42 protein-coding genes, 1 tRNA gene and 1 pseudogene are annotated in these 40614 nt (G+C 36.8%); 33 read left to right on the top strand and 11 right to left on the bottom strand.

All coding sequences use genetic code 11. The features are described 5' to 3' along the window. Nucleotides 1–325: 325 nt before the first annotated feature. Entirely contained in the window at nucleotides 326–868 is a 543-nt protein-coding gene (locus BM211_RS20770; protein ID WP_081904848.1) for a GNAT family N-acetyltransferase, read from the top strand. A 23-nt stretch (nucleotides 869–891) separates the two neighbouring features. Here the strand turns inward: BM211_RS20770 and BM211_RS20765 are convergent, their stop codons facing one another. From BM211_RS20765 to modA, 3 genes are all read right to left on the bottom strand, one after another. Further along, a complete protein-coding gene (locus tag BM211_RS20765) occupies nucleotides 892–1380 on the bottom strand; it encodes an NUDIX hydrolase (protein ID WP_035432417.1) in 489 nt (162 codons plus the stop codon). A 100-nt stretch (nucleotides 1381–1480) separates the two neighbouring features. Continuing rightward, a complete protein-coding gene (gene modB, locus BM211_RS20760) occupies nucleotides 1481–2155 on the bottom strand; it encodes a molybdate ABC transporter permease subunit (protein ID WP_035432420.1) in 675 nt (224 codons plus the stop codon). An 8-nt stretch (nucleotides 2156–2163) separates the two neighbouring features. After that, nucleotides 2164–2964 carry a molybdate ABC transporter substrate-binding protein gene (gene modA / locus BM211_RS20755; RefSeq protein WP_090999275.1) on the bottom strand — a complete coding sequence of 267 codons (801 nt, stop codon included), beginning with the start codon at nucleotides 2962–2964 and terminating at the stop codon, nucleotides 2164–2166. A 165-nt stretch (nucleotides 2965–3129) separates the two neighbouring features. Between modA and BM211_RS20750 the strand changes: the two genes are divergently transcribed. Continuing rightward, complete coding sequence (locus BM211_RS20750; RefSeq protein ID WP_035432423.1) at nucleotides 3130–4059, top strand: substrate-binding domain-containing protein; 930 nt, start codon at nucleotides 3130–3132, stop codon at nucleotides 4057–4059. A gap of 58 nt (nucleotides 4060–4117) precedes the next feature. On the opposite strand, the gene BM211_RS20745 is transcribed toward BM211_RS20750, so the two are convergent. Beyond that, on the bottom strand, nucleotides 4118–4219 hold the full coding sequence (locus BM211_RS20745) for a DUF3948 family protein (RefSeq protein WP_090999273.1): 102 nt from the start codon (nucleotides 4217–4219) through the stop codon (nucleotides 4118–4120). Nucleotides 4220–4680: 461 nt separating this feature from the next. Here BM211_RS20745 and BM211_RS20740 point away from each other — a divergent pair, with 461 nt between their 5' ends. Beyond that, complete coding sequence (locus BM211_RS20740) at nucleotides 4681–5289, top strand: lysophospholipid acyltransferase family protein (protein WP_090999271.1); 609 nt, start codon at nucleotides 4681–4683, stop codon at nucleotides 5287–5289. Nucleotides 5290–5367: 78 nt separating this feature from the next. On the opposite strand, the gene BM211_RS20735 is transcribed toward BM211_RS20740, so the two are convergent. Further along, on the bottom strand, nucleotides 5368–5472 hold the full coding sequence (locus BM211_RS20735) for a DUF3948 family protein (protein ID WP_090999269.1): 105 nt from the start codon (nucleotides 5470–5472) through the stop codon (nucleotides 5368–5370). A gap of 188 nt (nucleotides 5473–5660) precedes the next feature. Between BM211_RS20735 and BM211_RS20730 the strand changes: the two genes are divergently transcribed. After that, the gene (locus BM211_RS20730; protein WP_141771677.1) at nucleotides 5661–6017 is read left to right on the top strand and encodes a YxeA family protein; all 357 of its coding nucleotides are present in this window, start codon (nucleotides 5661–5663) and stop codon (nucleotides 6015–6017) included. An 856-nt stretch (nucleotides 6018–6873) separates the two neighbouring features. After that, on the top strand, nucleotides 6874–7407 hold the full coding sequence (locus BM211_RS20720; protein WP_090999265.1) for a transglycosylase SLT domain-containing protein: 534 nt from the start codon (nucleotides 6874–6876) through the stop codon (nucleotides 7405–7407). Between the two features lie 18 nt (nucleotides 7408–7425). Here the strand turns inward: BM211_RS20720 and BM211_RS20715 are convergent, their stop codons facing one another. After that, nucleotides 7426–8187: a DUF4931 domain-containing protein gene (locus BM211_RS20715; RefSeq protein WP_141771676.1), complete on the bottom strand. Its 762-nt coding sequence runs from the start codon at nucleotides 8185–8187 to the stop codon at nucleotides 7426–7428. 430 nt (nucleotides 8188–8617) lie between these two features. Between BM211_RS20715 and BM211_RS27420 the strand changes: the two genes are divergently transcribed. The 7 genes from BM211_RS27420 to BM211_RS20675 all read left to right on the top strand — a co-directional run bounded on the left by BM211_RS27420 (nucleotide 8618) and on the right by BM211_RS20675 (nucleotide 16500). Further along, nucleotides 8618–8752: an RAxF-45 family protein gene (locus tag BM211_RS27420; protein WP_090917231.1), complete on the top strand. Its 135-nt coding sequence runs from the start codon at nucleotides 8618–8620 to the stop codon at nucleotides 8750–8752. A 132-nt stretch (nucleotides 8753–8884) separates the two neighbouring features. After that, nucleotides 8885–10744 (top strand): ribosomal protection-like ABC-F family protein, encoded by a 1860-nt coding sequence (gene abc-f / locus BM211_RS20705; protein WP_090999261.1) that lies wholly within the window; start codon nucleotides 8885–8887, stop codon nucleotides 10742–10744. Nucleotides 10745–11215: 471 nt separating this feature from the next. Beyond that, nucleotides 11216–12406 carry a sensor histidine kinase gene (locus tag BM211_RS20695; RefSeq protein ID WP_090999257.1) on the top strand — a complete coding sequence of 397 codons (1191 nt, stop codon included), beginning with the start codon at nucleotides 11216–11218 and terminating at the stop codon, nucleotides 12404–12406. Next, entirely contained in the window at nucleotides 12403–13062 is a 660-nt protein-coding gene (locus tag BM211_RS20690; RefSeq protein ID WP_090999253.1) for a response regulator, read from the top strand. Before BM211_RS20695 ends, BM211_RS20690 begins: the two co-directional genes overlap by 4 nt. Nucleotides 13063–13200: 138 nt before the next feature. Beyond that, nucleotides 13201–14133: an ABC transporter ATP-binding protein gene (locus BM211_RS20685; RefSeq protein WP_090999251.1), complete on the top strand. Its 933-nt coding sequence runs from the start codon at nucleotides 13201–13203 to the stop codon at nucleotides 14131–14133. 12 nt (nucleotides 14134–14145) lie between these two features. Next, nucleotides 14146–15342 (top strand): ABC transporter permease, encoded by a 1197-nt coding sequence (locus tag BM211_RS20680; protein ID WP_090999249.1) that lies wholly within the window; start codon nucleotides 14146–14148, stop codon nucleotides 15340–15342. A gap of 12 nt (nucleotides 15343–15354) precedes the next feature. Then, nucleotides 15355–16500, top strand: a complete 1146-nt coding sequence (locus tag BM211_RS20675) for an ABC transporter permease (protein WP_090999247.1) — start codon at nucleotides 15355–15357, stop codon at nucleotides 16498–16500. Nucleotides 16501–16517: 17 nt separating this feature from the next. Here the strand turns inward: BM211_RS20675 and BM211_RS20670 are convergent, their stop codons facing one another. From BM211_RS20670 to BM211_RS20655, 3 genes are all read right to left on the bottom strand, one after another. Then, nucleotides 16518–16718, bottom strand: a complete 201-nt coding sequence (locus BM211_RS20670) for a hypothetical protein (protein ID WP_035432450.1) — start codon at nucleotides 16716–16718, stop codon at nucleotides 16518–16520. A gap of 290 nt (nucleotides 16719–17008) precedes the next feature. Next, complete coding sequence (locus BM211_RS20665) at nucleotides 17009–18880, bottom strand: LTA synthase family protein (RefSeq protein WP_035432452.1); 1872 nt, start codon at nucleotides 18878–18880, stop codon at nucleotides 17009–17011. Between the two features lie 417 nt (nucleotides 18881–19297). Beyond that, complete coding sequence (locus BM211_RS20655; RefSeq protein ID WP_035432454.1) at nucleotides 19298–20167, bottom strand: Cof-type HAD-IIB family hydrolase; 870 nt, start codon at nucleotides 20165–20167, stop codon at nucleotides 19298–19300. A gap of 362 nt (nucleotides 20168–20529) precedes the next feature. Between BM211_RS20655 and BM211_RS20650 the strand changes: the two genes are divergently transcribed. From BM211_RS20650 to uvsE, 13 genes are all read left to right on the top strand, one after another. Beyond that, a complete protein-coding gene (locus tag BM211_RS20650) occupies nucleotides 20530–20640 on the top strand; it encodes a DUF3948 family protein (protein ID WP_035432457.1) in 111 nt (36 codons plus the stop codon). A gap of 51 nt (nucleotides 20641–20691) precedes the next feature. Then, the gene (locus BM211_RS20645; RefSeq protein WP_090999245.1) at nucleotides 20692–20802 is read left to right on the top strand and encodes a DUF3948 family protein; all 111 of its coding nucleotides are present in this window, start codon (nucleotides 20692–20694) and stop codon (nucleotides 20800–20802) included. Between the two features lie 90 nt (nucleotides 20803–20892). After that, complete coding sequence (locus BM211_RS20640; RefSeq protein ID WP_081904850.1) at nucleotides 20893–21003, top strand: DUF3948 family protein; 111 nt, start codon at nucleotides 20893–20895, stop codon at nucleotides 21001–21003. Between the two features lie 126 nt (nucleotides 21004–21129). Further along, nucleotides 21130–21411, top strand: a complete 282-nt coding sequence (locus BM211_RS20635) for a hypothetical protein (RefSeq protein ID WP_090999243.1) — start codon at nucleotides 21130–21132, stop codon at nucleotides 21409–21411. A gap of 66 nt (nucleotides 21412–21477) precedes the next feature. After that, nucleotides 21478–22596, top strand: a complete 1119-nt coding sequence (gene hppD / locus BM211_RS20630; protein WP_035432465.1) for a 4-hydroxyphenylpyruvate dioxygenase — start codon at nucleotides 21478–21480, stop codon at nucleotides 22594–22596. 93 nt (nucleotides 22597–22689) lie between these two features. Continuing rightward, a complete protein-coding gene (locus tag BM211_RS20625; protein ID WP_090999240.1) occupies nucleotides 22690–23646 on the top strand; it encodes a fumarylacetoacetate hydrolase family protein in 957 nt (318 codons plus the stop codon). Then, a complete protein-coding gene (locus BM211_RS20620) occupies nucleotides 23612–24781 on the top strand; it encodes a homogentisate 1,2-dioxygenase (RefSeq protein WP_090999238.1) in 1170 nt (389 codons plus the stop codon). Before BM211_RS20625 ends, BM211_RS20620 begins: the two co-directional genes overlap by 35 nt. A gap of 437 nt (nucleotides 24782–25218) precedes the next feature. After that, on the top strand, nucleotides 25219–26634 hold the full coding sequence (locus BM211_RS20615) for a branched-chain amino acid transporter BcaP (protein WP_090999236.1): 1416 nt from the start codon (nucleotides 25219–25221) through the stop codon (nucleotides 26632–26634). 162 nt (nucleotides 26635–26796) lie between these two features. Beyond that, nucleotides 26797–28086, top strand: a complete 1290-nt coding sequence (locus BM211_RS20610; RefSeq protein WP_090999234.1) for an MDR family MFS transporter — start codon at nucleotides 26797–26799, stop codon at nucleotides 28084–28086. A gap of 288 nt (nucleotides 28087–28374) precedes the next feature. Continuing rightward, entirely contained in the window at nucleotides 28375–29463 is a 1089-nt protein-coding gene (locus BM211_RS20605) for a D-alanine--D-alanine ligase (RefSeq protein ID WP_090999232.1), read from the top strand. Nucleotides 29464–29525: 62 nt separating this feature from the next. After that, entirely contained in the window at nucleotides 29526–30902 is a 1377-nt protein-coding gene (gene murF, locus BM211_RS20600; protein ID WP_090999230.1) for a UDP-N-acetylmuramoyl-tripeptide--D-alanyl-D-alanine ligase, read from the top strand. 581 nt (nucleotides 30903–31483) lie between these two features. After that, the gene (locus BM211_RS20595; RefSeq protein ID WP_090999228.1) at nucleotides 31484–33058 is read left to right on the top strand and encodes a degradosome RNA helicase CshA; all 1575 of its coding nucleotides are present in this window, start codon (nucleotides 31484–31486) and stop codon (nucleotides 33056–33058) included. 99 nt (nucleotides 33059–33157) lie between these two features. Further along, entirely contained in the window at nucleotides 33158–34120 is a 963-nt protein-coding gene (gene uvsE, locus BM211_RS20590; RefSeq protein WP_035432481.1) for a UV DNA damage repair endonuclease UvsE, read from the top strand. Nucleotides 34121–34122: 2 nt separating this feature from the next. On the opposite strand, the gene BM211_RS20585 is transcribed toward uvsE, so the two are convergent. Further along, nucleotides 34123–34692 (bottom strand): rhomboid family intramembrane serine protease, encoded by a 570-nt coding sequence (locus BM211_RS20585; RefSeq protein ID WP_035432483.1) that lies wholly within the window; start codon nucleotides 34690–34692, stop codon nucleotides 34123–34125. 88 nt (nucleotides 34693–34780) lie between these two features. Here BM211_RS20585 and acpS point away from each other — a divergent pair, with 88 nt between their 5' ends. The 6 genes and pseudogenes from acpS to BM211_RS20555 all read left to right on the top strand — a co-directional run bounded on the left by acpS (nucleotide 34781) and on the right by BM211_RS20555 (nucleotide 39670). After that, nucleotides 34781–35140 carry a holo-ACP synthase gene (gene acpS / locus BM211_RS20580; RefSeq protein ID WP_035432485.1) on the top strand — a complete coding sequence of 120 codons (360 nt, stop codon included), beginning with the start codon at nucleotides 34781–34783 and terminating at the stop codon, nucleotides 35138–35140. 156 nt (nucleotides 35141–35296) lie between these two features. After that, nucleotides 35297–36244, top strand: a complete 948-nt coding sequence (locus tag BM211_RS20575) for a LolA family protein (RefSeq protein WP_035432611.1) — start codon at nucleotides 35297–35299, stop codon at nucleotides 36242–36244. A 157-nt stretch (nucleotides 36245–36401) separates the two neighbouring features. Continuing rightward, nucleotides 36402–36560: pseudogene (locus BM211_RS20570) on the top strand (alanine racemase); the annotation flags it as partial. 229 nt (nucleotides 36561–36789) lie between these two features. Next, nucleotides 36790–37077, top strand: coding sequence for an antitoxin EndoAI (locus BM211_RS20565; RefSeq protein WP_000004571.1), 288 nt, complete (start codon nucleotides 36790–36792; stop codon nucleotides 37075–37077). Nucleotides 37078–37081: 4 nt separating this feature from the next. Continuing rightward, the gene (gene ndoA / locus BM211_RS20560; protein WP_020063273.1) at nucleotides 37082–37432 is read left to right on the top strand and encodes a type II toxin-antitoxin system endoribonuclease NdoA; all 351 of its coding nucleotides are present in this window, start codon (nucleotides 37082–37084) and stop codon (nucleotides 37430–37432) included. A gap of 66 nt (nucleotides 37433–37498) precedes the next feature. After that, nucleotides 37499–39670 (top strand): Tex family protein, encoded by a 2172-nt coding sequence (locus BM211_RS20555; RefSeq protein WP_035432488.1) that lies wholly within the window; start codon nucleotides 37499–37501, stop codon nucleotides 39668–39670. Nucleotides 39671–39748: 78 nt separating this feature from the next. Here the strand turns inward: BM211_RS20555 and cmpA are convergent, their stop codons facing one another. Continuing rightward, nucleotides 39749–39862, bottom strand: coding sequence for a cortex morphogenetic protein CmpA (gene cmpA, locus BM211_RS20550; protein ID WP_020063275.1), 114 nt, complete (start codon nucleotides 39860–39862; stop codon nucleotides 39749–39751). 107 nt (nucleotides 39863–39969) lie between these two features. Between cmpA and BM211_RS20545 the strand changes: the two genes are divergently transcribed. Both BM211_RS20545 and BM211_RS20540 read left to right on the top strand, forming a co-directional pair. Next, a complete protein-coding gene (locus tag BM211_RS20545) occupies nucleotides 39970–40416 on the top strand; it encodes a SprT family protein (RefSeq protein WP_035432491.1) in 447 nt (148 codons plus the stop codon). 123 nt (nucleotides 40417–40539) lie between these two features. Continuing rightward, nucleotides 40540–40614: transfer RNA gene (locus BM211_RS20540), tRNA-Asn, on the top strand.

The raw sequence follows: 40614 nt of genomic DNA, 5'->3' as shown, positions 1-40614 counted from the left end.
AAGTTAGGTGGGAGATAAACTGCCCGTAAAAGCCCGATTGGTGAGGGCTGATAATCAGTGGGGGATGAAGAAAACCCCCACTGATTAAAGTTTCATTTTATATGAATGTACTTTTATTTCTTTCCATTTTTGCACCTTCATATCATAACAGGAAATTGTCTCGTCTAGAAAGTGAATTCAAATAGAATGTATATTTCTATGAATATGAAAATTGTAATAGTTTATGTGGAATTCAGAAGATATAATGAATTATAACAATTGGGTTTTTTATCCATCCCTATTAATGTAGTAGTGCTAAAAATAGAATGTAAAGGGGATAGAGGTTGTGGAAGGTTATGTAGCACAAGAGAAGAAAACAAGTCAGATTCAAGTAGTAAGAGCAGATATAAGTCATGTCGAAGGGATTGCACAGGTTTGTATGGATGGGTGGTTAGCGACATATGATGGTTTGCATAGTCAGGAATATATCGATCGAGTCATTGAAGAATACTATAATTACGAGCGTATTCATAAGGAAGTACTGACGAATGACGAAAATTGGTATGGTTGGTACGTTGCACTTGAAAACGGGCAGGTTGTTGGAGCGATTGGTGGAGGGACAACAGGTGAAAAGTGTGGAGAAATTTTTGTCCTCTATTTAGATCCGAATCGAAGAAGAGAAGGCATTGGGACATTGTTAGTAGACTGTTTTACAGAAATTCAAAAAGAAAAAGGGATTTTAGGGCAGTGGGTGTCGGTTGCAAAGGGGAATGAAAAAGGAATTCCTTTTTACGAGGCAAAGGGATTTGTAAAACAATTTGAACGTCAGGACCTAGGAAGTACGGAAGAAGAACAGGCTGTATATTACAGGTACTGCCGAAATATATAGCAAAATAGCCTCTGCTAAAGAGGCTATTTCATATTTACATGTATCTTTTGTTCGTAGTGCGCAAGCTGATTATTGTCGAAAACAGAAGTATGATCGTATATGCTTTCATCTTGTAAAACAGTGGGTAAAAAATGCTTTGTTAAAGCGTTTATTCCTCTATTTTCTTTAGATAAAATCCAAGAACTATGCTTCCAATCTAAAATTCCTTCAGCTACTTTTTTTGGAGTATGATATGAAATATGTGCTGGGAGGTTAGCGGTAAAAAGGTACAATCCATCGAAATTTGTACTGTCACTTGTCCATGATAATGTTCCTTTATAGGTGACTTCTTTCTCCGTTAAATGTAGTCCTGTCTCTTCCTCAATCTCACGTAGAATACATGCCATTGGCGTTTCCGTTTCTATCATTTTACCCCCAACGCCATTCCACAATCCTTGCAGCGGTGCTTTTTCCCGATTTAGCATTAATATTTCATTATCTTTTCTTATAAAGCAAAGTGTTTGGTTGTACATGTAATTCCCCCTTATTTCTATAATTCTACATAAATAGCTAAATTCCATTTCATTTCGCGGGAAATAATATAAAAAACAGTAGCTTTGTCGAAAGCTACTGTTAGAAAGAGGTTACCTTTTTATTTATAAACTGAATGAGCAATAAAAAAACAATCGACATACCGACAGTTGTAAGAACGAGCGCCCATGCAAGTGGCATGTTACTAGCATCAATTGCCATATAAATGGCAGTTGGGATCGTTTGTGTTTTACCAGGAATATTACCAGCGAACATAAGCGTCGCACCAAATTCTCCTAGGGCGCGAACGAAACTTAAAATCATTCCGCCAAGTAGAGAAGGGAGTGCGAGTGGTAATGTTACATGTAAGAACACTTGTAATTCATTTGCTCCAAGGTCTCTAGCCCCGTCTTCAATTTGTTCATTGGCAATGCTAAACCCCGCTTTTGCTGATTGGTACATAAGCGGAAATGCAACTACAGTTGAAGCAATCACAGCAGCCCAAGATGTAAACATAATAGATTGTTGAAACAAAGTTTCGATCCACTGACCGAGGGGACTGCTTTTTCCAAAGATAATAATGAGGAAAAATCCAATTACAGTGGGCGGCAGTACCATCGGTAATAGAAAAAAGGTTTCTAACAAAATTTTATAGCGCTTCGAGGACCGAGCTAAAACACGTCCAACTATCGTTCCAAATACCATCACAATGATTGTAGAAAGTGCAGCAACTTTTAGTGAAAGAATGATAGGTGACCAAAATGTATCAAATGTCATCGTTACAATTACAACGCTGTAAAACCATATTTTTTAAAGATCGCCATAGCGTCTTTAGACTGTAAGTATTCATAAAAAGCAGTTACCTCTTTTTTATGTTTCGTTGCTTTTACAATTCCTAATGGATAGCGGATTGGTTCGTGTGAATTTGCCTGGGCTGTGTTAGCGATTTTCACTTTCTTTGAAATAAGGGCGTCTGTTTTATAAACAATCCCCGCATTAACATTTCCTGTTTCTACGTATGTTAATACTTGGCGCACATCTTTTGTGTATACAATTTTACTTTGAAGGTCGTTCCAAAGATTTAAATGAGTAAGCGTCTCTTTTGCGTATTTTCCAGCTGGAACAGATTCAGGTGTACCTAATGCAATTTTTGTTGCTTGCTCATCTTTTAACGATTGAAAGTCTTTTAAATTACTATCTTTAGGAACAACTAATACTAACTCATTACCGAGTAGGTTTTTTCCTTCTTTTTGATCAATAAGTCCTTTCGATACGAGCGTTTGAAATTTATCTTCTGCGGCAGAGAAGAATAAATCAACAGGAGCTCCTTGTTCAATTTGCTGTTGAAGCTTGCCAGAACCATCGAAGTTAAATGAGAGCTTTATATTTGATTCTTTCTTTTCATATTGTGCTTGAATCTCTTTTAATGCATCTTGTAAACTAGCTGCTGCAGAAACGGTAAGTTCAACCTTTTCTTCTTTAGCAATTGTTTTTTCTTGTTTATTTGTGTTTGTACATCCTACATTTGTTACGAGAAGTAGTGTGAATAAAATACTGCAAATTAAACGAAATATGAGCTTGTTCATTTTCATTTCTCCCTTCTTTTATCCCCAATCTAATTATAACTAGATATAATTAATTATAAATAGTTATATTTAGTTATGTTGTGATTTTTCTCACGATAGTGAAAATAAATAGAAAGAAAACTGGAATTTTTGTTACAATGAAGGCAGAAAGCGAGGAATCGGCTTATGGATCATCATTCCTACACAACAGAAGAAGTAGCGAAACGGTTAAAAGTATCAAAATTAACAGTGTATGATTTGATTAAAAAAGGTGAATTACCCTCTTATCGAATTGGTAGGCAAATGCGTGTTGATGCTAGTGATTTAGAGCAATATATTACAAAAATGAAAACAGGAAAAGTCCAGGTAGTTTCTTCATCTATGCAAGTAATGAACCCGCCAAGTAAATCTGATTCTTGTATTATCAGTGGACAAGATTTGTCTTTAGATATGTTAACGAAACATGTAGAGAGCCGTTTGAAAGTTTCTAATATGTTAAGGGCATATCAAGGGAGCTTAACAAGTTTGATTCAGATGTATCAAGGAAAAGGAGACATTGTGAGCCTTCATTTGTTCGATGGGGATACGGGGGAATACAACATTCCGTATGTAAAACGAATTTTAGTTGGACAGCCTTGTATTGTTATGAATTTATTATCAAGAACATCAGGTTTTTATGTGCAAAAAGGAAATCCGAAACGAGTGCAAACATGGAATGATTTATGTGGTACATCCATTCAATTTGTAAATAGGGAAAGAGGATCTGGTATTCGAGTTCTTGTCGATGAACAGTTGCGTATAAACGGAATATCAAAAATGGACATTTGTGGATATGATTGGGAAGAATCAAATCATATTGGTGTTGCTTCTCAAGTTGCAAATGGAAAAGCTGACGTAGGAGTAGGAACAGAAAAAGTCGCGCAAATTGTAAATGTAGATTTTGTTCCGCTTATACAAGAACGTTACGATTTAGTAATTTTAAAAACAGAGGAAAACATGGAGCTGATTGAAACAGTAAAAAAGGTATTACAGTCTCCTGAATTTCAAAATGAATTGCGTGCTATTGGTGGTTATGATATAGGTAAAACGGGTCAAATTATGTATGAAACAAACTAAAAAGTGCTGCTTGTAAGATTACAGGCGGCACTTTTAGCTATATAAAGGGGGAGGGGGGTTATACAAGGACATGTGCAAGCGCGTAAATAACTACGGTAAGAAGAGCGGCGCCGCTTACAAGTCCCATGTAATCAAATTTATTAAAAGTAATGTTGTTCATAGTGATCTCTCCTTACTTATGTAATGCAGTAGCAACAATTTTGCATCGATAAAGGGGATAACACAAACCGCCTTGTAGTTACAACCTTTGTTTAGTATGTGAGTGCCTTTTCGATGTTTTTTGCTGCCCTGTTTCTGATTTAAGTATATGACAGGTGAAAGGGAGTAACTATCGAATTAGCTTACAGTAGCATTACAGTTTTGTAAGGAAAAAATTTTAAAAATTGTCACTTAATTTTATTACCAACTATTAATACTTAGTGTTATAATCGAAAATATATAAATCAAATTAAAAAACTGGCATAAAATCCTTTTCTGCCACAGGCAATGTTCAAATAAAGAGAGAAAGCAAGTGCAGGTTATTTTTTGTTCAGCACGGCAGCAACTTGTGTGTTGCAAAGTCAAATTGGATTTATATAAATACAGTTATAAAAAATTAAATTGTAGAAGGGAACAGATCGAATGTATACATTCATTGTAAGGGTGTTGAAATATATATTTAAAACATTTGGGAAAGTGGAGGTATATGGAAAAGAAAAATTACCGCAAAGCGGAGCATATGTCGTAGCTTGTACTCATAGAAGTTGGATGGATGTTGTCATGTTAGCGACGGGGATGTTACCAACGAAAATTTACTATATGGCTAAAAAGGAATTGTTTGAAAGTAAATTTGGGAATTGGTTTTTTAATGGGGTAAATGCGTTTCCAGTTGATCGTGAAAATCCAGGACCAAGTACGCTGAAAATTCCATCTAGGTTATTAAAAGAAGGAAAAGTTGTGGGGATTTTCCCGAGCGGAACGAGATCTGCTGAGGCTACTTCATTGAAAGCTGGTGCTGTTACAATTGCCTTTCGTTCTAATGTTCCGTTAGTTCCGGCTGCATACGTTGGGCCTAACAGTTTAAAAGAATTGTTTCGTGGAAAAAGAGCGCAATTAATTTTTGGTGATCCGATTCAAGTAGAGCAGTCAGAACAAATGGATCGTAAAGAAGTGATGAAACTGATGACAGAAAAATTAAATGAGGCGTTTACACAGTTAAAAGAAACGTTGCAAGAGGATAAAAGAGCATAATGATAATAGGAAAAGACGACCTGGCATAGAAGGTCGTCTTTTCAAATTTATCTATATAAGGGGAAAGGGGACACAAAATTATATAAGCATTACTGCGGCAACATAAATGGATGCTGTAAGAAGAGTCGCGCCGCCAGCAAGCCCTACGTAATCAAACTTGTTAAAGGTAATTTGGTTTTCCATTATAATCTCTCCTTATCTGATTTCATTGTACGAAATCGGGGGCATTTCAACTATCGAATTAGCTTACAGAAAGCTTACATTTTTGTAAGAGAAGTGTAAGGCAGTTCAATGGTATGCGTAACCTTTCTTTTCTAAACTGAGAGAAAGGTTACGCATAAAATGCAAGGGAGGAAACCAAATTGGAAAAGATACGGAGACGTATATTTTTGGGGGCACTTGCTAGTATTGTTATCGTTGTCTTACTATTACCAACAAAGCTTGGTCCAGTAATTGATAAGTATAATCCGTTTTATCAAACGAAAGCGTATTACACAATTGTAAAAGGGATTGGTCAACATATTGGAGATGGCTGGTATGAATATGAGTTTGTTGGATATGATGAAGACGGACGGGAACAGAAGATTACAAAAACGATTCAGAAAATGTTAAAACAAAATGAACCGTTAGAAATCATTGCAAAAGGGCGTTATGCTGAGAGATTAGTTGAAATAGATAAAGAAGATATTCCGTTAAATGCGAGAGGGAAACTTTTAACAATACAATAAAAAGAAAGACATATTACAATACTGTAAGGTATGTGTAATGTAATTCGATAGTTGCGATCGTGGGTATGACCTATAATAAAAATAGAAAGAACGAAATACATCTTTCTGTCTGAAGTAATAATGTGATGAAAAGGATTAACAACCAACTATATGTAAGTCTCATCTCAAAGGAGATGGGACTATTTTTCTACCTTACAAAAATGTAAGGTTTACGTAAGCAAATTCAATGGCTCTTTTGTCATATTTCTCTCATAATGAAAATAGATATAAAAGTTAGGGAGATTATAGAAGGGAGACGATCGAAATGCAAAAAGAAGAAGTAGTTAATGTTCCGTTGGTAGAGTGGTTTAGCTACTTTGGTGTTGCGATTGTATGTATTGGGATTTTTGATATAATCACAAACTTTATTGTTTAATAATATAGATGAAACAAGAAGGCGAGCCTTCTTGTTTTTTTATTATATATATTTTAGAAATTTGTACTATATAAATGCGAGTTGGTGATATAAAGACTACTTTCTTTTTATGGGTGGGCGAGAGCATTTGGCCATGTATAGGGGCCCTTTCCTGCCGCGTGCGGAGTTTAAAACAAGAGAGTAGGTCATATTTTATCCTGCACAGCAGCGACCTTTATGTCGGAAAATGAAAGTGGATGTCGCTATCAATCATTGAAACTCGTTTTGATAATTGATAGCAAAATATTACATTTTTATAGTTGTTTTGTATCCTCTGCATCGTAAAATCAGCCTTAAGAAGGATGTTGGTGCTGTATATTCTTGGTATGATAGATAAGGAAACAGTTGTATATACGTAATGCTGAAAGGGGACAAATTTCAGCGAAAGAAGAGGGAATACACATGAAGAAATTCTTTGTAGGATTCTTAGTAGTTTTAGGAGTATATATGTTTTTTCGAGGCGAATCAGCAGGTGTGGGGAAACCTGTAAATCAGATGAGTTATGTTGATTCAGAAGAAGCAAAACAGGCGAAACAAGTTATTAGCGAAGAGGCTAAGAAATATAATCTTCCAGAGTGGATACCCCTTACAATTGCTGAGCATGAGAGTCGTTTCAATCCGAGAGCTATTGGAGATCAAGGAACGTCGTTTGGGTTGTTTCAATTGCATCGCGGTGGTGGACTTGCTCCTGAGAATCTAACAGATGAGGAGTTAAAAGATCCGCGGAAAAATGCTGAAATTGCTATGCCTCATTTGGCAAAAGGATATAAAAGAGGTATGGAAAAAGGGTTAACAGAATTTGAGTTACTTAAATATGTAGCGAACACATCTGGCTGGCCTGGTACTCTCGGGCCAGAGTGGACTGATAAAAACATGAAATATAATATCGGACTAGAGAATGTATATTATCAAAATAAAGGTGTTATGAAAGAGTAGGTCCTGTGATGACCTACTCTATTTTTCTGTAAAATATGTCGCTAGCTGCGCTTTTACTGCTTGTAATTGCATAGAAACTTGAGGGATTTTATAGCCGACGTATAGTGGTGAAACGACAAAGCGAGGAACGACTTTACATATAATGTTTCCATTTAAGCCATAAAAGAACATGTTATAACTATTACATCGTTTATGAAAGTCTTGTAATACGTAGCGTATAGTTTTTTGAATATAATCGGCCATTAGATCCATTTGATTTTTATTTTCTATTATAATGTTAAACTCTACGAAACCGATAATTGGATGAGTAGAAATATTTAGTTCAATTCCATGTTCTTTGCTTACAACGATTCCTTTGAAATGTTCGATTCTTACATTTTGTCGATAGTCGACTTGTTCCATACCAATAATTTGCATATGGGCATGGTGGATTGTTCCTCCTGATAGAGGTCCGTGGTTTTTATATAAAATAACAGATTGGAATTTTCCGCTTTCTTCTAATGATAACCAGTGCCCAACTGAAAATCGGATAAGCTTTCGCATATGCTCTTGTGTATAGGTTGCAATATGATCATGACAGTTATCAGTTTCGATAATGACTGTTTGTAATGTGTTTTGTAATGTTGGATATTTATTTTTTAGCCAAATAATTGTTTCATCTGTTTCTAAAATGTCGCTTAGTTGTGTTTGATCGCAAAATGGGCAAGCTGTTTCTTTATTTTGCATACTGTTTGGTTTTTGTTGTCCAATCTGATTTGAAAAGTATAGCTGTTGTTGCATCTTTATATTTCTCCCCCTATTTGTCATACTCCAACTAATACATATTCGTGAAAAGTCATTTTAAATCCTTTATAGTAGAATTAGGGAAAGATAGACATATTATAAAAATTGCTAGCAGCAATTTGTGATAGAGCAAAACAAAGACGAGATACTCTTCCTAATTTAGGATATCTCGTCTTTATTGTTTTCGTTATCTTTTTATAAATTGTTAATTTCATCAATGATTGGTTTTGCATCAACTAAAATGTGAATAACGGTTTTTACAATATCCAGCACGTTCTATTCCTCCTTATGATTTTGAACCACAGCTGCCTTTTATGTATGAATGTGTCTATTTACATTATTTTCAGAAAAATGACTATCCAAACGTGTTTTAGGAGAGTATAATGAAAAGGTAAGTATAAAATTCCGTACGAAAGAGGTGAAAGAGATGAATCGTTCTATAGTTATGCGCACGCAATTTTTAGATTTTATCTACATTTGTCGTGCGATTTTTCATCGTGTAGTTGCTAACGGGATACGTATGCCCTTTTTTAGCAATTTCATAATAACTATTGAACGATAGAGGTCTCTTCACCCATTTTATAGAAACGTGTGAAAAGGGAACTATGGTGGTTCCCTTTTCTATTTTGAAATGAAAGCCGTGGGTAAGGTTCTTTACTCATGGCTTTTTTACGTTGAAAGGAGTACGGAAAAAATGATGATTTGTAGTGTAAACAATATAGCGAAGACGTTTGGTGGAAATGTCATATTTGAAAATATATCATTTGAAATAAAGACAGGTGAACGCATTGGGCTAGTTGGTCGAAACGGTAGTGGGAAAACAACAATTTTTCAACTATTAACAGGAATTGAAAATGTGGATGGCGGTGCGATCCACATGAAGAAAGGGACGCGTATTGGTCATGTTGCCCAAATTCCGAAGTTTACTGAAGGAATGACTGTGTATGATGTATTATGTTCTGCGTTTGCGAAAGAGCAAGCATTAGAAAGAAAGATGCGTGAACTTGAACAGAAGATGGCGGTAAATGTTACGGAAAAAATGATGGCGGAGTACGGAGAAATACAGGAGCAATTTTCGTTTCTAGGCGGTTATGAAATAGAAGCAAATATTATGAAAGTGGCTAATGGACTGCAAGTGACAGAATTATTTTCACGCAATTTTAGGGAGCTAAGCGGCGGTGAACAGACGAAAGTGAGTCTTGCATATATGCTCCTTAAAAAGCCGGACTTATTGCTTCTAGATGAACCGACAAACCATTTAGATTTATTCGCAGTGGAATGGCTTGAGCAATTTTTAAAGGAATATGACGGGACAGTCGTTGTGATTTCACATGATCGTTATTTCTTGGATGAAGTCGTAACGAAGATTTTTGATTTAGAAGATGGAGAATTATATGTATACCATACGAACTATTCACGGTTTGTAAAGGAGAAAGAAGAAAGATTGTTGCAAGAGTTTCAAGCGTATCAAGAGCAGCAAAAGAAAATAAAGAAAATGAAAGAAGCCATTAAAAGGCTTAGAGAGTGGGCCAATCAAGCGAATCCGCCAAACGAGGGATTGCATAAACGTGCCCGCAATATGGAACGTGCTCTAGAGCGAATGGAGAAATTGAAGAAACCAGTTTTAGAGCATAAGCAAATGGGGCTTCAGTTTGAAGGACAAGAACGCAGCGGTAAAGATGTTGTGGTCATGAAAGAAGTAGGAAAGAGTTTTGATGAACGTGTTTTATTTCAAAATGTAGAATTACATGTTCGTTTTCAAGAGCGCGTTGCGGTTGTTGGACGGAACGGTACAGGAAAGACAACGCTATTGAAATTATTATTACAAGAAATGAATCCAGATATAGGTGAAATTCGCATTGGTAGCGGAGTAAAACTCGGCTATTTGTCTCAACATGTGAATGTGGACAGTAAACAAACGGTATTAGAAATGTTCAGGGAACAGGTAGCAGTAACAGAAGGAGAAGCACGTCATATACTTGCTCGCTTTCTATTCTACGGCATGGCTGTATTTAAAAAGGTGAATCAATTAAGCGGGGGCGAACGAATGCGTTTGCGGTTAGCGCAGCTTATGTATCAAGATATTAATTTTCTTGTACTCGATGAACCGACAAATCACCTTGATATTGAATCAAGAGAAGTATTGGAAGAAGCGCTTGAACAGTATAATGGCACAATTTTAGCGGTTTCTCATGATCGTTATTTTCTAAATAAGTTGTTCCCTAAAACGTATTGGATTGATAATCAAACAGCGTATGGATTTACTGGGAATTATGCCTTTGCACGTGAAAAGTGGCAAGAAAAAAGAGAGAAAGAACAACGAAGCGTTGTGAAAAAGGAAAAAGCACCACCTGTGCCGAAGCCTATAAATAAGGAGATTATCGATCTGGAAGAGCATGTTATGAATGTGGAGCAAAGTATATACGAACTAGACTGCAAAATGGCTAAAACGAAAAATATTGCAGAGTTGGAGAGGCTGCATAATGAAAAAGAGCGAAAAGAATTGTTAAGAACAAAATTATATGAGGATTTAGAGAATGATATAGATATGTAGAATTAAAAAGCTGGTGGATACCAGCTTTTTAAATTGTGTATGTATCTTATATATAAATTCATTTAAGTCATCGCTTTGTTGTTGTACTACACGTGACCCGCTTAATTTTTAGATGTTGATTCTTTTTTTGTAGAAAATAACCACATGAAAAATTCATAAAATGCCACTATAAATAATGACTGTATAATATTCTCGATCCATTTGAATTGATTATAATTGTTATAATCAAATAAAACGAGAATAATATATAGGGGAATCAAAAAAGTTAAAGGTCTTTTAAGTTTTAGAATCATAAGGTATCATTCTCCTTTACATATTAACCACAATTCCACTTTAACATAAAACACTTACAGTTTCTGTATATTGGAATTTTAGTGTGGCATTCCCGTTTTTTAAGAAAGATGGTTTGATGATTCGGATGGGGAAGAATATGGAGTCTGTATATTTTGTTTGAATACGGGGGGAAACTTTATGCTAGGATATGCCCGGCTACTTACGATTGTTCTCATTTGTATTGTGTATGCTTTGCATATTCCACATGGGAAACTAGGCTTACAATTATTTGTTGGCGCTGCTTGTCTGATTTATGTTGTGAATCATTGTTTGCTTATGATGCCTCATAGCGGAGAGCGACGAATATTTTTTATATTGTTATCGAATGGGATTGTAACAGCTATATTTGGATTCTTATTTCCAAAAGTAGATTTGTATTTAATTTTGTTCGGTGTAGATGCGGTAACTTTATTTATTAATATTCAATCGAAAATGATAGCCCGTTTTTTTATAGGATTTTTCTTTATCTGTTGGTTTGCTATTTTAATATATTCATATCAATATTTTGGAGCGTTTGAAATTTGGGGCAATATTATTTCGTTTATGTTCGTTGTATTTAGTGCTCTTACTGGCGGGTTAATTAAAAAACTAACATTAGCTCGCCAAACGGTAGATGAACAGTATGAAAAGCTAACTTCATCACATGAAGCGCTTCAGGAGGCACATGAGCAATTGCAGCTATATGCAAAAGAAGTGGAAGAATTAACGGCAGTGAAAGAGCGAAATGATATTGCCCGTGAAATTCATGATACGGTAGGTCATAATATGACGGCATTACTTGTTCAATTACAGCTTGCTGAGGAATTATTGAAACAGAAATCAGATCAAACTGGAACGGTTCTGCAAACATGTCATGAGTTAGCGAAAAAATCGTTGCAAGAGGTGAGGGCCTCTGTGCGAACTTTGAAAGAAGAAAATACAGGAGACTTAGTCAGTAATATTAGGCAGATGTTAAATGAATTTTCGAATGCAACAAATGTGAGAACGACATTTAAACTGAACGGTGATCCAGTCATTATTCCGTTATCATTACACCCCACTATATTGCGTATTATGCAGGAATCGTTAACAAATGCAAAGCGTCATGGTAAGGCAGGTACATGTGAAATGAAACTGTCTTGTTTAGATGGAAAGGTGCATATTTCTATTTCTGATGATGGAACAGGCGTAAATGAAGTACATCCTGGTTTTGGACTAATCAATATGAAGGAGCGCGTAGAAGAACGCGGGGGAATGATTCGGTTTGAAAGTGAAAAAGATAAGGGATTTCAACTAAATGTGGAGTTCCCACTAAGGGAAAAGACGTGGGTGATAGGGGGCGCGGTATGATTCGAATTATGATTGTGGACGATCAGTCGCTAGTTCGTGATGGATTAGCGATGTTATTAAATTTACGCCCAGAACTTGAAGTGGTTGGAACTGCAAGCGATGGAGAAGAAGCTGTGCAAAATGCAAAGCGGATTCAGCCTGAAATCATTTTAATGGATATTCGGATGCCTCGTACAAACGGTGTGGAGGGAACGCGTTTAATAAGGGAGCGATTTCCCCATATAAAAGTACTTATGTTGACAACGTTTAATGATAGTGAACTTATTTTTGAAGCGCTTGAACAAGGGGCAAGCGGCTATTTATTAAAAGATATGGCGACAGATACAATTGTGCAAGCGATCTTGACTGTGCATGCTGGAGGCGTTGTACTCCCGCAAGATATTACCGCTCAAATTGTGAAAGAATTGAAGAAAACGAAAGATTATGTTGCTGAGCAGTGTGTTCCAGAACAAATCGGACAGTTAACAGAGCGAGAAATAGAAGTGTTGCGGGAATTAGGATATGGATTAAATAATAAAGAAATCGCGGAGAGATTATTTATTACGGAAGGAACAGTAAAAAATCACGTCTCCAATATTATTAGTAAATTGGAGCTTCGTGACCGAACGCAAGCAGCTATTTTTGCTGTGCGGTACGGTGTGACAGCTTACATATGACTTTTGGCATAGATAAGTATGAAAAAGCAGCAGATGATGCTGCTTTTTTGTTATGCATTTTCTATCTAAAGAGCGATGGAAAGATGAAGTTTTTTTTTTACAATCATAGTGAGATTACATTAAAGGGGTTGAATCGACATGTTAGTCGTAGATCATATTACAAAGTCTTTCGGGGAAAAAGAAGTCGTGAGGGGCGTATCATTTTCGATTGAGAAAGGGGAAACATTTGGACTGCTTGGTCCAAATGGTGCAGGGAAATCAACAACAATTTCAATGATTTGTGGGCTCTTTCCATATGATAGCGGGGATATACGTGTTGGTGGAAAGTCTGTGAAAGAGCATCCGATGGAGACGAAACAAAAAATTGGTGTTGTTCCGCAAGATATTGCTTTATATCCGACACTTTCGGCGAAAGAGAATTTAATTTTCTGGGGGAAAATGTATGGACTTAGCGGAGCGGCAGCGAAGAAACGTGCGGATGAAGTGCTAGCGTATGTTGGTCTAGAAGAACGCGCGAAAGATAAAATTGAAACCTTTTCAGGCGGTATGAAGCGCCGTGTAAATATTGGCGTGGCGCTTATGCATGAACCTGAACTATTAATTATGGATGAACCAACAGTTGGAATTGACCCGCAATCACGAAATCATATTTTAGAAACAGTGAAAAAGTTAAATGAAAAGGGAATGACAGTTATTTATACGAGTCATTACATGGAGGAAGTCGAATATTTATGTGAGCGCATTGCGATTGTAGATCATGGAAAGGTCATTGCGCTTGGAACGAAGAGTGAACTATGTAATCGTCTTGCAGATGGTTTCATGGTGAAGCTACAGGTTAATCATTACGACCAACAATTATTGCAGAAATTACAAGCACTTCCTGTTGTAGAGCGTATTGTAGTGGATGAGGATTCGAATACGATTGATATTGCTCTAACACATAGTGATGCAGTTGGTATGGTCGTTTCAGAAGTTGTTGGAAATCGTGTGCAAATTGCAAAGCTTGAAGTACAAGAACCGAATTTAGAAGCACTCTTTTTACAACTAACTGGTCGTTCACTTCGTGATTAAGGAGGAGAGAATATGAAAAGTTTTATTATCGCATGGAAAGATTTTAAGATACGTTTTACGGATCGGCGTGGTTTCGTGATGATGTTACTTATGCCGCTTTTATTAACAGCTATTTTAGGGTCAGCTTTAAGTGCGGTTATAGATGAAGGCGGATTACCGAAAACAGTAATTGGCTACTATCAGGAAGATGAAGATACGTTTGCTACTATGTTTCGAACAGACGTATTGGAGGCAAAAGAAATAAAAGATGATGTGAAAGTCGAGAAAGTTTCGTCGCGAACCGATTTAGAAAAGATGTTGAAGGAGAAGAAGATTGACGCTGGGATTATCATTCCGAAGCAGTGGAGTGAACATATACAAGAAGGAAAATTTAAAAAAGTTGAACTGCTTACGGATCCTGCGAAAGACATACAAGCAAAAATTGCAGATTCATTCATTCAATCTTTTGCTGAACGAGTGCAAACGGTAGCTTTTGCGACAAAGAGCGTAGTAACGGACCTGGCGCAATCTCAACAAGGGAATGTGCAAGAAGTAGCAAAGAATATGGGAACAGACTTACAATCTATTGCAACTTCACATGAAACTGGAATTCAAACAGGCACAATTGGTAAGAACACGGTTGTGGCTATGCAATACTATGCGGCAGCGATGTTGGTGATGTTTCTTCTATATAACGTAACAGTTGGTGCAAAATCAATTATAGGAGAACGGCGAACAGAAACGTTAGCAAGGTTATTAACGACACCGACAAGTGCTTATTCTGTCTTATTAGGGAAATTTTTTGGAACGTTACTATTTGCGTGTATTCAATTTGGCGTATTTGTCATTGCAACCCATTATGTATTCGGTGTGAATTGGGGGGATGACATTGCACAGCTTATTGCAGTGGGAGTTTCCTATGCAATTTGTGTGTCGGGATTATCAATGCTGATCGCCGCCTTTATTCGAGATGAAAGAACAGCAGATGTTATGGGCGGGATTGGTATTCAACTGTTAGCGGTATTAGGCGGTTCTATGTTACCAATTTATGCATTCCCTAGTACGTTGCAAAAACTTGCTAATATTGCCCCAAATAAATGGGCGCTTACGAGTTTTCTAGATATTATGTCAGGAACGTCTTGGAATACGCTATTACCAATTATTTTGAGTTTATCTAGTGCTGGCATCCTTTCCGTTATCATTGGAACATTACGGTTACGGACTAGATAGGGGGAGAGAGCAGTGAAAAAAATTTGGGCGATTTGTTCACTAGAGTTAAAGCAAATATTAATGAAGCCGCAAAGTTATTTTCTTATGTTAGGTATGCCGATTCTTTTCACATTAATTTTTGGTGGACTTCTAGGTGGAAGTGGTAATGACAAAGTGAAAATTATTTTGGTTGATGAAGATCAATCCAAATTGTCGGCGTATTATTATGAATCATTAACGCATAGCGATCTTGTGAGTGTGGAAAAAGGATCATATGAAGAGGCAAAGAAGAAAATTGAAAATAAAAAAGCCTCTGGTATTGTAACAATCGGGAAAGACTTTCAAAAGCAAATGTTAGATGGAAAAGGTGATAAAGTTCTATTTCAATCTAGTGCTGATTTTACAGGCGGTGCTTCTGTAGAGCACGTGTTACAAAGTACACTAAAGAAAATGGAAGTGGAGGTAAAAGGAGCGAATGTATGGAGCCAAAATAGCGGAAAGTCTTGGGAAACAATGTACGAAACTATCCATACGAAAGCAGAACCTGTTCATATTCAAAAAGAATCTATTGTAACAGGAAAGAAAACAATTAATGGTGTATCAGCTAGAGCGGCAGGATTTTCAATTTTATTTGTAATGATTGTTATGCTGAGTAGCACAGGAACGATTTTAAAAGCAAGGCAAATGGGAGTGTGGCATCGCTTGTTGGAAACACCTGTTACAAGAGTGCAAGTACTAGCTGGATATATTCTCTCATTCTTCCTAATTGGTTGGCTTCAATTTGGAGCACTCATGATATTAACGAATCTATTATTTGATGTACAGTGGGGAGATACGTTAGGAATTATTGTGCTTGTTTCGGTGTTGTTACTTGCTGTTATTGGGCTAGCTTTATTGTTAGCGAGTGTGGTGAAAACGACAGAGCAACAATCGGCATTAGGAAATATCGTCATTATTTCAACTTGTATGATTAGCGGACTGTATTGGCCAATTGAAATAGAACCGGAGTTTATGCAAAAGATTGCAAACTTTGTCCCGCAAACATGGGCAATGCGCGGTTTTACAGAATTAATTGCGAGAGGAGGAGCACTGGTAGATATAGCAGGATATATTGGAGTGCTACTTTTATTTGCTGGTATCTTCTTTGTTATCGGTTTAACAAGAATACGTTATGATTGAAAAAAAGAAAGCAGAATTTACAGCTTTGCACGCTGCATTCTGCTTTCTTTTTCTTGTTCTCCCGTTGACCTAAATGAAATGATAATCGCAATCCCGAACATGAAGATACACATTAAAAAGAGGACGAACGTCGGGAAGAACGGGAATAAGAGTAATGCTCCTAATATGACGAGCATTAAACAAATATAGTTCAAGACGTGTAGGAATAACTTGTCCATGTTTTCTCCCCTTTATTAAGAATCTGTTATTATCGTATGCATGTCTAGTAATTAATAGAATGGTTTTTGAAGAGAATTTTCGCGTAATGTAAATGTTGGAACATGTAAGTTGCTGCTAAGAAGGACAAAAAGTGCCGCATTCACGCCTTTGCACATCCATGCACGCACGATATCTCTTACCTAAAAGAAAATGTTTTGCAATGTGGATTTATATATGTAGCGTGTCATCGCATATAAAATAACAAGCACTCTTTCCAAAATGAAAAGAGTACTTGTTATTTTAAAATCTTTTATTTTTTTAATTTCGTAATTAAATTCCCTTCCAAAAATAAATCGGAAGTTATTAATCTTTTATTTGCTTTTTCGAAATCTTTTTCTGACAATGCCTTTACTTTGTCTCCAGTTTTGAAGTTCCATACTTCGCCTTTGTCAAATGATCCGTGTTTATTTAAAAAGATATAATCACCTTTTGCAAACGAGCCATCTCGAAATGGGACGTAATGATTTTCAACGTTTTGATCAAATAAAGGTTGTCCTAAGAAATATTTATCATTTTGTTCAATACCTAATAAGTATAGAATCGTTGGTGTAATATCTAAATGACCGCTTGCTCGTTCATCAATTTTACCTTGTTGCTTATTTAATTTCACACTATGAACAAGGAAAGGAACTTTATCATATTGACGATCGAATTTTTGTTGTAATTTAATCTTATCTAGTTCTTCTGGAGGTAATCCAGCATCATGGTCTCCGTAAATGGCAAGAATAGAAGAATCATATAAACCTGTTTCTTTCAGTTTTTTAATAAAAACACCTAATGTTTGATCAATATAGTGAACGGAATGAAGGTAGTTCCCCATTAATGTATTTTCTAGGTCGCCTAGTTGTAACTCCCTATGCTGAGGCGGTATTTCAAATGGATGGTGATTTGTTAATGTAATTAAGAAACTAAAGAAAGGTTGTTTCAACTTTGGTAATTGATCCCCCATTTGATTTAGAAAATCCATATCTGATATACCCCAGCCAATTTGTTCCCCAGGTTGAAGATCTTTTGCAAACATAGATTGTTGGAATCCTAAGTTACGATGCATAAACGCTCGATTCCAAAATCCGCCTTCATATCCATGGGCTGAAAGTGTAGCGTAACCGTGTTCATCTAAAATAAATGGTAATCCTTCGAATGTATTATCAGCGAAGTTAAAGTAAATACTCCCATTAAATCGAGATGGATGCATGGAAACTAATGATGTAAATTCACCATCTGACGTTCTTCCTTGGTCGGTCTGATCAAAGAAATTTGGGAAGTAAGTACTCTCCCTTTTAAAGCGATTTAAGTTTGGAGTAATTTCTTGTCCATTGACAGTTAAATCGATAACAAAGTTTTGCAAAGATTCAGCTTGAATGAGAATTACATTTTGTCCTTTTGCTTTTCCAAACTGTACTCCTTTTACAATTTCTTTATTTTGTTCGTGAAACCATGTGTTTATATTGTTTATTTCTTCTTTAGAGACATCTTCTTTTAAAATCATGGTATTTATATATTTATAAATATCGAAAACGTGGTAATTTATAATCCCTAGATGATCTGCAACCCACGAATTCGAAAAGCGAGCCGTTGTAATGTTTGATTCTTTCACGTATGTGTACTTCTCTCGTAGCGGAAATAAGACAAGCAGTGCAATTACGAGGAATACAATTGCGTGAACGATAATACTTTTAGAGTATTGGAATAAGTCTTTTCGAATCATAATGACATAGACGAAAATCAATAGGAAGATATCGAGGAAATAAATAATATCTTTTCCTTCAATCAATGTCCAAATACTGTCCGTTAAATCAGATACTTGCCCAAATTGTTTAATTAAGCTGATAGAGAGTAAATCATGAAAGTAGCGATAATAAATGGCGTTAGATAGCAATAATAGACTAAACAGAAAATCTAGTGTAATTATAGAAATAATCCGCCATTTTTTCGAAAATAAATGAATAATTGGAAGAACGAGTACGATTTCAAAGAAAGTAATGCGTATTGTAATTTCTTGTGGTTCAGCCAAAAATACGCTGTAAAATAAGTTTAGTTTCCATAAAAGGAAAACGGTAAAAATAATGAAGTCAAGTTTTGACAATATAAAGTTTTTTGTCTGAGAATATAATGTCAACATGTAGAAAATCCCCTTTTGTATACACACAGTTGTAATGAAGAATGATAGTGGGCTGTGTCATTTATAAGTTATTTTTATTTTAGCATGAAACAAGGATTGTTCTCTAGAAGACAAAAATTGGACAGGGAGTACATTCCCTGTCCAATTTTTGTTAAAAGATAAGGATTTATCCCGCTATTCGTGGGCAGTAAGACCCCCACCTCAAGATTGAGAGAGAATCGAAGAAGATAGGTGGGGATAACTGTCCGTAAAAGCCCGATTGGTTCAACTAATAATCAGTGGGGGATGAATCCCCCACTGATTAAAGTTTCACTTTATAAAATTCGAGTTGTTTTATCCTCCAGTGTGAAAAGAAAAAATACCTTCCCGTCAGAGAATAAAGTAATTATCTTTGCTGAATAGCCTATCGTACTTGGCTTATTTTTGTAGGGTTGTTTCTAATACATACCGCTCAATTGCATAAGCAACGCCGTTTTCATTATTTGTCAACGTAACAACATCACATAAATTTTTTACGGCAGCTTCTGCATTTCCCATTGCAATCGATAAACCTGCTACCTCTAGCATTGGTACATCATTAAAATTATCCCCAATGGCAATTGTATCTTGTAAAGGGATATGAAAATATTTTGCCATCTCCTGTAATCCGGTGCCTTTATGGCCGTGTTTGTCCATAATTTCTAAGTTTGTTGGAGCAGATGCAGTCACCATCACTGCGTCATCTTTTTCTAATGATTGTAGCAATTGTGTACGATTATCTTTATTGAATGTAAGGATGAAGAATTTTGAAATTTCAATAGTTGAATCGGATATTACATCTTCAATACTTTGGAATGTTGTAATTAAGTTAGCCTTTAGTTGCTTTTCGGTAATTCGTTCAATTTCTTCAATTGTAATGTCAAGAGACTCTTCATTTAGTTGAAAAGACTTTGTAACTTGTTCTTTCCAATTATACGGTGCATACACACCTTTGTTTGTATAGAGTTTATACGGAAACTTCTCCGCTTCGAGTTGCTTGGCAATTTCATATACTTTTTCTTTCTTTAAAGTACGTGAGTGAATGACCTTTCCATCAGCGTATACTACTGCCCCATTACTAGCACCTAGTGGAAGGGATAATTGATATTGCTCAAGTAGTTTTAAAATATCTTCTTTGGCTCTACCAGAACAAATCATAACGATGTGTCCTGCTTCTTCAGCATTTCGGATTGCTTCCAAGTTTTCATTGGAGATTTCTAGATTGGATGATAACAGTGTGCCATCCATATCAAGTGCGATTAATTTCAAAGTGCTCACCTCTTTGTTTCCATCATACTATATATACGCAAGTTAAAACACCGACATAAAGGCCTTCTTTCTTTTTAAAAGGTGGACGAGGCCATCTGGCTGCGCATAGTAGCGACTTATATGTCGCTACTATTACATATATATTAGAAAGCAATAATAGTATTAAAGATTCCTAAAAAAAATTGTAATAAATTCATAGAGCTATTGCTTAAATAAAATAGTTATGTTACATTAATGTTACAAACGTTACAGTTGTTACTTAAATGTAACGTTAATTTAAAAACTTTGAACAAACTATTTCTTAGAGATGACATAAATTTTAATTACATATAAATACTTATAAAAAAAGGAGAATGAGAACAATGGAAAATAGAGAAGTATTACAACTAACAAAAATGGATTTACTAGGATCAGTAGGAGCGGCGGCAACATTAACGGCACTAATCGTATTTTTATCAAGTGTTTTAGTTTAATTGTAAAAAACGAGCGGAATATATACATCTTATAAAAGGAGAATGAAAACAATGGAAAACAAAGAAGTATTACAACTAACAAAAACGGACTTATTAGGATCAGCGGGAGCAGCAGCGGTATTAACAGCATTCATCGTATTTCTTGCAAGTGCGTTAGTATAATTTAAAGCAATTTTGTATAGGAAGTAGAGCGGAAAACTATTACAAAGTGCAAGTTACATATAGAAATCTATTAAAAGGAGAATGAGGATAATGGAAAACAAAGAAGTATTACAATTAACAAAAGTGGATTTATTAGGATCAGCAGGAGTAGCAATGGCTTTAACAACATTAATTATGTTTCTATCAAGTGCGTTAGTATAATTTAAGTAGATAATTTTGGACGTGAGAGAAAAGAGGGACTTCGGAAAACGAAGTCTTTTTTTGTTGTACTATTATGTCAGAGCAAATAAAAAACGACATAAAACTTTCTTAGGAGGATGAGCACATTTGGACATGCATAGAGGCGGTAAGTTCCTTTTTCTGCTGCACGCAATGTTTAAAACAAAGGGAGAAAGCGAGTACGGGTCATGCTTTGTTTTACATATCAGTGACTTAGACGATGAAAAAGCAAGATGGGTTTATATAGTGGGGGAAATGTTAATTCGTATGGGATGGATAGAAAAAAGTCGAATTTTCTATGTGAGAAAAAGGAAGGTATTTGACGGAAAAGACAGAAGATTTAAAATTGACAAAAACAAATTGCGGTGCGGTTTGTTTTTTTACTCGTAATTGGAAGCGTTTTCGTTTTTTGGGAGAAGAAATTAGAAAATTATATTGCAGGGGGATGAGGAAGTTATGAAACAAAAGTCCATGGAAGATTTAGCGGCACAAATGGAGGATTTTTTTCCAGTACGTGATGTTGACCATTTAGAATTTTATGTTGGTAATGCAAAACAAACGAGTTATTACCTTGCAAGAGCATTTGGATTTAGCATAGCTGCATATTCTGGTTTAGAAACAGGAAATCGAGATAAAGTATCTTACGTACTTGTACAGAAAAATATGCGTTTTGTTGTGTCAGGTGCTTTGAATACAAATAGCCGTATTGCTGAATTTGTAAAACAGCACGGTGATGGAGTAAAAGATGTAGCACTTCTAGTAGAAGATGTAGAGAAAGCATATACAGAAGCTGTAAAGCGTGGAGCAGTTGCGATTGCCCCGCCAGAAGAGCTATCTGATGAACATGGAACTCTAAAAAAAGCGGTCATTGGCACATACGGTGATACGATTCATACACTTGTAGAAAGAAAGAATTATAAGGGTGCGTTTATGCCAGGATATGAACCATTTACATCTACTGTTCCGGTGGAAGAAACAGGTTTAGTTGCTGTTGATCATGTTGTTGGAAACGTAGAAAAAATGGAAGAATGGGTAAGTTATTACGAAAATGTAATGGGCTTTAAACAAATGATTCATTTTGACGATGATGATATTAGTACGGAGTATTCTGCATTAATGTCGAAAGTAATGACAAATGGAAGCCGTATTAAGTTTCCAATTAATGAACCGGCAGATGGAAAAAGAAAATCACAAATTCAGGAGTATTTAGAGTTCTATAACGGAGCAGGTGTACAACATCTTGCATTATTAACGAATGATATTGTAAAAACTGTTTCTGCGCTGCGTACAAATGGCGTCGAATTTTTAGATACGCCAGATACGTATTATGAAGAGTTGACAGCACGTGTTGGTCAAATTGATGAAGAGATTGAAAAATTAAAAGACCTAAAAATTCTTGTGGATCGTGATGATGAAGGGTACTTATTACAAATTTTCACGAAGCCAATTGTGGATCGTCCAACTTTATTTATTGAGATTATTCAGCGTAAAGGATCAAGGGGATTTGGAGAAGGTAATTTTAAAGCGTTATTCGAATCGATTGAAAGAGAACAGGCGCGTCGCGGAAATCTGTAAAATGAAAATTTTACTGCCTGTTAGAGCGGGGTAATGGTTAGGAGAGATGCTCCTTCCTCCCGCGCTTTACTTTTTAAGCGAGGAGAGAAAATGATGAAGTTTATTACATTTCGTCTTCCTTCACAAGAAATGCGAGCTGGTTGGCTTGAAGGTGACAAAGTTATTGATATGCATACGGCAAGCCTGGGGGCGCTTCCGTCCACAATGATTTCTTTTTTAGAGAAATCCGATGAATATATGGAAATCATCAGTAAGATTGGTACGCCAGAGAGTGGTATTTATCATGTTGCGGATGTAGAGCTTTGTGCACCTTTACCAAACCCAGGAAGTATCCGTGATTTTTATGCATTTGAACAACATGTAAAAACGGCGCGGGGTCGCCGCGGTTTAGATATTGTTCCGGAGTGGTATGAGATTCCTGTTTTTTATTTTACGAATCATCGCGCTGTGATTGGACCGGAAGAAGCTGTTATTTGTCCGAATGCAACGAAGAAACTTGACTATGAATTAGAGATTGCTTGTGTCATTGGAAAAGAAGGTAAAAATATTTCGCAAGGGCAAGCTCATGAATATATTTTTGGATATTGTATTATGAATGATTGGAGCGCTAGAGATTTACAAGCGCATGAAATGAAGGTCGGCCTTGGACCAGCAAAAGGAAAGGACTTTTCTACATCGCTTGGGCCGTATATTGTGACGAAAGATGAGTTAGACATATATCGAAATGAGGATCGTTACAATTTAGAAATGACAGCTCATATTAATGGCGAACAATGGTCGAAAGGTAATTTTCAAGATATTTATTATACGTTTGCTGAAATGATTGAACGAGCATCTCAAGGTGTTACGCTGTATCCAGGAGATATACTTGGTTCTGGTACGGTTGGAAGCGGCTGTATTTTAGAGCTTGGAATAGAGAGATGGCTGAAAGACGGCGATGTGGTAGAGTTAAACATTACTAGTTTAGGGACATTGCGTAATACGGTAAAAGCAGAAAAGAAAGCGGGGGATGAGCATGTATTATCGTCGCATGGGGGAACTTCCTCGTAAACGACATGTACAGTTTCGTAAACAAGACGGAACGCTCTATCGTGAGCAAGTTATGGGGACGAAAGGTTTTTCTGGTACGCAATCTATTTTGTATCACCATTACATGCCAACAGAAGTTGGGCATGCTTCTTTAGCGCGGTCTTGTCAATTGCAATATGAAGAAGATGTAGCGTTAGCGCATCGTCATTTTCGAACGAAAGAATATAGAAAAATAGGAGATGCCGTGAACGGAAGGAATTTTCTATTAGGAAATGAAGACTTACGAATTGGGGTTGTAAACGGGGCGGGAAAAATGGACTATTTTTATCGCAATGGCGATGGAGATGAGATGCTATTTGTTCATTATGGGTCTGGAAAAATCGAGACAATGTTCGGCACGATTCACTATCGAAAAGGAGATTATATTATTATTCCAATCGGTACGATCTACCGTGTAATGCCTGAAGCGGGAGAATCGAAATTTCTCGTTGTTGAAGCAAATAGTCAAATTACAACACCGCGTAATTACCGCAATGAGTACGGACAATTGTTAGAACATAGTCCGTTTTGTGAGCGTGATATTCGTGGTCCTGAGACGTTGGAAACGTACGATGAAAAAGGTGAGTTTGTTGTGATGACAAAATCGAGAGGATATATGCATAAACATGTTTTGCAGCATCATCCTTTGGATGTTGTAGGATGGGATGGGCACTTATATCCATGGGTATTTAATATTGAGGATTTTGAGCCAATTACAGGACGCATTCATCAGCCGCCGCCAGTACACCAAACATTTGAGGGACATAACTTTGTTGTGTGCTCATTCGTTCCGCGTCTATATGATTATCATCCAGAAGCAATTCCGGCACCGTATTACCATAGTAATGTAAATAGTGATGAGGTGCTCTATTATGTAGAAGGCAACTTTATGAGCAGAAAAGGGGTAGAGGAAGGGTCTATTACGCTTCATCCGAGCGGTATTCCACATGGACCACACCCTGGGAAAACAGAAGCTAGCCTTGGTAAAAAGGAGACAATCGAACTAGCGGTTATGATTGATACATTCCGTCCACTACGCATTATAAAAGATGCACATGATATGGAAGATGAGCAATACATGTACAGTTGGATAGAACGAGGCACACATACCGTATAAATGACTACTATGTCGAAAGAACAAACTGACCCAAATGGTACATAAGTGCCTTTTGAAGTCAGTTCTTTTTTCGTTATCGACCGTTCTTTGCGATATATCGGCGCTTCGACATACAAGTAGTTGATCCGCAAAGCTGAATTATACAAAAAAGTGAAAGGAGCTGACTAAAACGTGAACTTTTTAGTCAGCTCCTTGTAAAGAAATCGACATATTTAAAATACCAAAAATATTTATAGAATGATATAAAAATATACAAATATAAATCATCTTTATAATTTTCATTTGTACTACAATAACGCACCATACTAGTTCAGATCATTCGAAATAGTGATGGAATGACAAATTTTTTATTAAGTTATTGACGAAAAAAGATGAAATAAGTAAAATGAATTTAAATATTAAATTTTCAGAAAATTACAAATGCCGAGGTGCTGGGGATGAAGCAAATCTTTCAAAAAAAGCCGATTACACAACTGTTGCAAGAGGGAAGTCAGAAGAAATTGGATCGAACATTAGGAGCATTAGATTTAACGATGTTAGGGGTAGGGGCGATTGTTGGGACAGGTATTTTCGTCTTGACAGGAGTAGTTGCTGCGAAACATTCTGGACCTGCTATTATTTTATCTTTTGCATTAGCTGCACTCGCTTGTGCCTTTGCCGCCTTTTGTTATGCAGAATTTGCTTCTAGCGTACCGGTATCGGGAAGTGTGTATACGTATACATATGCAACGCTGGGAGAAGTGTTTGCCTTTTTAATTGGATGGGATTTAATGCTTGAGTACTTATTGGCAACATCAGCTGTTGCAAATGGATGGTCAGCTTATTTTCAGTCTTTATTAAAAGGGTTTGGAATTCAAATTCCAACCATTTTAGCTTCTGCTCCTGGGGCAGGAAAAGGTGGAATTATTGATTTACCAGCTGTTTGTATTATTTTAATTATGACAGTCCTTTTATCACGAGGTGTTCGTGAAAGTGCCCGTGTAAATAATATTATGGTACTCATTAAATTAGCCGTTGTACTATTGTTCATCTTTGCTGGTGTTAAATATGTAAAACCAGAAAACTGGACACCGTTTATGCCGTTTGGTTTTGATGGTGTAATGGTAGGCGCAGCGACGGTATTCTTTGCTTTTATTGGTTTTGATGCCGTTTCAACAGCGGCGGAAGAAGTAAAACGTCCGCAGCGTGATTTACCAATTGGTATTATTGCATCGTTATTAATTTGTACTGTTTTGTACATTGTTGTTTCGCTTATTTTGACAGGTATTGTACCGTATGGAAAATTAAATATTTCAGATCCAGTAGCATTTGCACTTCAATTTATTGGAAAAGATGGTTTGGCAGGTGTTATTTCAGTAGGTGCGATTACAGGAATTACAACTGTTATGTTAGTTATGATGTATGGTCAAGTCCGTGTGTCGTATGCAATGAGTCGTGACGGTTTATTACCGAACCGTTTTTCAAAAGTACATCCAAAGTTTAAAACACCGTTTTTAAATACATGGATAACAGGGGTTGTAGCAGCGCTTATTTCAGGACTTGTTGACTTAAGTGTACTAGCTCATCTTGTAAATATCGGAACTCTATCTGCGTTCACACTCGTTGCAATTGCAGTTATTGTAATGAGAAAAACACATCCAGATTTACCGCGTGCATTTAAAGCGCCCCTTGTGCCGATTTTACCAGCACTAACTGTAATCTTTTGTTTATATTTAATGCTTCAATTACCGGCAATTACATGGAAAAGTTTTGGAATCTGGATGGTAATTGGAATAGGAGTCTATTTCTTATATAGCAGAAAGAATAGTGCATTACACAAAGAACCTAGTGATGAAAAAACTGTGAATCTATAAGGTTGAAAGCCGTTCTAAGAAAAAGAACGGCTTTTTATTTTTGAAAATTTACATTTTTACAAAAATATTATAAGATGAAATTTGGTCGATTAAGTGAAGTTTCGATTGGATAGTGGAATCGACCAGGCGCTTACTACCCAAAAGTAGTGGGAGGGGGAGAATATGAAGAAAACATGGCAAGAATTAAAGCAGATGGATCGTAATGTTTGGATTCGATTTATTGGGGAGACGTTAAATGGAATTGCAATGATGATGTTAATGCCATTTTTTGCATTATATTTAAAAGATAAAGTGGATTCATTGCTGCAAGTGGGAATTATTATGGCGCTGTCTCCAATTGCGGCAAGTTTTGGTTCTCTTATAGGCGGCCGAATTGCGGATGTTTATGGGCGAAAGCCAATTATGATATTTTCAATGGCTAGCAATGCGATTTTAATGCTTGGGTTCTTATTTATAGATGGTTTTATACCATATGCTATTTTATCTATTTGTTTAGGGCTAAGTAATTCGTTGTTCCATCCGGCAGCCTCCGCAATGGTAGCTGATGTAACTGAACCTGAAAAGCGAACAGAAGCATATGGTTTGCTGCGAATGGGGCATAATATCGGAGCTGCTATTGGCCCAATTATAGGTGCTTCGGTTGTAGTGCTTTCTAAAACGGTTATTTTTATGATTGCGTCATCTTCTATGTTGTTCTACGCAATACTAGTTTTACTACTTATTCAAGAAACAATGCCAAAAGATGTAACAACACAAACGAGTAAGGAGGAAGAAGCGAAACAATCTGTATGGAAAATTGTATTTCAAGATAAAATTTTACTCATTTATATATTGGCTGGAATTGTTATTTCGATGGGATTTTCGCAAACAGAAGGTATGCTTCCTCTTCATTTTGATAATGAAATGAAAGGGATATTTGGAGTGAATAATCCATATCCTTACTTAATGGCTATGAACGGACTTTTGGTAGTTTTGTTTCAATTTCAAATTTCGAAATGGGCGACTGATAAACCGGTAGGGAAAACGATGCTATACGGTGCTTGGTTATTTGGAATAGGTCTTCTTGCCATCGGATGGCTTCCGAGGTGGTTTGGCGGAATGGGGGCAAATGCTACTGTAGTTCTTGTTACGCTATTAATTGTATATGCGATTTATACATTAGGAGAAATGATTATGTCTCCTGTCCAAATGACATTTATAGCAAACTTAGCACCAGAGCACCTGCGAGGTACGTATATGGGAGCGGCTAGCTTACAATGGATTACAGGTAATGCGTTCGGTCCTCTGCTTGCAGGGTTTTTACTCGATCGTTTGTTAGGTCACGTTTTATTTACGGTTTTAGGAATCGGATGTGTGGTAGCGGGACTTGTTTACATATCATTAGACCGACTTGTAGAGCAAAGACAAAAAGACAATATGGTAAAGCGAACTTCATCCCCCACTGATTATTAGTTGAACCAATCGGGCTTTTACGGGCAGTTTAGCTCCCGCCTAACCTCTTTGCTTTCGCCGAATTTTGAGGTGGGGGTATTACTGCCCGTTAATGCGGGATAAAGTTTTCATTATACACAAATACGTTCTTTTTCTCATACTATTAGGTACATAACTAGAAAAATGGTTATGTCGACTTGGCTATCATGCTATTTGTGGACGGTTTCGCTTTTTACGAAAATAGGAACTATCTATTTTTGTAAAAAGTGCTACAATAGAAAAATGAAAACAAACGATTAGGGTGATTTCATTATGAAAATTAAATTAGGTTTATTATATGGTGGAAAATCAGCGGAGCATCAAGTTTCTTTACAAACAGCTCTTGCTGTTAGTAAAGCGTTAGATCAAGAAAAATTTGAGGTTCATCCAATTTATATTACTGAACAAGGACAATGGGTTCGCGGTGAGCGTCTTGAAGGTGAAGTAAACAGCGTTCAAGGGTTGCAACTGAACGGAGAAGAGAACGCAATTTCTCCTGTATCATTAAGTTCAGAGATTATCCCAATGTCATCTTCTGATAAAGAGAATGCACTCGATGTAATCTTTCCGTTATTACATGGACCAAATGGTGAAGATGGAACAGTGCAAGGCTTGTTAGAACTTATAAATATTCCATATGTAGGAAATGGTGTGTTAGCGTCAGCTGCAGGTATGGATAAAGTTGTTATGAAAAATATTTTTGCGGAAGCAGGCTTACCGCAAGCGAAATATGTTTCATTCATCCGCAGTGTTTGGGAGAAAAATCGCACAGAAGCTTATGGGAAAGTTGAAGAAACATTAGGCTATCCATGTTTCGTGAAACCAGCAAATCTTGGCTCAAGCGTTGGAATTAATAAATGTAAAGATCGTGCTGAGTTAGAGAATGCATTTGAAGAAGCGTTCCAATTCGATCGTAAAATTATTGTAGAAGAGAATATTGTTGGTCGTGAAGTGGAAATTGGTGTATTAGGAAATGATGAACCGAAATGTTCGGTTGTAGGTGAAATCGTAGCTAAAAAAGAATTCTATGATTATAAATCAAAATACATTGATGGCGATACGGCGATGGTTATTCCTGCTGAAATTAAGGAATCGGAATATAAGAAGATTAACGAGTATGCGATTCTTGCATTTCAATCTTTAGACGGTGCGGGATTAACGCGAGCAGACTTCTTCTTAACAAAAGATGGTGATGTATTTATTAATGAAGTAAATACAATGCCAGGATTCACGCCATTTAGTATGTTCCCTCTATTATGGGAAAATACAGGATTAGCGTATCCAGAACTTATTCAAGAATTAGTGCGCTTAGCGATTGAACGTCATGAAGAAAAACAAAAAATTAAATATACAATCTAACAAGAAAGGAGAAGCACTATTCAAATGAATAGTGTTTCTTCCTTGTAAGGAGTGTTTTTTATATGATAAAGCGAACAGCGAAGCAAGTTGAGCAAATGGTATGCGGAACTAGTTTGGCGGAGCAGTGGAATGATATAGAGATAAAAGGTATTTCCATTGATACAAGGAAGATTGAACAAGGAAATTTATATGTTCCAATTCAAGGGGAACGTTTTGATGGTCATACTTTTGTAAAGAAAGCGATAGAAAATGGCGCTGTCGCAACGCTATGGAAAAAAGGCGTGGCAAACCCGCCGGAAAATGTACCAGTTATTTTTGTAGAAGACACATTACAAGCATTACAGACATTAGCGAAAAACTATCGTGACCAATTAAATGTGAAAGTAGTTGGTGTAACAGGAAGTAACGGAAAAACATCAACGAAAGATATTGTGACAAGCTTACTGGGAACAAAATTTAAAGTGCAAAAAACAGAAGGGAACTTCAATAACCATATCGGACTTCCTTTGACAATTTTAAATTTAGAAGAAGATACAGAAATAGCGGTATTAGAAATGGGTATGTCGAGCCGTGGTGAAATTGAATTTTTGTCAAAGCTTGCTCGTCCTGATGCAGCGATTATTACAAATATTGGAGAAGCGCATTTAATGGATTTAGGCTCTCGTGACGGAATTGCCGAAGCGAAGTTAGAAATTGTGACAGGTTTACAAGAAAATGGCGTATTTGTTTATAATGGAGATGAACCATTGTTAACTACACGTGTACCAGGCATGAATTTATCTGCAAAGACAATTACATTCGGTGATGCAAGAGCGAATGATTACCACCAAGTATCTGTTAAGTTGGAAGCAACAGGTACACAATTTAAAATGAATCAAGCGCAGGATGTAGTATTTTATTTGCCCGTTCTTGGGAAGCATAATGTATATAACGCATTAGCATCAATGGCGGTTGCTGAGTTCTTTGGTGTAACGTGGGAAGAAATGAAACAAGGTTTAGTGACATTGAAGATGACAGGTATGCGTATGGAAGTTGTAAAAACGGATGCGGGGTTAACGATTATTAATGATGCGTATAACGCGAGTCCGACAGCGATGGAAGCAGCGTTCCATTTAATGAATGAATTGAATGGATTTTCTAAAAAAATTCTTGTGCTTGGCGATATGTTAGAGCTTGGTAACCAAGAAGTACAATTTCATTATGAAGTTGGAAAATTAATTGATCCAGCTCGTATTGCATATGTGTTTACGTATGGTACGCTCGGTGCGCAAATGGCAGAAGGTGCAAAAATTAATTTTCCTAATGACCGAGTAAAAGCTTATGATAATAAAGAAGAACTCGTTAAGGATTTAAAAGAAGTCGTTGATGTGAAAGACGTTGTATTAGTAAAAGCATCTCGTGGTATGAAATTAGAGGACGTTATTACGATGATCAAGTAATGGGGGCTTTGTTGTCCTGTATATGGTCTACTCTATTGTCTGATTACTGGAACCCCTTACAATAAAGGGATTTAAAATCTAGGATAAAGATGACAAAGTTCATATATAAAATATGGAGAGAGTTGGGTTTGCTTTTTACACATACAAAACATATAATTGATAGGGTGTAATAACGTTGTAGAGTATTTTTGTGATAAATGTAGGCCCGTTTATATATGTAAACATCAGGGAAAGGGCATTTTCCGCAAACACGGAAAGTGTCTTTTTTGAGTGAATAGTTAGGATAATTACTCCTGCCATTTGAAAGTTATAATTGTTTGAAACGGGGTTTTACTACCCAAGAATAGCGGGATAAATTTGTCTCGGGACTACTTTTGTCTAGCTTTACGTTTGGATGTTTAAAGTGTGCATACTTGTTACATTCATTTTTCAAAAGCTAGTTTTATTATAATTGTCAGGCACTCTTGCGTTGATAACGCATTTTGTCTGAAGAAGACTTAGCCCAACCTTACTTGGATATCCTGTGAATATGAGAAGAAGGAATAATCTGGGCTATTTTAGATAGAAAAGGAGAAGTAAAATTGACAACATTTCGAGAATTAGGATTAAGCAGTTCTTTGCTACAGTCTGTTGAAAGCATGGGGTTTGAAGAGGCAACACCAATCCAGGCAGAAACAATTCCAGTAGCCTTACAAGGTGTAGACATCATTGGTCAAGCTCAAACAGGTACAGGAAAAACAGCTGCATTTGGATTACCACTATTAGAAAAAGTAAATACACGTCAAGATACAGTTCAAGGTATCGTTATCGCGCCAACTCGTGAGTTAGCAATTCAAGTAGGTGAAGAGCTATACAAAATTGGTCAACATAAGCGTGTGCGTATTTTACCAATCTATGGCGGCCAAGATATTAACCGTCAGATTCGTGCGTTGAAAAAGGGTCCACACATTATTGTTGGTACACCAGGACGTATTTTAGATCATATTAAACGTAAAACACTTCGTCTGCAAAACGTAGAGACAGTTGTTCTTGATGAAGCGGATGAAATGTTAAATATGGGCTTCATTGAAGATATTGAAGCGATTTTAACGGATGTTCCTGAAGAACATCAAACATTATTGTTCTCAGCAACAATGCCAGATCCAATCCGTCGCATTGCGGAACGCTTCATGAGCGAACCTAAACATATTAAGGTTAAAGCGAAAGAAGTAACTATGCCAAACATTCAGCAGTTCTATGTAGAAGTGCAAGAGAAAAAGAAATTTGACGTGTTAACACGTTTATTAGATATTCAATCTCCAGAGCTTGCAATCGTATTCGGTCGTACAAAGCGCCGTGTTGATGAATTATCAGAAGCATTAAACTTACGTGGCTATGCAGCAGAAGGAATTCATGGTGATTTAACACAAGCGAAGCGTCTTTCTGTATTACGTAAATTTAAAGAAGGTTCAATCGAAGTTCTTGTTGCGACAGATGTAGCAGCACGTGGACTTGATATTTCAGGTGTAACACACGTATATAACTTTGATATCCCACAAGATCCTGAATCATACGTACACCGTATTGGTCGTACAGGTCGTGCAGGTAAAACAGGCCTTGCGATGCTGTTTGTAACACCGCGTGAAACAGGACAATTAAAGAATATTGAGCGTACAACAAAACGTAAAATGGATCGTATGAATCCACCAACATTAGATGAAGCTTTAGAAGGACAACAACGTTTGATTGCTGAAAAACTTCAAAGTACGATCGAAAGTGAAAACTTATCATACTACAAACGTATTGCGGAAGAGTTATTAGAAGAGCATGATTCTGTAGCGGTTGTAGCAGCTGCTTTAAAAATGATGACAAAAGAGCCGGATGCAACGCCAGTTTCTTTAACATCAGAACCGCCGGTAGTTTCAAAAGATCGTTCTAGAAAGAGAAACGGAAGCGGAAACGGCAACGGCAACGGAAGAGGTGGTTATCGTGATGGTAACCGCGAAGGTAACCGTAATCGTGAAGGTGGCCGTAACCGTGATGGCAACCGCAATCGTGGCGGTCGTAAAGGAGAAGGTCAAGGGCGCGGCGAAGGACGCGGCGAAGGGCGTTCTGGAGCTCCTAGAGGGCGCAGTGGCGAAAGAAAGCATCAAAGCCGTAAACCACAATCTAACTAAACATATAGAAGAGAGGCAGTCTTTTTCAAAAGGCTGTCTTTTTTGTATCTTTATTTGGGTATACTACATAGAAACTTGTATCGGAAAAGAGGAAATGGAATGCTCGTAAAGCTTGGGTATGCTGCGATGAGTGTGCGTGTCAAAAATGCTTCTCCTTCGCAAACAATGACGTATGCAAAGTTTCAGCGAATGCAAGACAGAGAAGCAGCAATCAAAAATTTAGAGAGGATTTCTAATTCTAATTTGGAGAATTGCTTACGGTTGTTAAAACATAATTATGGACATGATATTTCATTCTTTCGTTTAAGTTCGAAATTAATTCCTCTGGCAAACCATGAGGCGTTGTTAGAATGGGACTATATAAAACCTTTGCAAGAAAATTTACGGAAAATTGGAGAATACGCAAAACAAAAACGGATGCGAATTGACTTTCATCCAGATCATTTTGTTGTTTTAAATTCATTGCGTCCACCTGTTGTAAAGCAGTCGCTAAAAACATTACAGATGCATGGGAAGTTGCTACAGGGAATGGGAATCGATAGAACGCATCGTTGTGTTTTACATGTTGGTGGTGCATATGGGAATAAAGAACAAGCGCTAGAAAAATTTATTGAAAACTGGTCGCTTGTTCCAGCTGGGATTCAAAAGATGATTATGCTAGAAAATGATGACACTACATTTTCTTTAAAAGAGACGCTGTACTTAGGAGAAAAACTTGGGATTCCGGTAGTTTTTGATTTACATCATCATATGATGAATCATGATTTAGAAGAATGGGAAAGCCACTGGGAACGTGTTGTGCAAACTTGGGAACAATCTCCTTTGCCGATTAAAATGCATATTTCGAGTTCGCGAGAAGGGAAGAATCCGCGGGCGCATGCCGATTTTATTGATTCTAATTCTTTCGTTTCTTTTTTGCGACATATAAGAGGAAGTGTTCCAGAAATACACTGTATGATAGAGGCAAAACAAAAAGACGAAGCACTCTTGCAGTTGATGAGGGATATGACAGATAAGGTGGGAGTGGAAATAATAGATGGTGCAAGCTTTTGGGTGAAATAAGCTTATGCACCATCTGTTTTTTTTATGAATAATGGCCCTAAGCAAGCTCCTATAAGTAATCCAGCTAGATGGCTAATTGAATTTGTTGTTGAATCGAGAAATGTAAACGCAAGGAGAATACATAAAATGGTAACAAAGAGAAGGATTTCTTTTCTTCTAGTAGGCTGAAATTGCATATAGAATAGGTAAAGCTGTACTCCTAATAGTCCGAAAATAGCACCAGAAGCTCCTGTATGAGTATAGTAGATCGGAAAGAAAAAGTAAGAGGCAATATTTCCGATAATTCCAGACGTAAGAAACACAAATAAAAATCGAATGCCATGCAGTTGTTTTTCTAATGAAAATCCAAGCGCAAAGAAGCAGATGCTATTGGATAGAAAATGAGAAAATGTTGTATGAACAAATAATGAAGAAATGAGTCGCCACCATTCTCCTTCAGCTATACACTCGTTACAGGCGATTCCGATAGAGAGACTCTTATTTCCTAATGATAGTAAAACAAGTTGTATAAAAAGTAGTGCCATAGTAACCGGCGGGAAAGAAGAAAATGAGTATTTGAATGGAGTATTCATATTTACACTCCTTTTGCTGTTAGCATATTGTCTGTTATTCTTACAATATGAGAGTGCGAAAGAAAATAGAAGGAAGGAACGGCGGGATATGATTGTAGGAGTTGGAATTGATATTATTGAAATTGAAAGAATTGAAAAGATGATAGAGGGACAGCCGAAATTTACAGAGCGTATTTTAACGGAAAATGAGCGCCAAGTGGCCTGTGCGTTAAAAGGAAAAAGACGTAGTGAATTTGTTGCAGGGCGCTTTGCAGCGAAAGAAGCGTATTCGAAAGCGCTTGGTACTGGAATTGGCAAAGAGGTTAGTTTTTTGGATATTGAAATTATGAATGATGAAAGAGGGAAACCTATTTTACTTGCCGATACAAGTCATACGATTCATCTTTCAATTAGCCATAGTCGAGAGTTTGCGGTAGCGCAGATTGTTTTAGAAAGCTCGTCAAGCTAGTCTGCATATTTCATCTCTTTGTCTCATATATTTGAGTAGCGTTAAGGAAGAGGCTTTCTTCCACTTACTTATTGAGACAAAGGGGCTGAACGTATGAAAAGGCGGCTATTTTTGTTTATTGTCGGTTTGTTGACCGTTTTTCTGTTAGCTGGTTGTATGGAGAAGAAGAAAGAAGATGTTGTGCAAGATTTGAATGAAAGAGTAAAAGATATGAAAAGCTATCAAGCAGAAGCGAAGCTATCGATTAAAACGGGAAATGAACCACAAGTGTATGATGTTGAAGTTTGGTATAATAAACCATCGTATTACCGAGTGAATTTAAAAAATGCAAAGAAAGATCAAAGTCAAATTATTTTACGAAATGATGAAGGTGTATTTGTTCTTACTCCATCTTTAAATAAAAGTTTTCGCTTTCAAAGTGATTGGCCGCAAAATAGCAGTCAAGCATATTTGTATGAATCACTTGTTAGAGATATTTTGAACGATAAGGACCGTTCGTTTAAGAAAACAGATAAATATTATGTGTTTGAAACAAAAACAAACTATCATCATCAAAATATGTTGCCAAAGCAACAAATTACATTTAATAAAAAAGATTTATCGCCTGTTTCAGTGAAATTGATGGATAACGATCAAAATGTTCTTGTACAAGTGGATTTTTCGAAAGTAAAGTTTGACGCGAAATTTGATAAAGGTGCATTTGATACGAAGCAAAATATGTCTAGAGCACAAGTGGATATACAAACGACAGCTCAACAAGAAAAGCCATTTGCTGTTTTGTATCCAAGTGATACACCGCAAGGCATGACTTTAAAAGAAGAGAAGGAATTTAATACAGATAACGGAAAACGTAATATTCTTACGTACACTGGTAATAAGAAGAGTTTTACATTAATACAAGAAAAAGCGAAAGTAGCACCAACTATTGCGACGCAAAGTGTGAGCGGGGAGCCTGTTGATTTAGGTTTCGCAATTGGGGCATTAACAAAAGATTCTGTTACATGGTCACATAATGGAGTGGAATATATGCTTGTATCAAAAGAGTTGAAACAAGAAGAATTATTAATGGTGGCGCGTTCTGTAACTCAAAAACAAGTAAAGTAAACAACTAAGACGTGGTGACTACAGTGTACACCACGTTTTTTAGCACGGCTTCATGTATGGATAAAAATTTCATGTAATCTGATGTAATAAAGGTGAGAAAAAAGTGAATATAAAAGAATAAGCTCTGCATATCGTATAAAGGGAGTGTTTTTTCTAGGTGGGAAAATCGCCATTTTATCGTGATGCATGGGCCGAGGTAAACTTAGATGCGATTTATGAGAATGTAACTCGTATTCAGTCTATTATCCTTAACGGTGTAGAGATTTTTTCTGTTGTGAAAGCAAATGCATATGGTCATTGGGCAGTGGAGGTTGCAATGGTTTAAATGTATGTTTATAATACTTATATTTTTACTAGATGGTAATTTGAGAAACTCGCTTTAGAAGAATAACAAAGAAAAGTACAAGGAAATGAATGTTTTATTTCCAAGTTGGAAAACATAAAGCAAGACATTAGGAAGTCTTTGCAACAGGCCCTATACAATGGTATTATTACAATAGGTGTCGTATATGTGTGTGTGTAGTTGACGGTGGAGGTGTATTTTTGTGTCCGAATCAAGTGTAACTACTGAAATCGTTGTTCGGTTGCCGAAACAAGTGGTAACAGAATTAGACGGAATTGGAAAACAAGAGAATAAGAATCGCCATGAACTTATTTGCCAGGCAACACAATTGCTATTGCGCCAACATAAAACAAAGAAGCGCTACCAGCATGAATCAATGAGACGTGGGTACATTGAAATGGGAAAAATCAATCTTGGTATTGCATCTGAAGCTTTCTTGGCAGAGTATGAAGCAGCTCATACAGTAGAACGCTTAGTTAGCGGGGGGTAATCTTTTGATTGTAAAACGCGGCGACGTGTATTTTGCAGATCTTTCCCCAGTTGTTGGTTCTGAGCAAGGAGGCGTTCGTCCGGTTCTGGTCATTCAAAATGACATTGGGAATCGTTTTAGTCCTACTGTAATTGTGGCGGCCATTACTGCACAGATTCAGAAAGCAAAATTGCCCACCCATGTGGAAATTGATGCAAAAAAGTATGGATTTGAGAGAGATTCGGTTATCTTGCTCGAACAGATTCGAACAATCGATAAGCAGCGCTTAACGGACAAAATCACTCAGTTAGACGATCTGATGATGAATCGTGTAGATGAAGCTCTGCAAATTAGTTTAGGACTGATAGATTTTTAGTTCAACGTTGAAGTTGCTCTCTTGTAAGAGCAACTTTTTTTATTATTGAAGGAGGTTTTGTTGCAAATGGAAATGGTAGATAACCGCCAAGGGCTAATGAAAACGCTAGCGAAAGAATTGAATTTTTCAGAGAAGCAAGTTCGTCATGTTATTGAGTTAACAGAGGAAGGGAATACGGTCCCTTTTATTGCTCGTTACCGAAAAGAATGGACAAACTCATTAGACGAAGTGCAAATTCGTTCGATTTTAGAAAGGTGGCAATATATTACACAGCTTGAAAATCGTAAAGAAGAAGTGTTGCGTTTAATTCATGAAAAGGGAAAGCTTACAGAAGAACTGCGTCGTAATATTACCTCTGCAACAAAACTACAAGAGGTCGAGGATTTATATCGTCCATATAAAGAAAAACGAAGAACAAAAGCAACGATTGCGAAAGAGAAGGGATTAGAACCTTTGGCAGAGTGGTTATTAACGTTTGCGAAGGATGACGTGCTAGAAAAAGCAAAAGTGTTCGTAAATGAAGAAAAAGAGGTTCAGTCGCCAGAAGAAGCATTGCAGGGGGCAAAAGACATTATTGCAGAATATGTATCTGATGAAGCGTCTTATCGTAGTTGGATTCGCAATACTACCTTTAGAAAAGGAACAATTTCAGCAGCCGTAAAAGATGAAGAAAAAGACGAAAAGAATGTATACGAAATGTATTACAGCTATGAAGAACCAGTGCAAAAGGTTGTTCCTCACCGTGTATTGGCGATGAATCGTGGTGAAAAAGAAGAAATTTTAAAAGTAACAATTGTACCTCCGATTGAAGACGTTCTTCAATTTTTACATAAAAAAGTTATTCATAATTCATTCGTACCAAGTGCGAATTATGTACAAGAAGCAATTGAAGATGGTTATAAGCGTTTGATTCAACCGTCTATTGAAAGGGAAATTCGTAAAGAGCTAACGGAAGTAGCGGAAGAACAAGCAATTCATATTTTTTCAGAGAACTTACGGAATTTATTGTTACAACCGCCGATGAAGGGGAAAGTAGCGTTGGCTGTAGATCCTGCTTATCGTACGGGATGTAAACTAGCAGTTGTAGATGATACAGGGAAAGTGCTTCATATCGATGTCATCTATCCGCATCCGCCTGTCCGGAAGTATGAAGAAGCGAAAAAGAAATGTATTTCCATTTTAGAAAAGTATGAAGTAGAAGTAATTGCGATTGGAAATGGTACGGCTTCTCGTGAAACGGAAGAATTTATTGTAGATGTACTACAGACAGTTTCTCATGATGTGTTTTATATTATTGTCAATGAAGCGGGGGCAAGTGTATATTCCGCATCAGAATTAGCGAGAGAAGAGTTTCCGAATTTGCAAGTTGAAGAAAGAAGCGCGGTTTCTATAGGGAGACGTTTGCAAGATCCGCTTGCAGAATTAGTAAAGATTGATCCAAAGTCTGTTGGGGTAGGGCAATACCAACATGATGTATCGCAAAAACGGTTGAATGAATCATTAACATTTGTTGTTGAAACAGCTGTAAACCAAGTTGGGGTGAATGTAAATACTGCTTCTGTTTCCTTATTACAATATGTTTCTGGTTTATCAAAAACAGTTGCAAAAAATATTGTGAAAAAACGTGAAGAGAGCGGGAAGTTTACGAAACGTGCTGAACTGAAAGATATACCACGATTAGGTGCAAAGACATATGAACAATGCATCGGATTTTTACGGGTTTTAGAAGGTGAGAATCCACTTGATCGAACAAGCATTCATCCAGAGCAATATAAGAATGTGGAATTGTTAGTGAAAAGTTTAGGGTTATCTATTACAGATGTTGGACAGCCTCATTTGCAAAAACGCTTAGAGGAAGTGGAAGTTTCCTCGTTATCAGAGCAAACGGGCGTTGGTGAACCAACGCTGCGAGACATTATTGATGCCCTTATCCGTCCGGAGCGAGACTTACGTGATGAATTACCGAAGCCGCTTCTTAAAAAAGGTATCTTAAAACTAGAAGATTTAAAACGTGGTATGGAATTAGAAGGTACAGTTCGGAATGTTGTAGATTTCGGTGCTTTTGTTGACATCGGTGTAAAACAAGATGGACTAGTTCATATTTCGAAAATGAGTAAACAGTTTGTAAAACATCCATTAGATATTGTGTCTGTCGGACAAATTGTAAAAGTGTGGGTCGATGATGTTGATATGAAAAAAGGACGCGTCGCTTTATCTATGTTACCGTTAGAAGATTAAAAAGCCACGCCTATGGATGCGTTTATTGTTAGTTGAATGAAAAGGGAGTGGAATATGTTGATCCATTCCCTTTGTTTATTAGGGATGTTGCTTTTTTTTATAAAAAAACCAGCATTCGTTAAGTAATTTGATTTGATAGCGGTTTTTTTCATAATAAGCACGCCGCATTTGTTTGCGAAGCCATGCTGGCATATGAATCCCTCCTTTGATAAGAATGAGGATGGGTATATGTACTATTTAATGTATGCATGAGACCGACGAGACGTGTGGATTTATTTTAATGGGTAGGAGAGATGAGGATGTATGAAGTAGATATTCAGAGATTAGTGGAGGAAGTATCGATAAATTATTTTGCGAGCCCTTTTTTGCATAAGGCGGTGTTTAATAAACGGTTACGTACGACAGGTGGGCGGTATATATTAAGCACTCATAATATAGAACTAAATTATCATTATTATGTAAAGTATGGGGAAAAGGAATTGATTGAAGTAATTAAACATGAGTTATGTCATTATCATTTGCATATTATGGGGAAAGGGTACCAGCATAGAGATAAAGACTTTCGTGAATTATTAAAGCAGGTGAACGCACCGCGTTTTTGTAAAAGAATGTCCGGGAGACAAGTAGAGGTAAAACAATATGTGTATGAATGTATAACGTGTCATTTTCAATATGTAAGAAGACGCAGAGTAAATACAGTTCGTTATGTGTGCGGGAAGTGTAAAGGGAAATTAAAGCAGGTTTAAAAACTCCTTGACACTAAAAAAACAATCCAGTATATTATAAACATGTCACGTCACTACAGAATGTTGTAGGAAGCACTTGACTTAGAAAATGAATTTTTATAAGATATAAATTGTCTTAAATATTCCGCAGTAGCTCAGTGGTAGAGCTATCGGCTGTTAACCGATCGGTCGTAGGTTCGAGTCCTACCTGCGGAGCCA

Origin of the sequence: Bacillus sp. 491mf (assembly GCF_900112415.1) — a bacterium.
In the GTDB taxonomy this organism is placed as follows: domain Bacteria; phylum Bacillota; class Bacilli; order Bacillales; family Bacillaceae_G; genus Bacillus_A.
The sequence above is the reverse complement of the archived record's forward strand: the minus strand, read 5'-3'. Positions and strand labels throughout refer to the sequence as shown.

Excerpts from the sequence above, each read along its gene's own strand:
- BM211_RS20665 (WP_035432452.1), bottom strand. The coding sequence starts at position 18,880 with ATGTTGACATTATATTCTCAGACAAAAAACTTTATATTGTCAAAACTT.
- BM211_RS20545 (WP_035432491.1), top strand. The coding sequence starts at position 39,970 with ATGTATGAAGTAGATATTCAGAGATTAGTGGAGGAAGTATCGATAAAT.
- BM211_RS20745 (WP_090999273.1), bottom strand. The coding sequence starts at position 4,219 with ATGAACAACATTACTTTTAATAAATTTGATTACATGGGACTTGTAAGC.
- hppD (WP_035432465.1), top strand. The coding sequence starts at position 21,478 with ATGAAACAAAAGTCCATGGAAGATTTAGCGGCACAAATGGAGGATTTT.
- BM211_RS20750 (WP_035432423.1), top strand. The coding sequence starts at position 3,130 with ATGGATCATCATTCCTACACAACAGAAGAAGTAGCGAAACGGTTAAAA.
- BM211_RS27420 (WP_090917231.1), top strand. The coding sequence starts at position 8,618 with ATGAATCGTTCTATAGTTATGCGCACGCAATTTTTAGATTTTATCTAC.
- BM211_RS20680 (WP_090999249.1), top strand. The coding sequence starts at position 14,146 with ATGAAAAGTTTTATTATCGCATGGAAAGATTTTAAGATACGTTTTACG.
- BM211_RS20685 (WP_090999251.1), top strand. The coding sequence starts at position 13,201 with ATGTTAGTCGTAGATCATATTACAAAGTCTTTCGGGGAAAAAGAAGTC.
- BM211_RS20625 (WP_090999240.1), top strand. The coding sequence starts at position 22,690 with ATGAAGTTTATTACATTTCGTCTTCCTTCACAAGAAATGCGAGCTGGT.
- uvsE (WP_035432481.1), top strand. The coding sequence starts at position 33,158 with ATGCTCGTAAAGCTTGGGTATGCTGCGATGAGTGTGCGTGTCAAAAAT.
- BM211_RS20640 (WP_081904850.1), top strand. The coding sequence starts at position 20,893 with ATGGAAAACAAAGAAGTATTACAATTAACAAAAGTGGATTTATTAGGA.
- BM211_RS20695 (WP_090999257.1), top strand. The coding sequence starts at position 11,216 with ATGCTAGGATATGCCCGGCTACTTACGATTGTTCTCATTTGTATTGTG.
- BM211_RS20720 (WP_090999265.1), top strand. The coding sequence starts at position 6,874 with ATGAAGAAATTCTTTGTAGGATTCTTAGTAGTTTTAGGAGTATATATG.
- cmpA (WP_020063275.1), bottom strand. The coding sequence starts at position 39,862 with ATGCCAGCATGGCTTCGCAAACAAATGCGGCGTGCTTATTATGAAAAA.
- BM211_RS20615 (WP_090999236.1), top strand. The coding sequence starts at position 25,219 with ATGAAGCAAATCTTTCAAAAAAAGCCGATTACACAACTGTTGCAAGAG.
- BM211_RS20575 (WP_035432611.1), top strand. The coding sequence starts at position 35,297 with ATGGAGAAGAAGAAAGAAGATGTTGTGCAAGATTTGAATGAAAGAGTA.
- BM211_RS20650 (WP_035432457.1), top strand. The coding sequence starts at position 20,530 with ATGGAAAATAGAGAAGTATTACAACTAACAAAAATGGATTTACTAGGA.
- BM211_RS20735 (WP_090999269.1), bottom strand. The coding sequence starts at position 5,472 with ATGGAAAACCAAATTACCTTTAACAAGTTTGATTACGTAGGGCTTGCT.
- murF (WP_090999230.1), top strand. The coding sequence starts at position 29,526 with ATGATAAAGCGAACAGCGAAGCAAGTTGAGCAAATGGTATGCGGAACT.
- BM211_RS20690 (WP_090999253.1), top strand. The coding sequence starts at position 12,403 with ATGATTCGAATTATGATTGTGGACGATCAGTCGCTAGTTCGTGATGGA.
- BM211_RS20765 (WP_035432417.1), bottom strand. The coding sequence starts at position 1,380 with ATGTACAACCAAACACTTTGCTTTATAAGAAAAGATAATGAAATATTA.
- acpS (WP_035432485.1), top strand. The coding sequence starts at position 34,781 with ATGATTGTAGGAGTTGGAATTGATATTATTGAAATTGAAAGAATTGAA.
- BM211_RS20715 (WP_141771676.1), bottom strand. The coding sequence starts at position 8,187 with ATGCAACAACAGCTATACTTTTCAAATCAGATTGGACAACAAAAACCA.
- BM211_RS20670 (WP_035432450.1), bottom strand. The coding sequence starts at position 16,718 with ATGGACAAGTTATTCCTACACGTCTTGAACTATATTTGTTTAATGCTC.
- BM211_RS20645 (WP_090999245.1), top strand. The coding sequence starts at position 20,692 with ATGGAAAACAAAGAAGTATTACAACTAACAAAAACGGACTTATTAGGA.
- BM211_RS20620 (WP_090999238.1), top strand. The coding sequence starts at position 23,612 with ATGTATTATCGTCGCATGGGGGAACTTCCTCGTAAACGACATGTACAG.
- BM211_RS20585 (WP_035432483.1), bottom strand. The coding sequence starts at position 34,692 with ATGAATACTCCATTCAAATACTCATTTTCTTCTTTCCCGCCGGTTACT.
- BM211_RS20555 (WP_035432488.1), top strand. The coding sequence starts at position 37,499 with ATGGAAATGGTAGATAACCGCCAAGGGCTAATGAAAACGCTAGCGAAA.
- modB (WP_035432420.1), bottom strand. The coding sequence starts at position 2,155 with ATGACATTTGATACATTTTGGTCACCTATCATTCTTTCACTAAAAGTT.
- modA (WP_090999275.1), bottom strand. The coding sequence starts at position 2,964 with ATGAACAAGCTCATATTTCGTTTAATTTGCAGTATTTTATTCACACTA.
- abc-f (WP_090999261.1), top strand. The coding sequence starts at position 8,885 with ATGATGATTTGTAGTGTAAACAATATAGCGAAGACGTTTGGTGGAAAT.
- BM211_RS20740 (WP_090999271.1), top strand. The coding sequence starts at position 4,681 with ATGTATACATTCATTGTAAGGGTGTTGAAATATATATTTAAAACATTT.
- BM211_RS20610 (WP_090999234.1), top strand. The coding sequence starts at position 26,797 with ATGAAGAAAACATGGCAAGAATTAAAGCAGATGGATCGTAATGTTTGG.